This window comes from Bacillota bacterium (assembly GCA_033549065.1).
Lineage (GTDB): Bacteria > Bacillota > Dethiobacteria > DTU022 > DTU022 > JAWSUE01.
Map to the genome: position 1 here is coordinate 1 of JAWSUE010000011.1, position 57,671 is coordinate 57,671.

The following is a 57,671-nucleotide window of genomic DNA, read 5'->3' on the forward strand; positions in this document are numbered from 1 at the left end:
GTGTTCCCCTGGCTGTAGAGTACTTCAACTTCTCGTAAATGGATGATAACTTGTTCCGGTGAATACTTCTTCCTGCTCATCTCTGCCGCTCCTTTTAAGTTAGTTTATCCTTTTTCCAACTAACTTAAAATCTGGACTAGTTTTCGGGGGGCAGGACAATCTAATTCATTTCCCAAATAAAGATTTCCAATCTATTGACATATTGAGTTAGTTTATATATTATTTAGAAACAATTTTAAGGTAAGTTATGCAAATTAAATAAGTTAGTTTCCTATTCGAAAGAGGGTAGTTCGATGGATAAGTTAATCAGACTAAGGCAAGAAATAGATGAGTGTGATAAAAAATTATTAACTATATTTCAAAAGCGATTGAATCTTGTAAAAGAAATCCTTATAGTAAAACGTGAACGTGGACAAGCGATCCTCAAACCAGAAAGAGAAAGAGAAATCATTGAACGAGCTGTTAAAGCGATTAAAGATGCTGATTATAGTGAAGAAGCAGAGAAATTTATTGAACAAATATTAAAAATCAGTAGAGGTTATCAATCGAGAAAATTATTTCCATATAACATATCTTTAATTGGATTTATGGGATCGGGAAAGACAAGAGTTGGAAATGAACTAGCAAAAGTGCTTGAAATGAGTTTTGTTGATTGTGATGATATTATCGAAGAAAGTTGCGGAATGCCTGTTAGCAAAATTTTTGAAATCCATGGTGAACAGTATTTCAGAAATATTGAAAATAATACTATACGTATCTTAAGTAAAAGACAGAACACCATTATTATTACCGGTGGTGGCGCTGTTATAAACCCAGAAAATGTAGAACATTTAAAGAAAAATGGTGTTATAATATTTTTAAAGTCTAGTCCTGACATTGTTTACGATCGAATTAAAAATGATTGTTCTAGACCAGTTCTTGATGGTAAAATGACGGTAAAATACATCTCCGAGTTATATGGAAAGCGGTTTCCGGCATACCATAGCGCTGCTGATATTATAGTTAATTCTGAAGATACTTTAGAAGTAATAACAAATGCTATTATCAATCAATTATATAGTATGGATGATGATTTTTTTGAGAGGCTTTCTCTAGGTTCAAAGTATCATATCTCAAATAGTAATTAACGTATGCCATCATTGCTAAGTCTTAATTAAATATTTCTATTATTTATAAATGTCAACAAATGTTTGTTAACCTGCTTTACCGATATCTTCAGATTTCAAATCATGGATCAGGACCATAACCGCATCTTCGGGGCAATTAACCGTACTTACAACTGCCTTAGTTACCTCCTGCACCAGGGCCCTTTTTTGCTCCACTGTCCTTCCTTCTCTTAAGCTGACTGTAACAACTGGCATATACCATGCTCCTTTCTATTAATTTAGATGATTGTTATTTCTCCAGGATTGCTCTTACTCTTTCAAAGTCTTCAGGCTTATCCAGATCGATACTTACCCCCGGATCATCTGTGGCTACTATGTCGAGATCTTTCTCCGGAAGTCTGCTGCTGACCTGCTTGCCACCGTTGTCTCCCCTTAATTGCATCAAATCGGGCCAGGTTCTCCGGTCATGAATTGTTGGGTTAGCCTTACGCCCCTCGTAAACCGGGTATGTAACTAATTTAAGGTTTTTACGGTAACGATTGATCAGTTTCCGGTAAATTTCATTACTGATGAGCGGTTGGTCAGCCAGGGCAATAATTACTCCCTGCGGAGTTCCCTGTAAAGCTTTTAAACCTTCCTGTATCGAGCTTGCAATCCCCTGACTGTGGTCGTGATTTTCTACAATTCTATACGTCAGCCCCTGAATCTCCGGTAAATTGGTACTACCGGGTCTTGTAACAATAATCAGCTCATTAATATCAAGATTTGCTAGATTGCCCAAAGTATGTTCAAGAACTGTTTTACTTTTGATTATCATGTTCAGCTTATCAGCTTTCATCCTGGTTGAAGAACCGGCAGCAAGCAGGATGCAAGAAATCTGTATTACAGGCTTTCCTGAACCGATGTCGATCACGATTTTGGCCGGGTTAATATTAATTCCCTCAGCAGCAATCAATTTGACCGACCATCTACCCAGGCCTGGTGAATCTACAATCTTTTTCAGGGTAAATGCTTCATCTTTTAAAAGATCGCATTTATTTAGAATACAGCAAAAATCAGCCTGCGGAACCTGTTTAATGCCTAAATTAACCATCATGCCGAAAGTTAATCTGATAATCTCCTCGCTGATGGTCATGTTGTAATCTGTGTCTGTGCTCTCTATAAACCTTTTAACCCTATGAACATTAAGTTCATTAATTGTTAAACCCAGTGAATCTGCGCCTATTACCGCAAGAGCATGATCAGTGGAAGCGGGCAAAACAGGTTCATATTCTTCGTAGCCCTTTATTGAAAAACCTCTTGCGCCGTCAGCTTCAACCACGACAGTTAAACCAAGCGTGTCTCTCAGTTCATTAATCAAAGCCGGATCAAGAGCGTCTACCTTCCCGTTTTTGAGTAATCTTTTTCCAACAGCAGCAATACTGTTACTTTGAAAGTAATGACTGAGATCTTTTAGTAAATTATTTGTATTTTCGGAGAGGAAAAGTTTAATTCCAATTGGTTCGGACATTTTTGTAGTTGTAGTAATAACAGCTTTATGGCCGCTGGTTTTAAGCTCCCGGGCTATACGATGGGCAATTGTCGTTTTACCTCCTGCGCCGTAGATAGAAACGATTGCAGGAGGTCGAATATCAAAGGCTTTGATTAGTTGTAAAATTTCCATCCATGGTTTCCTTTTAAATTATTTCAAGCTGTCAAACCCTGAAGAAGCAGCGATCTAGACAATCATAACCATGTAGATCCCTGATAATTCCTTTCCCAGCCCTGGGGCACTTTACGGCTGACACCTTCTGGTGAGGACAAACGACCCACCCGGACTGATCAAAATCCGATCCACCACATACTTTACAGCGCAAACCCTCTGCGGTCATTTCCAGTTCATGATCTGCCCTGATCCGTTTACAGTTGTGGCAGTAACAATACTCTGTTTCTTCTCCATGTAAAATATGACTCAACTATTTCACCTTATTTCTATATTTCCTTCTTCAACTATATCATATTAGCATCATAAGTTTTATCCGATAAAAAAGTAACGATGTAAAATAACTTCCAGGACTGAACCGCCAAGAGACCGTGCTTTGTCTGATATAGTCCTGAAATCGACCCGTTCCCCTCGGGGATCTATATCTCCGACTTTCATTCCTTTTGAGACAGTCAGCTCAGGGAAAAGCATTCCACGGACAATTCCATCCATTGCGGAATGAATCGGCACTTCCTCAACAGTGGCAATTATCTCACCTGTCATTACGCTGTCACCTATTTTCTTCAGCGGTATGAATTTCCCGTCAGTTGGGGCGCGCAGCAATCTTTCCTTGGCGTATCCAGCCACTGCCCCCGGTTCACCTGTGTCAGCTGCAGCCTTACCCTTATAGATGACTCTTCCCAGATTGTGTCCGCGTTCTGTCTCTATAACAACATGACAGTCCACACCTGCAGTAAATCCGGGGCCAATGGCAATTACCAGTTCTGCATCATTTTTACTGGTCAGATCATTGGCTTTAGTCATCCGGGCATCAATCAAAATTGTTGGATTTAATTTCTGCATTGTTATTGCTTCCGGGTCAACTAAAACAGGTATATATTTTTCGCTTAGATAAGAATCGATCATTTCAACAGATGGGCATAGTTTCGCTGTTACCGATTCAACCTCAATACTTTTTTCATATACTGCCGATGCAAAAGACACTGTCCGTCGTACTGCAAGAGGCTTGGCCAGCTCCAGCATAACTGGATCAAACCCTGCATTCCAAAGTCTGTGAGCAATTCCTGTGGCTAGATCACCGGCACCTTTGAACAGAACCATACGGGGTATCATCTTTATTTCTCCTTTTAACATGAAAATCGGGGATACACTTGAATGCATCCCCGACTCATAGCTTAACTACTTATTTTTTATCTTTTATTGCCTGCCAGACTCTTTCGGGAGTCAATGGGAATGTATTAAAATCAACACCGAGAGCATCACAAACAGCATTAGCTATAGCGGGTGCCACACCAATCATTGGCTGTTCACCAATCCCTCTTGCACCATATGGACCTTTTTCTTCAGGAGTTTCAATAACAAAACTCTCAATATGTGGAACATTATCGATGGTTGCTATCTTGTAATCGGTAAAATTACGGTTAAGAATAACTCCTTTATCGAAACGGACCTCTTCATAGAGTGCAGTTGATAATCCCATGATCGTTCCACCGTGTAGCTGGACATGGCAAAGCTGTGGATTAACGGCTTTACCGGCATCGATCGAACTCGCCAACTGCAGGACTGTAACCACGCCGGTTTCAGGGTCGACTTCGACCTCGGCAGCGGTAGCCCCGAAGCAGTAAAAGAGCCCCGGATTTCCCTGGCCGGTTTCAGGATCAAGGTTGGTCATATTAGTTGGAACAAATGAGCCTCTGCCGATAATCGGGCCGGCAATCCCTTCGCCGGTGCATTTTTTACAGCTGTCGGCGATTTCCCTGATTGTTGCTTTAATATTCGGATCTTTTTTCGAGACTACTTTTTTACCATCAAAGGTCAGTTCTTCTTTCGGTACCTCCAGAAGATCGGAAGCAATAGTGTATATCTGTCCAATGGCATCTTCAGCAGCCCTTTTAATCGCCGTTCCACAGGTATATGTAACCCTGCTTCCCACGCTTTGCCATTCATATGGAGTGAAATCTGTATCAGGTACCTTGATATCTATGTTTTCAACGGGTATGTTCAGTCCCTCGGCTGCGATCTGGCTCATAACAGTCAGCATACCCTGACCCATTTCGGTCGCACCGATCATCACGTGGGCTGTTCCATCTTCATTAATGCGAATTATGGCGGATGATGCTGCGTTACTCGGTTGAGCAGGGCATTTAACAAGCCCGGCTATACCTTTACCCCTGAATTTTCCTTCCTTTTTTCCCCAGCCGATTTGATCGGCAACAACCTTTAGGCACTTGTCGTAAGCAACGTGATTTACGACCTGGCCGGCTGCAGTGGTTGAACCCTCTTTCATACCATTAATCAGGCGGACTTCCAGAGGATCCATATTCAATTCCTTTGCGATTGCTTCAATCTGTCTTTCAATTCCCCACTGCATTTCGCACATACCGAAACCACGGACCGGACCGCCTACTGAATTGTTGGTGTAAACGCAATATGAATCGGTTTTAACGTTGGGTATATCATAAGCTCCGGATGAACTGTATCCCGCGGCACGGACGATATTGACACCATATTCCGTGTAGGCCCCGCCATCCCAGATCATTTTATATTCCAGGGCAGTTATCCTGCCATCCTTCCGGACACCTGTTTTCAGATGTGAATAAAGAGCCTGCCGGGTAAAAGTGCCCTGCATATCCTCCTCCCGGTTGTAGACGATTCTGACTACATATCCGGGGAATTTTTGAGCAAGTGGTATAACCAGCCCTTCCAGAGATGCACCAGCCTTACAGCCGAATCCTCCTCCAATAAAGCTGGAAATGATCCGGATCTTATGCATCGGTATATCGAGCGATTTTGATAACAGTTGACGCACCACGTTTGGAGACTGAGCGGTGCTCCATACTGTTAGTTTGCCATCCGGACTCCAATGTGCAGCAGCTTTATGCGTTTCGATAGGGACGTGCTGCATCTGGGGAACCTGGTAATCGCGTTCTATGATCAGGTCTGCTTCCGCAAAACCTTTATCTACATCGCCCTTACGCAGTTTAAAATGGTTTGCAATATTGGTTCCAGGTTTCGGATAGAAAATCGGGACAATGTCGTAGCTTCCCAAATCTTCATGAATGATCGGAGCATCCGGCTTGATCCCTTCCCTGGGGTCGAATACACCGGGAAGCTCTTCATATTCAACTTCAATTAACTCCACTGCTTCCCTGGCTATTTTTTCCGTCACTGCGGCAACTACTGCAACCGGTTCACCCCAGTAGCGAACCTTATCAACTGCCAGGAAAGTCCTATCGACCAGGTAGAGGCCGATTCTGTTCGGAAACTCTTTTCCGGTAAGGACTGCTTTTACTCCCGGGTATTCCAGTGCTTTTGAGGCATCAATTTTCTTTATTTTTCCGTGGGCAACAGTACTCTTTTTAATCCTGGCATAAAGCAAAGGCCCCAGGTAGCGGTCTTCAATAAACTGGGCAGCCCCGGTAACTTTCTCAATTGCATCTTTTCTCTGGACAGATGTCCCTACATAATTTAAATCTGCCATTATACCATCCTCCTTTCCCGCTTATTTATTGGATGAGGCCTTGATGGCCACCCTAATTTCCTGGTAAGCGCCGCAACGGCACAAATTTCCACTTAAAGCTTCATTGATATCCTGATCGGTTGGATTTGGATTACGATCCAGCAGAGCCTTTGCTGATAAAACCATGCCGGGAGTGCAGTAGCCACACTGCAGCGCTGCATGATCGATAAATGCCTGCTGTACGCGGTCCAATTCACCATTTTTCGATAATCCTTCAATTGTGACCAGATCTTTTCCATCCAGTTCAACAGCCAGTATGAGGCATGAGTTAACCGGTTTTCCGTCGAGCAGGACAATACATGCGCCACACTCCCCGATTTCACATCCTTCTTTGGTTCCGGTAAGAAAAAGAACTTCCCGGATAAATTTCAGAAGGGTTTGATCGCTATAGACTTCACGGGTTTCTTTTTCACCGTTAACCGTAAAGTTGATTGTTATTTTTTCTGTCATTTTCACACCCCCATTGTCCTTTCGAGGCCACGTCTGATCAACACTTCCGCCAGATGAAAACGGTAATCCCGGGATCCTCTCAGATCGGTGATCGGAGATATTTCATCATAAACCAGAGCGGCAGCTTTTGCCCAGTCTTTTATGTCCTTTTCATTAACAGCTTTTTCTACCGCTACAGCCCTGATCGGAGTAGGAGCAACTGCTCCCACGGCCACTCTAACCTGATCGCCCCAGTTCTGCACAGCAACTCCGACAGTTGCCAGATCCACTGATCCTGTTCGCGATGCTTTTTGATAGGTTCCCACTCCGGCGGGGTAAGGTTTCGGGATCAGGACCGATTGGATTAACTCGCCTTTTTCTAAGGCGGTTCTACCCGGACCCGTAAAGAATTCCTCAACGGGTAAAGATCTCTTTCCGCCCGATCCGATAATATTCACGATTGCTCCCAGGCAGTAGAGTGGCGCAGCTGTATCAGCAGCAGGTGAAGCATTGCATATATTGCCGGCCAGGGTTGCACGGTTTCTAATCGAATAACTGCCCACACTGTGAGCGCCTTCTGCTAAAATTGGTACATTTTTTAGAATAGGGCCGAATGTTGCTATCTCATTTAAGGTGACAGCAGCACCGATGGTAATTCCCTGCTCATCTTCCTTCAGTATTTTTAATTCTTCCAGTTCTTTAATATCGATAAGCAGTTTGGCAGCAAATTTACCGCCCCGAATACCGACCATCAGATCGGTACCACCGGCCAGCAGATAAGCATCTTCCCGTGTTTCAAGCAGTTGAAAAGCCTGGCCCAGATCAGAGCATTTAACATACTCGCATGACAGCATTTTTCCGGTTCACCTCCAATTATTAAGGTCGTTTCAAGTCCACACTCATTTTATTTTGCGAGTTCTTTAAGGGCATCGATAAACATTTCCATCGGTGGTTTTACGATTCCGGCTCCTACCTGGCCGATGCCCGGTTCTTTGTGCGCTATACCGGTATTAATTCTCGGAACAATATTTTTTTCCACTACTTTACGGACATCAATACCTGTAGGGGTACCTTTAAAATCCATAGCCGGTATATTAAAATTATTATTTTCAGCTACGGTAATTTCATACATTTCATTGGTGGCATCAAAGGCATCAGCAGGCGAGCCACCGATAAAATTGACAATGGCCGGTGCAGCAGCCATGGCAAATCCACCGATACCGACCGTTTCAGTTATAACACTGTCACCGATATCCCGGTTTGCGTCAGATGCGTTAAATCCAGAGAAATAGAGACCGTCGGGAACGTTTGCCGGCGCTGTAAACCATTTATCGCCTGTACTGCTCACCCTTATTCCGAAATCAGTACCGTTACGGGCCAGGGTTGTTACAACGGTCGAGTGTTCAACACCATGTGCAGCCAGAGCCATACTCTTGCAGGCCGCCATAATTGCATTCAGCGAGGTAAGATCATTGCTATGCATAAAAGCAAGCACTTCTGCAGCAGCCGAAGCCTTTTTATCCTTAAAATACTCTGATACATTTGCCAGGTTCAACCGCGGGGCATCATATTCCATTTTTTTGCCCCACTGAGTTTCGGCAACAAATGGAGCGATACTGCGGATAAAGAGCGAAGTAGTTGCCCGGTTACGGTTATGACCGTCGTCACCCATGTGCAAAGCCTGGGCAATAATCGATTTTATATCAAGACCTTTGGACAGGTGGACAGCCTCTTTGATGACAGGGGCATAAACTTCGTCAAGCCAGTGCAGCCGATTTAATACTTCCTCATCGTAAGCTCCGTAACGCAGTACTTTACCATATCCTTCATTCATGTTGGAATAAGTATAACCGCCCCATTCTTTATCTTCAATGATAAAAACCATTTGTGACGGAGTTGTAACTCCTGCCATCGGGCCTACAGCATTGTAATGGTGACAGGGAGCATATTCAATCTCACCTGAAGCAGCCAGTTTTTCTGCCTCTTCTACATTTTTTGCCTTTCCCTCGTACAGGAGACCTCCGATAATCGCACCTTTCAGGGGGCCACTCATTCTGTCCCAGGTGATAGGCGGACCTGCATGAAGAAATAAATTATCTTTCATACCCGGTATAACGTCCCGGGCTCTCCCCACATCAACCCAAACCGGTCTTGACATCATCATTCTTTTTACTGCTTCCTGATTCGCCTGATCAATCTTACTCATTTAATAAACACCTCCCGGGTTATTTTAATTTATCGAGTAAGCTCAGTAGATCTTCATTGCCCATTGCCGGCGGCTGCCAGCGAACATGAATAACTTTTGCTCCCCTTTCTTTTAATGTTTCAGCAAAACCTTCCAGCCCTATGTTGATGATTTTAATTTCGCTTTTTAACAAATCATTCATATTTAAACCTCCCGACCATATTCATTTACACCTAGAAAATGACCGCTTCCAGTAATCACTTTAATTTTTTGAGAAGTTCTCGGGTAAAGAAAGCGGCATCCGCATTACTCTCAAATACATGTACTCCTTCATCTTTTAGCTTGGCAACCTGATCCCCACGTTTCTGCGGATCATCTTCCGTTCCGCACACGTAGGCTGTAAATGTAATCTTTCTTCCATCTTTTTCGGCGATCTTTCTTGCTTCAAGGATTGCTTCAAGGGCAGATCCTGCCGGATCATGATGAGCGTTGTAGCCGAGAACAATATCAAGCGAGATTACCGCTGTTTCAGGATCGCGGGCTTCGGCAAGAATCCGTTTATTTCGAAGGGCCGGATCGATCATTGGATGCAAGCGTCCCTGGGTAAATTCATCTTCTCCAAAATCAATTATTGTATTCCCGACGCTCTTGTATACGTCTTCAAGCTTCAAAGCATCTTTATAACTAAGATTTGTATGCATTTTTTGCGGTAAATCACTGAGAATTAAAAGTGCCTCGTAAGCCAGTGTTCCACCTGAAAACAGGGCACGGAGACGCTTCTGGCCGCTTTTGTAACTTTTAATTTCCTTATTTATTATTTCTTCCGGAGTTTTATACGGCTCTATTCCGGTGTCAGCATCTTTTCCCCGAACAATGTTCACTGCTTTCAGGGAGGCTTCTTTTAATGTTGCCGCTGGAATACACCCTGCTGTCTTTACCTTTTCCTGATCTCCGCCAAGAAAATTGACAACAACCGGTTTTTTACTTTTCCCAGCTTCGGTGAGGACCTTATCACTGACTTCAGGATCAGGCGGCTTTGAAACAACGACAATAACCTCTGTGCTGTCATCATTAATCAGCATTTCAAGTCCAAGAAGCATTGTTATGCCACCTACCGATTTCTTTACATCCCTGCCTCCGGTGCCGATCCCGTGACTGATCCCTTCTCCCATGTTGCTGATCAGGGATGATACTTCCTGCAAACCTGTGCCGGCAGCAGCAACTATACCGATTTTACCCTGCCTTACTTCATTCGAAAAAGCCAGGGGTACACCGTTGATAATGGCAGTACCGCAATCGGGGCCCATTACCAGCAGGCCTTTGTCACGGGCTTTTTGTTTCAGGGCGATCTCCTCTTTGAGGGTGACATTGTCACTGAAGATCATCAGGTTAAGGCCGGCATCCAGAATTTTATCCGCCTCTCTTTTTACGTAAGTGCCCGGTATAGAGATCAGAGCAATATTAGCACCCGGAAGGTTCTTTATGGCAGTTTCAAATGTTCGTGGTATAAATTCACTTTGAAGATTTTCTCTTTCGACTGATTTATTCATCTCTGTAAGTGCATCCTGGATAGCCTTCTCTGCTTTTTCTTCATCCACTGCTCTAACAGCGATTATAAGATCATTTGCTCCCGCATCACGGGCAATTTCATCTGTCATTAAACCGCCTGATTCCAAGAACTTTTTATTATGATCTGTACCAATGATTACTTCCGCTTCATCAACACCATCAAATTCTCTGATCGTACTGGATAGACGCATCAGGTAAACCGAATCGCGAAATGTATTTTTAGATATATAACTCTTAATAACCACCCGGCATCCTCCTCACCTTTACCATTAATGTTTTTCGTCATCAGTACCGTCATTTCATCTGGTTCTTATATTATATCGTTATAAGAATATTTCTTAAAGAAATAATTTGCCTGTACATTTCTAAATATTATACATCATGCATTTTATTCCTTTAGATTAAGCAACCAAATTGCTGTCACTTCTTTGTAGATATACTACAATTTTATTGAAAATATGATCAAATACTGGTATTGTTTACTTAGCAGACCTCCGGGAAGGGGTAGCAGATATGCAAAATCATTACGGAATTACCGTTGCTGAAGCCCTGTCACTCGATACTATCAACCGTTTAACAGTTGTCGGCGGACATAACGGGCTCGATCGAATCATTAAACTGGTTAATGTAATCGAAGTACCGGACATAATGGACTGGTTGATTGATGGAGAATTCCTTTTAACAACCGGTTATTCTTTTCGTGAGTATCCGGATCTAATGGAATCACTTATACCCCGGATGAATGAAACGAACAGCGCCGCCCTGGCTATAAAGCCGAAACGATACCTGACAGAAATACCGGAACAGATTATTGCCAGCGCCAACCGGTATAATATCCCTCTTTTGGAAGTCCCCTTTGATCTTTCGTTTTCAGAAATAATTGCTCCTGTCCTGGGTGTGATTTTCAACCAGCAGTATAAAATACTGCAAAAACTTGAACAAGCCCATAAGAATTTGATGGATTTAGCTTTAAATGGAAGTCCCCTCGAAGAGCTCTGCAAAGAAACCGGTAAACTAATCTCTAATCCAGTAGCGATCAAAGATACTGATGGTTCGTTGATTGTTAACGACGAGTGTCCCGATCAGTATAAATTTGATCTTTTCTTTTCTGACCGCAGTGTGGAAATCAAACGAGAAAAACTGCGTTTTGGAAATATCAAGGAAGTTAAATATTCCCTTGAATATACTTCAGATACTGATAAACCGCTGACTATCAAGGCTATTCGCATCCCCATCATCGCCGATAAATATCAATATGGCCATATAGTCGCTATCCTTAATAACCCTATTTATGAGCCGGATATATTAATTATCGAACGGGCAGCAACTATCGCTGCTCTTGAATTTACCAAGAAAAAGGCTATTTTTGAGATTGAAAGAAGTTACTATAACGATTTTCTGGAGATTCTTCTTTCAGCAGACTTTACCAACCGGGAGGAAGTAATTAACCGGGGGCGCGTTTTCAATATTGATCTTGATTTCCCAACAGCTGTAGCAATTATTAATGATGCCGGCTCTACCGATATCGGTAATATGGAAAGCTATATTAATATCAATGCTACACGCAGTAAAGAGGATTTACTTAAAGCGATAAACTTATTTAGAAAACAGCAGGCTTTTGATAACTACATTGCCGGAATCAAGGGTAATAATGTTGTACTGGTGCTAAGTTTACCCGATAAAAACTCATCGATTTTTCTACGAGAAACCATTTCATCACTGGCCGGTTTTATTAGCAGTACTCTTACTGATAACGCCCAGATTAATATTGGTGTAGGCAGGTCTTTTAATGATGTAAAACAGATTAAACGCAGCTACTCTGAAGCTCGTGAAGCATTAAAAATAGCGCAGTTATCAGATCATTCACAGGTTGTCTTCTTTGATAACCTTGGATTTTATAAAATCCTCAGTGAAAAAAGCCGTGATGAGTTAGAGAGTTTTGTTGAAGAATTACTCCAACCGGTTCTTGAATATGATCAACAAAAAAAAGGAGACCTTATCCGCACCCTGGAGGCATATTTCGAGAATAGCCGTAACCTTAAACATACTTCGGATAAGCTGTTCACGCATTATAATACAGTTCTTTACAGGATCAAGAAGATCGAAGAATTAATCGGGGTCAGTATGGATAATCCCGATTCAGCTTTAAATTTGGAGTTAGCCATTAATATCTTAAAACTTTTTCGTAGAGAAAATATATAAACTATCAACCCTGAAACGGCGACATCCCGGTTTTATAGATAATGTTGAAGCCTCTATTCTATAATGATAATATTTATGCGAGCCGGTGGCATTATGCTCTCATTTTTTAAACCATGATTTATGTCGCCGCTTCAAAAATTGATGTCCATTAAACAACTACTTTTGACTGTCAAGAAAAGACTTGTATTCTTCCTCTGCTTTTTCTTTCGCATATCCGTATTTTGTTTGTAGCACCCCGACCAGTTTTTCCTTCTGCCCTGAAATTACCATCAGGTCATCATCAGTTAGCTTCCCCCATTTTTTCTTGGCTTCGCCTTTCAGTTCACTCCACTTTCCTTTCAAGATATCTTCGTTCACGACCTTACCTCCTTAAATGTTTACTTAAGTAGTAGAATACGTTCTAATCATTGACAGGAAAAATGCCTACAGACTGTATCACATTGACCCACATTAGGTTTGCTATGTAGCGTTTCCAATACAAGTGCCAAATGCGCTTTAACCATCACCCGTTCACGATCAGACCCGATTGTTCGCTCGGCTAATTCATCAATTGCTTCCACATGTTCGCAAATTGCGTTCAGGTGGTGCTGCCTTACATCTAAGCTGGCGAGAGTTTGAAATGATTCGATCATCCGCAACATAATAGTGAAATCGCCATTGGCATGGTTTCGAATTTGATCAAATGATTCACCCAACAAACTTTTAAAACCCGGCACTTTGGCAATCAAACGCAGTTCACCTTCTTCGTAGCGGTAAAGTGATGGAATTTGCCTGGAAATCAGCTGCGCTGTGATCACAGTGAGGTAGTCCAAACAAATCACGGCTGTTGTTGTTTCAACGACACCGGGGGAGAGTGCTTTTAATGCAATATCCACAATTTGCCTGATGCCAAAAGCCGCATCCTTTTTTATTGTCCGGTAGTCATCAATAAAGAAAGTTTCCTGTATGGCGTCAATTGTTTCTTGATCCGGTGGATCATCCAGGGCAAGAGAGGCCAGTGCGGTATTCCGGACAACAAAGTTACCAACACCGTAATTCATCCGCACGATGGTATCCTTTTCTCGTGCTAAGCTTAGCAGCGCTTTAATGTTTACATCCTGGATATAACCGTTTTTCTTAGATGGAACAGCCTGCCAGATCCACTCGTCGAAAGCGTTTTGCATCAGGTCGTTATTATCTTCATCCGGCCCTTCACCAAGTTGCTATGGAAACAGATGATTTATGGCTTCCTTGGTTTCCCGGGCAGCCGAAGCGATGATTGTAGAGGCCTGGACTGAAATAGCAACATGGTGGATAAAAATGACTAGGGCGAAAACACCTCCAAGCGCCATGATAAAACCGAAGAACACTGACAGGCTTGGGACAAAATAACTTTCTTCCCCTCCATGGATGACACTCAAAACAATTAGGCAATAGGTAAATATGCCGGCGAAAATTCCGAGCACGATCTGGGTAACATTATTGCGAATGAAATTCTGCAGGATACGCGAGGTATATTGGCTCGAAGCCAGAGCCAGCACTACTAAAATCATCGAGTACATAACGCCCAAAACGGTTATCATTGAGCCGGCAATTGTAGACATCATCGCCCGTGCACCTTCAGCCCCAAATCCAAACAGGCGTGGCCACTGGGCTATCCAGCGGTCAGATTCAGCAAAGTGATCTGTTGTAATCAACGCAAGAGCCAAAGCAATGCTGCTCAAGACTATTAACAGAGGTTTAAACCAAAAACTATCATCAAGATAATACCAGAGTTGTCTGAACCGGTTCATGACATATATTCCTTCCCCGGCTGCCAACCCACAGCAAATCCACCGGTTCGTATAGACATTATCATTACAGAGATTGCGAAATACCCATGATTCCGATGATGATAAGATAGATACCGATGATATAGTTAAGGATCTTGGGGAAAATCATGACGATAATCCCAAATATAACAGTGATTATTCCGATTAGTAAACCGCCTTCTGGCAACATAGGAGCAAACCTCCTTATCTAGACAGTTATTTTCTCTGAAGTAAACTGTCTAATTCAGATGAAATCAAATTTTATCTTGTGATTTATATTATCAACAGGGATGCGCATAATTCTATAAGCAAAACCCCCATCTTATAGTTAATTCATACAATATCTGCGCTTTTCATTGGGCGAGCCAAAATCTACATCATCACGTCGCTGTGTAAAGATCAATAATAGTGTGAATTTTGCTAATAGAATTCTTAGCACTTTTTATAATAGTTTCTAACCAAGATAGGAAAGGGAGATGATCAAATGAGTACTACCACGATTATAATTATTGTGATTGTCCTGTTAGTATTGTTTGGTGGGTTTGGTTATAGCCGATATCGGAGATAATACTGGATTTTTTGACAATGGGGTCATCATTCGCAAGTAGCTAATGATGACCCCATAATTACTTCAGAAAAAGTGAAGCTTTCATACCAAGAAAACTGCACAAAATTTAAGTTATTGAAGAGTGGGAGCGTGATTTATGTGAGTGACGATGATTATAAAACAGTTGATAAAACAGAGCAACATACGCAAACTCGGAAAAACCCCAGCCTGGTAAGTGCGGTATTTATCAAATATTTCTTTATTGCTGCCATAACGATAATAATTCTTTACTTCCTCGCTTCCTATATATTGCCAATGTTTGGCCAGGGTGGAGGGACTCAATCGGAAACCAACACAGACAGCGGGAGCGTAAATGTTGAGATCGATAGTTCAGGTGATGGCGAATAGATTCAGAAAAGCATGGGCTGATTTCTGCCCTTGCGCGCAGTAATAATCATATAACTCGCAGAACTTTGCCGTAAAAGATATTTGCACAAATTTGAACCAAATAGGCGTTTGCGCACCGGGCAGCTTTATGCTCGACCCGGTATTAGCTAATGCAAGAAATCCTGTAGACAACAGGAAGATCCATGGCGACTGGGACATGGCCAATCTGATCCGGGATTTATATGTTACGTTTTTTCAATCGCTAATGAAAAAACCTGGATAGAGGTTTTTTTTCATGAAACAAAACAGGAATATACTCACAATCATTCAACTAAACGACAGCCATGCTTATTTTGATCTGCACCAGGAGATGTTCTGGCAATGTGGTCAGGTAGTATAGTTTTAAGGAGATCGGCGGGTTGCGGATTGGTATTGTGGGTATTGCCTCCAACATTATAGACAAAACCATGCCGCCTTCCTTCAGCGAAGGTCTGAAGTTCACCCTTGGGCGAAAAGAACTCCCTTCCATCCATTATCAATGATCTTCGCACCAAGGAGAAGGTAGACCTGATCGTTCTCGTCTCGCATCTTGGATTTTCTCAGGATATGAAGCTTTTATCGGAAGTGCAGGGTATAGATGTCTGCCTGAGCGGGCACACCCATAATCGGCTGTTTAATCCGGTTCTCCAAGAAAAAACAGTGGTCATACAGTCAGGCTGCCACGGTTGGGAGATATCACTTTATTAACAGCAATAATTACATAAGCTACTACAAAGACGGGGGCGGGTAAAATTACCCGCCCCCGCCCGTCAAGTCTGGTTAATTATAGTCCTGATTTATTGATTCCTTCTTCTCACCAAACATATGCAGCCCTCTTTCTTCATCAGTCCCTGGAATAATGTTATCAAGAATTAAACCTAAGATTGCAGTTACAGCCATACCCGTCGATCCGATGGATACAACGATATTGGACAGCCACTGCGGTTCGAAAGAGACGCCGGCAGTCTGGAAGTAGTATGGAAGGCTGAGTCCCATGAAGAGAATAAATCCCATGATCATCTGGTTTCGCATCGAACTAAGGTCCGACTTGGCCGAGTTGCTGATTCCAATTGAGGCGATCAGGCCAAACAATGCACAGTAAAGACCGCCAACTATTGGAAGCGGAATGGTAGCCACCAGACCGCCGAACTTGCCGATGATCCCCATGAGAATCAGTATAACAACACCGACATTTACAACATAGCGGCTGGCAACTTTTGTCAATCCAACCAGTCCAATATTTTCGGTATAGCTGGTACTGGCCAATCCGCCAAATAGAGCGCCGACAAAGCAGCCTAAGCCTTCCATTCCGATACCGCGGCTGATCTGCTTATCGGTAAGCGGAGGCCCTTCTGCAGCTGCATTTATCGCATGGTAATCACCATAGGATTCGATCATTGAGGCCAGGTAGCCGGCAAGTACGATCAGCACAAAACCGAATTCAAATTTCGGCATACCCCAGGGTAAAATCCAGCCTCCCGGACCCCAGGGAAGGCGGATCCAAGGTGCATTTCTCACTGCGTCAAAACTTACCTCGCCCATAATCAGTGCCAAAAGATAAGCAGCAATAATCGCTAAAAGAATTGGGAAGAGAGCGAAAAACGGCTTCTTCGGACCGAGGATTAGCGAAAAGACAAAAGCCGCAACTATCACTGTAATGGCCAACCACCAGTTGCCACCAGCCATTGGGGCACCGGCCTGGTAGAGAGCCAAACCGATCATAGCAATTACCGGACCGATTACTACCGGGCTGACAAATCTTTGCAATTTCCCGATCAGACCGGTAAAACCGACAACCATTTCAACGATTGCGCCAAGTAAAATAGCTCCGGCAATATATTGCAATGAAACCTCTGTTCCAGCGGCGACTGTCAGGCCTATAATTGCAAAAAACGGTCCTAAAAATGAGAACGAGACACCCTGAATAATCGGCAGACGAGTACCGTAGTTAACCTGGAAAAATGTTGCTATACCTGATGCAAGCATTACAGAAGCTACAAGGACAGCAATCTGCTCTGGTGATGCACCGAGAGCCGGCGCAATAATCAGAGGTACAGAAACTGTGGCGCCAAACATGGTCAACACGTGTTGAATACCTAAACCTATTGATTTTGTAAAGGGCTTTGGTACTTCGTCCAGTGTGTAGACCATTTTTCTACCTTCGCTCATTCATATAATCCTCCTTTAAAATAATTATGCTTATAAATCCAGCCTACCTTCTCCTCATCACCTCCTTTAAATAAACAAAATTAAAAACTCGCTATAGATAATTCTGACTAAGCAGTAGCGCTTTTTGAAATAATATATTTTTTATTTAATTAAATAAATTCAATGTCTTTTTTAAAATTCCTTTAGTGGAATTAAATAATTTTATCCCTGGATCTTTGTTCTATATCTCTAACTTTTTTACCGAACTTAAGATCCGGATAAAATATATAATGCCCAGCGCAAGGTCAAATCCGGTTGTAGAACCCACGGCAAGCAGATTATTTAAATATATTTCTGATACACTGCCATCTGCAAGCGAAATAATATATTTAATAGCAACCTCCGGCGATTTACCACTTCGGCCAAGTTCAATCATATGCCGGCCGAATTCATTTGTTTTAAGATTGATATTAGATATAAAATTCTCCGGTATATCTTTCATGCTGAAATCTTTTATAAAATAGTGAGCACAGATAAATGCACTGTGAATCAGATCGTCACCTGTAGGAGTTAAACCCCTGCCTAAACCTGAAAGATTTCGGATGTATTCAACGCTGCCAGTCCAATTTCCTTCAATAATATTTAAAATTACCAACCGAAAATTATCAGCAATTATTCTTCTGAAATAAATCTCCCCTCCGGGATAATCCAGAAGTACCGCCGCCGGACTCGGTATTTCAATCCGCTTCAGCATTTCTGCATATAAATTTGAAGAACGTAAAAGAGTTCTAAGAGGCGTATTTTTATAAACCGGCGCGAAAGAAACCGGGTTTCCTTCACGCCAGTTAAGTTGAAGTATGTTATTTCCACCGGTAATGAAAAGCTGTCGTTCCTTTAAATAAATCCTTTCACTTAATTTTATTATGCGCAGAAACCGCGCAAAATCCTGATTTTTAAGGCCTATTGCAGACGGTCCCCTGCCGGTTTCCATATCGGTAACCACTAACATAATTGGCCATTCTTCGACCTTAAAGTTAATTGCATGTTTAAAGTAAGAGTGCAGCTCCAATACGTAATTTCTGTTAACGTAACAAAGATCAATATCAAACCATTCTGAGTTTAGTTCAATAAATTCATCTAAATTTAAATTATTCATCGGATAGCGATACCTTTCTCTGTAAGAAACGCTGCCTGTCAGCCTTAAATAATTCCTCTCTCCTTTAAACCGGTTATTTCACCTTCCGAATAACCCATACCTGCGAGGATCTCTCTGGTATGCTGACCCAATGTGGGCGGAGCAAGGTATACTTCGCCCGGTGTCAGGGATAGCTTCGTCGGCACACCGGTTAGTTTTATCATTCCTGCTGTCGGATGTTCTTTTTCAATTACCATCTCACGAACTTCAACATGTGGATCGGTCAAAACCTGATCGATCGTACGAATTCTACCACAGGGAACGCCGGCTTGTTCCATTATATTTACCCATTCTTCTGTTGTTTTCTGCCGGGTAATCTCTTCCAGAATCTCTTTTAATTCAGCTGGATGCTGGTTGCGTCCTTTCATATCAGAAAATCGGGGATCACCATTCAGATCCGTACGGTTGAGAACTTTAACAAAGCTTTCCCATAATCTCTGGTTACCCACGGCAAAAATTACATATCCGTCTTTTGTTTCGAAATTCTCATAAGGTGTAATCATTGGATGGCGGTTGCCAACTCTTTGTGGAGCCTGCCCGGTAGCTAAAAAATTGCCTGCCTGATAGGTTAATATTGCAATAATCGAATCCATCAGCGATACATCAATAAACTGGCCTTTTCCTGTTTTCCGGTGGACCAGGAGGGACAGAAGTATGCCTTCGACTGCATGGAAACCTCCGAGGATGTCAGCAATAGCCACTCCAACGCGCTGCGGTGGTCCGTCAGGAAAACCGGTAATGCTCATCAAACCGGCCTCACCCTGGATCATGACATCAAAACTCGGCTTTTCCCGGTAAGGACTGTTATGTCCGTAACCGGTAATCGAACAGTATATAATATCTTCTTTTAACTTCTTCACATCTTCATATGTAAAGCCCATCTCTTCAGTTACGCCGATCCGAAAGTTTTCAACCAGGATATCAGCATCCCTGATAAGATTTAAAAGGATATCGCGGGCTTCCTTCTCCCGCAGATTCAGAGTGATACTTTTTTTATTGCGGTTGAACGAGAGGTAATAAGCTGATTCGCCATCAAGAAATGGAGGTCCCAGGGCTCTTGAATCATCACCCTTACCCGGAGTTTCAACTTTGATCACGTCAGCACCCATATCACCGAGTTTCATGGTGCAGTAAGGTCCGGCAATAAAGCGGCTTAAATCTACAACTTTAATTCCTTCCAGCGGTTTCTGCATTTCTGCTATACCTCCTTTACTGAGCAGAACCATTCGACAGATTCTTCATAAATCCCTCCTCTGGTCCAGGCAAATGCCGACAATCTCGCTCACACTGATTTTCTGCGACTTTGAAAAACCGGTATCTAAAAACAGCGTGCGTAAAGCAAAATCACAACGCCGCACCAGACCGGTATACGTTAAACATCCCTCTTCGGTCACTATGGTGATCCTGAGAGATCGTCTGCTGTGAAGTGCTTCTTCAAATATCTGCTGCTGCTCTGCCAGGGCCTGTTCGTCGACAGCAGGCTGTCGGCATCTTTCCGTCCTTTCTTCTGTTCGGCGATGCTGCAGAAGGTTATCGCGATGCTCAGGCAGCATCATTTTGCTGCAGGCAAACTGCTGGCTCATCTTTTTGCTCATGAATCGTGACCCCCGATCTTTCCGGCGCGTTGGAAAAGTTGTGCGCCGGGATTCAGTGACGCAGCCCGAAAAATACTCGTTTTGCCAAATCTTTCGCGCACCATATCGATCGCCATGGTCAGCTTTTCTTCCCGTGTATAATCGGTATAAAACGGCAGCTGCAGCTGACGGTCAGTGGTCAGGCCGGTAAGGCTTATCCCCACTGCCCGCAGCGGTTTACAATCCCAGTGCCGGCGGAACAGTTGAAGTACTGTCGGAAAAACCTCCAAAGCCCGGTCTGCCGGTTCCGGCAATTTTTTTTGACGGGAAAATCCGGTGGGATAATCAAAATCGGCCCCCTTGCAGTAGAGATGGACAGTCGAGCCGATTTTACCCTGCCGGCGTGTTCTGGAACAGACTTCCTCGGTCATTTCCAGGAGGACCAGTTCGATTTCACCTTGCCGGCGATAATCCCTGGGCAGGGTAGCCATATGTCCCACCCCTTTTTGCTCCCGGTCCAGATCGGGATCGACAGTCGAATAATCGATACCGTGTGCATTCAACCAGAGGACCTCGCCGTTGATACCCCACCGGCGTCGCATCATGTTGCGGGGCAATCCGGCCAGCTGGGCAATTGTGCGCACCCCAATCCGCTGAAAATTATTTTCCATACGGTGTCCGACGCCGAAAAGAGAACCGATCGGCAGTGGTCCGGTATGATACATGTAATTATTACTGTTCAGGGCAAAAAATGCGCCGGACTGTTTCTTGGCAAAACAGTCACAGGCCATTTTCGCCTGAAGAGGGTTTTCACCCATTCCGATCCGGCAGCGAATACCTGTCTCGCTCCAGATCCTGTCAATAATGCTGCGAGCCGCTTCTTCAGGCGAACCTAAAAGTTTTTCCGAACCGCTCAGATCAAGAAACTGTTCATCGATGGAATAGGGCAAAACCCGGTCGGTGTACTGTCCGAAAATTTTGGTTATCTGCATTGAATAATCTATATAGGACTGCATGCGGGGGTGGGCAAAAATTACCCAGGGACACATCCGTTTTGCTTCCCATGCCGGTTGCCCCGTTTTAATACCGAAAGCTTTCGCCTCGCGGCTGGCCGCCAGGATAATTCCGTGCCGCAGTGCCGGATCACCACAAACTGCAACCGGTTTACCCCGCAGCGCGGGATTACGTGCCGCTTCAACACTGGCATAAAAGGATTCCATGTCTGCCAGAAAAATAATCTTTTTCTTGAACAATTTTTTCACCGGCCCAAACAAATGTTCGCCTGATACTCATTATACCCCGTTATCTCTTAAATTGGAAGACCGGCTTTGCGTTTTCGAAAAAAAGTGAGGCATACTTGTTAATGCCCCACCAAAGGTTATGTTAAAAATCTATCCTGAAAACCCACTAAAAAAGCTTGTCAAACTCGTTAACAGTGATTGCCGGTGTTGTTGAAAAATTTATGCCCAGCATGTTGCCCATTTCAACTGATGTTTTAATCACGCTCGAAATTTTGGGGAAATTAACGACAAATAGTAAATCGTTATCGCCAAGCGTTGCGTAAGCAGCTTTGATTGCACCACCGTTTTCCTGAATTAAATCCATAGCTTTCTCTGTTCTTTCAGCACTGATCTTGTTCAGTGAATCGCCACTGTATTTGCCAAACATCAGATAAAGACTCATGGGAACAGCCTCCTTAATATTTTTAATATTTTCTTTTATTATACAACTTAGTTTTCCCCATGACAATGATGGGTAAAATCAGGAGACTGGTTGATTATCACTGGAGTCCACAAGCTGCCTGGCCTGGTAAACCAGGCCTTCCACAAGTTCATCGCGACTTGTATTATCCTTACCGTCATAGTAAATTGTTGTCACCGGTATACCGGTATCCTTTTGCAGTAAACGCTGCTGAGCCTCGACTATAGAACCGGGCATACAGGTAAAGGGCGCAACGAATATTGCCCCTGCAACCCTTTCCTTTCCGGCCAGGGCGGCAACCCTTCCCAATGTCATTGGTGGCTCGCCTCCATAGTGAGATGAAACATAACGGGACGCTTTACGCATAATCTGTAGCGCAGTGGGCTCGTTTAAATTCCCGATCAAATATCCGGCAGCACTCTCGAGAGCCGCTTCATTATTCTGAGCAATGTTAAGCAGCAGACGGTAGAGAACTGACCTGGCATAGGTGGAAATTTTATGATTCCGTTGAAAAGACTCGGCAGCTTCAAGAGAATCGATGAGAATTGTATAGGTGAAAAGCTCGGTCATGGGCGCGAGCAGAACTTCTCCCCCTGATTGCTCGATCTTTTCAATTACCTTCTGGTTGCAGCGTTGATCAAACCGGACGTAAAATTCACCGCCAAGCAGGATTTTTGGCTTATCTCTCTTTCTTCTTACCACTTTATTAAATTCTGATGCGGCGTCTGCCAATAATTTTTCAAAGTCTCTTCGATGAATCCTGTTTTTGATTGATGTGCGCGATGAATTTGATTTCACCAGGTATGCTTCCACGCGATCGGCATAACGGCTAAATATCTCTTCTGCCTGCCCGCTTTTTTTCTCGTAGGGGCGAATGCTGTAGAGTAATCTGTATAGAATATCTATCGTAACCAGGGCATTATAGAGAGTAATTACGAAACCGAAACCAAAACGCTTATATATATCGGAAAATTTAACGGCGCAAACACGGGCTTCTCCATAGCCCGATCTGTTCAGTACCAAAGCCTGTGTCGGAGCATAAAGACCATATCGACATGGACCGCAGGCCCAACCCTGGAAGAATACTTCTCCATTTTCTGGTTTATCGCCGTTTTTCTTTAAATAAGAAAAAAAGTCCTGCAGGTTTTGGATAAAAGGCAGGCACTCTTCACCATTAACCGATCGTTGAGCAAGCGATATATCACCGTAGTCGCCGGCAGGCAGAACTTCAGCATCCAGGCCGTATCTTCTGAAAAGAGCAGCAAAGACCTCTGAATGCCTTGTCGGCCCTGGAATCAAAATCTTTTTCCAGCCCTTTTCGGAAATCTTAGTGGTCCTGGATGATATGACCCGCTTCTGCTCGATCTCCTCTTTCCCCTGACTTGTGTTTTTGAAAGCTTCCAGCCTGGTAATCATACCGGCTGCAGCAGTATGTTCATCAAGAGTCAACCGCAGGTAGTTGGTCAGATCGCTGAGATAATGGCGCAGCATGGCATTTGGCCCGCATTTAAATGGATCAACAAAGATCAGGTATATTTTGGGCAAGCCGGTAATCAATCTTCTTTCATTCAGAAAATTAACCAGTAAGACGGTCGATAATATTTTTTGCAGTTGCGCAGGGTAGATATTTTCTATCTTTGATACCTCTTCTTGCATAAATTTTTTAAATTCCTCTCGCAACAGGTCAAATTGAGGTGACCATGTTTCTCCTCTTATCCATGACTGCAGAAAGTAAAAAATATGTTCATAGGGAATTGCGTTTATTCCGCTTTGGCGGGCATAGGTCAAGAATTGCTTCGAAATAAACCGGTCATATAAAGTATAGCTTCTGCTTAAAACGAGGGCATTCACATCCTTTTTACGGTTTATCAGATCATGCAGAATATTTTTACCCTCATCTGCTATTTTTTTACGAAAACTATTCAGGGCTTCAAAGCCTTCCCGTACTGCTTCCCCGTGAATATTCTCGTTGAAAGAATCGCCAAGTATTTTCTCGGTTAAATTCTTCATCTGTTCTTTGATACATTCATTACCTGAACGGAAATTTAAACGGGCATATAAAGCTTTTTCCGGCAATATGCTGAGTGAATTCATAATAGTACCCCTTAGCGTTTGCAGGAGAGGACAAACGAAGGATCTGGGCCACTCTAACGCCCACTCTGGGGGCTCCATGTCGACGACTTCCGGTATAAATATATAGTCAGGTTTTTTATCGGATAGCTCCCTGTAATGACCGACAATAACCTTCATGGGGTAGCACATTTCGGAATCAAGTGCCGATTTTCCCTGATGAAGTATTTTCTCCGACGAATGTTCTGAACTTATTATTTTACAGCCCACCCGGTTGAAAAAGGCCGCCCAGAAAGGATAGTATTCGTAATAAAGTCCGCAGCGGGCAATTCCTACAGTCGGCCCACTATTATTATCGAGAGGAGCCACAGATTCCATCATTTCCAACCGTCTCTTTTCATACTCGGGAAAATCATTCATGCTTGTTTTTTTGTTTATTCCCGAATAGCGTCCGCAGCGATCACCATAAATAAATTTCGAATCGTCACAAAAATTTATTACATTCAGGACACAGTTATGCTCATCTTTACAATCGGCCTTACATTCCATTTTCTCATTAGAAAAATGCCTTGTCTCAGATAAACCCCGAAAATTATTTACACCCTTAATACCTGCTGAGTCTAATTTTCTGGCCATCAGGGCGCTACCTAATGCACCGGTCAATTCCGGTTCAGCAGGGATGATTACTTTCTTTTCCAGTATTGCTGCCAGAGCACTGGCCAAAGCATGGTTTTTTGCTGTGGCGCCTGTAAAAATAATTTTCCCTTTCAATGGTCTTCGATCTACAGTTTTACTTAGATAATTGCGGGCTGATGAGTAAGCCAGGCTGGCCAGCTGTTCGTTAAGAGGCAGACCCCGGGCTGAAGCTGAGGCCAGGATTGATTGTGATATAAGGGTACATATATCTCCAAGATCAACGCCGTATTCCGCTTTAAAGGCATTATCGGAAAATTCGTTTTTAATGTTGATTCCTAAAAGCTCTGCCAGATTTTCCAAAAAAGTACCCGTCCCGGCTGCACATACCGGGTTCATGCTGTAATCAGAAAGTATACCATTTTCCAGCTGAATAAACTTTGAATCCTCTCCGCCGATCTCAATTATGGAAAGGGTATCTTCATCTGAGAAATGTGATTTAACTCCTTCAGCCTGACAGGTTATTTCATCAACTGCGTATTCGGCATTTAATATTTTTTGTGAAAGAAATCTTCCGGATCCGGTTGTACAGACGATGATCTGACTATCTTTAATCAGATTTCCATATTTTTCTTCAAGCAGCCTGATCAATTTCAGTACCTGCAAAGCAGGCCGCCCGGATGTGGGGAGATAGACTCCACCAATATCTCTTCCAGCATAGTCAATAAGCATACCTTTTGTTGATACAGAACCACAGTCAACACCAAGATACACTTTTGATAAATCATATTGGCGGATGTTAACCTTATGGTTTAGGTAGATAGCAAGAGCAGGATTCAAAGGGGATAGGGGGATTTCCGGATTGAAGGCATCATTACCCGGAATTCTGCTCAACAGTTTGGTAGCTGAAATCAGATTACCGTTTAATGATGCACCAATTGCATTGATATAGACATGTTCGTCGGGAAGCACTAACTTTAGCCCTGAACTTTTGGTGAATTTCTTTAAATATTTAATGACAGCCTGATTGTCGGCAACTCCACCGACAGCAACCAGGCTGCCCGGACCTTTTATCCTGTTCCGGGCAACACTGGTCAGGGCATTTTCAACCAACGCCTGTGCCATTCCGGCAGATACGGCTCCCAGGGTTGCTCCTTCATTGATCGAATGAGTCATATCTGACTTGGCAAAAACCGCACAGCGACCGGAAATAGGGACGGCTATATCTGATTGAACAGCTAATTCAGCAAGCTCCCGGTCGTTATAACCCATTCTCGTTGCCTGTTGATACCAGAAAGATCCACTACCCGCTGCACATTGGCCATTGCGGTTGAAATAAGTAAGTTTTCCCGAGCGGTCAATTTCCAGGTAGTAAATATTTTCATGGCCCAATGACAGCACATAATCAGGATCAAGATCAAGATATTCGATCCCGGCCTTAAGAGCTTCAATTTCGACAATTCGTTTCAGGCCTAAACTTCCAGCTACAAGTTTTGCATAATACCCTGTTAAACCGACCTGAATATCTGATCTCAGAGTCTCATTTACAAGTTTCCTGATGCAGTTAAAAGCAGATTCCACCGGTTTTCCGGCAGTTAACACCACAGCTTTTTCTATCTTTCCATCGTTAATAAGGACTCCCTTGACTGCGAAAACACCGACATCGAGGCCAAGGAATGTCCGGATATTCCGTTCTTTACCCTCAGCCATAACCGAAACCTCTTTTTAAAGAACCTCTGATTTACAGCTTAGATTTATTTACATTATCAGTGCCATGATTGCTTTTTGAACATGCAAACGATTCTCCGCCTGATCAAATACTATTGACTGTGGGCCTTCGATAACCTCATCTGTGATCTCTTCACCCCGGTGTGCAGGTAGACAGTGCATTACCAGAACATCTTCTCTGGCATGTTCCGTCAGTTTACTATTAACCTGGTAACGGGAAAAGCTCTTTAACCTCTGCTCATATTCTTCTTCCATGCCCATACTGGTCCATACGTCGGTATAGATAATATCGGCATCTTTAACAGCCTCTGCGGGGTCTTCATTTACAGATATTGAAGCTCCTGATTTTACAGCGTCGGCCTTTGACAGCCTGGTAACTTCCGGGTCCGGTTCAAATCCAGATGGTGAGCATATCACGACATGCATGCCCATCTTCGCACCACCATACATAAGTGAATGGGCCATATTATTTCCGTCACCGATATAAGCCAGTTTTAAACCTTCCAGATTCTGCTTTTTCTCCTTGATCGAAAATAGATCAGCTAAAACCTGGCACGGATGGAGAAGATCGGTCAGGCCGTTAATAACCGGTATCGAGCTGTATTCTGCCAGGTCGACAACATCCTGGTGACTGTAAGTCCTGATCATGATACCATCGAGATAACGGCTCAAATTTCTTGCTGTATCGGCAATTGTTTCACCACGGTTCAATTGAAGATCATTGGCGCTTAAAAAAAGTGCGTACCCGCCGAGCTGCCACATCCCAACCTCAAATGATACCCTTGTTCTTGTCGACGATTTTTGAAAGATCATACCCAACGATTTACCTTTAAGCGGATGATATATTTCGCCCAGCTTATTCTTCATTTTCAATATATGAGCCGTATCCAGTATCTGATCTACCTCTTCCCTGCTTAAATCATGAATCGAAATTACATCCTTACCTTTCATGCTAACAGCCATTTAATTTTCCTCCTTCGGTTTAAACTCTCTCAACGGTGCAGGCAATACCCTGGCCGCCACCGATGCACAAAGTAGCCAGACCCTTTTTTGAATCTCGTTTTTGCATTTCGTGAACCAGGGTTACAAATATTCTTGCTCCGCTTGCCCCAATGGGATGACCAAGCGCAATAGCACCGCCGTTGACATTTACGATATCAGGGTTAAAATCAAGTTCTTTCATCACACTCAGTGCCTGAACTGCAAAAGCCTCGTTCGCCTCTATTAGATCAAGATCACTTACATCCCAACCTGAACGTTCAAGCACTTTAAGGGTTGCTGGAATTGGTCCGGTTCCCATTACAGCCGGGTCAACTCCGGCCGAAGCGCTGCTCTTGATTACACCCATTTGTATAACACCGAGTTCATCGGCTTTCTCACGGCTCATTATCAATACTGCCGCCGCACTGTCATTTATGCCTGAAGCATTTCCGGCAGTTACAGTTCCATCCTTCTTGAATGCCGGCCGCAATTTTGAAAGCGCTTCCAGCGTAGTCGCGCGTGGATGTTCATCGACTTCAAATATTACTGGATCGCCCTTTCTCTGGGGAATCGGAACGGCAACGATTTCGTCCCTGAAGCGGCCGGAAGCGATTGCAGCCTGGGCCTTATTCTGACTATCCAGGGCGAATTTATCCTGTTCTTCACGGGTTATTCCGTATTTTTCAGCAATGTTTTCAGCTGTCATGCCCATGTGATAATCACCAAAGGCACACCAGAGTCCGTCTCGGATCATCACATCGATAAAATTTCCATCACCCATACGCATGCCCCATCTTGCATTTGGCGCAGCATAAGGCGCTGCACTCATATTTTCCGTTCCACCTGCAATTACAATCTCTACATCGCCGGCAGCAATGGCCGAAGCTGCCATCGTTATGCTTTTCAGTCCTGACCCGCATACCTTATTAATAGTGGTGCAGGGAACAGTAACCGGTAATCCGGCTTTTATAGCTGATTGGCGAGCTACATTCTGGCCCAACCCAGCCTGTAGAACACAGCCAAAGATAACCTCATCGATTAATTCCGGTTTTATTGCTGTCTTTTCCAGGAGCGCCTGCATAACTGTCTTGCCCAGATCTACGGCGCTGACAGCAGTTAGTGAGCCACCAAATGTACCGACAGCCGTTCGCACAGCGCCTACTATAACTGCTTCACGCATCCGGTAATACCTCCCGTTATTTTAATATTATTCTTATTCTCCCCGGCCGATTATATATCGCAGGGGGTCTACAACATTGCGTAAAATGTTTAACTCATCCTTACTCGGTGGTTCACTTATACCGAGATCGTCAGCCCAGAGCAACTCGAAACCGGTATTATTAATAATATCTTCCTTTGTTACTCCGGGGTGAATGCTTTCTACTTTCATCCTTTTCGATTCTTCATCAAAACCAATCACACAGAGATTGGTAATCACCTTGTAAGGCCCACTTCCGGGAGGCAACCCGGCAGTTTCACGTGCCCCCGGACCGGTTAAATAACCGGGAGTTGTAATAAAATCAATTTTTTCGGTAAACCGACGCTGATCCTGGGGGGTAATCATCATCGTCTTCCAGCAAAGCGAACCGAGATCATTCGCTCCGCCGCTTCCGGGGAAACGAACTTTAGGTTTCTGGTGATCTGTTCCGATCATTGTTGAGTTAATGTTGCCGTATTGATCAATCTGTGCCCCGCCTAAGAATGTATAATCAACCAGACCTCGCTGGCAGGTTTCCATAATTTCAGGCATACTACTCGCTGCAAGAGCCCGGTAAAACGTCCGGGAATCTCCAACAGAAATTGGCATCGAGGGAAGCAGCGGACCGATCCCGCCAGCCTCAAACATGATCATCAACCTGGGTGAGTATATTTTTTGAGCAAGCATAGCCGCCGCACATGGCGCACCTGTTCCGACAACAACTATACTGTCGTCTTCAAGGTAGCGGGATGCAAGGCAGATCATTAATTCCATATCATTATATTTCATAATTTAACCTCCCCTTAGCGATAGATTTGTTTTACTTCTCAACCAGGTTCTCCTGACAACGCAGTTCCTGGAGGCGGGCCAATCCGCCAATCGTATCGAGATAATCGTTAAAATCTTTCACACCATAAATATGCTTATCCAGGAATGCCGCCAGAGTTTCCGGATCATTTTCCGCTTTCATCCATTCCCGAAGATGATCCTCATCACTGAAATATTCATAGGCCATAGTTCCCGGGTAACCGCCAAAGGGTACTTCAATTACCGCATCGACAAGATAATATGGTATTACTGTTTTAGTCGGTTCCCGGCGGATTATTTCGTTTGGTATCAATCGTTCAGTTGTTATGATCAGTTTTTTTGCTGCCCGGGCCAGATCATAGTCAGCCACCATGATACCTTCAATCTGGCAGTTACCATATACATCTGCCCGGTGAACGTGGATTATCCCTACGTCCGGATAAAGTGCAGGAACTGCCAAATATTTAGAACCGGTAAAGGGGCATTCGATTTCCATAGCCGCACTGTATTTCTCCGTGTCGGTTCCAAGCATGCAGCGAACCGGCAGAAAGGAAATACCCATCGCAGCTGCTTTATAGCGCCAGGTAAGAGCAGCATTTGTCCATTCAGTAAGCTTTATTGTTCCACTCTCTACTGCTTTCCTGGCTACTTTTGATAAACCACGTGCCTCAAGCCCAACAATATAGGCAATATCACAGCGGTCAATGCATTTACCTGCGGTCAGGATTTGAAAGTCATGCGTGGCAGTATGACCGGCCAAGCCAATGTTTTTCTTCTTCTGGCGCAGCATTTCATGCAAAACTGCTGTCGGTGTACGGTTCGCGCCAAACCCGCCTATACCGATGTAATCACCATCATTAATCAGTTCTGATACGGCCTTTTCCACCGTGGTTGTCTTTTCCACCATTTTCCGTGGTTTTTCGTCACGAAAGAAAAACCGAGCCTTGTCAGCATCAGGATCAGTAAAAATCTCTCCAACACCGGCGGGTCTGTAAGTTACTTTTCTCTCTTTGACTAATTTATTATATTCTTCCAAGCATTCCACCTCCAGTTATATTTCAGAATGGCAAGGCTCCATAAGCTATTTTATCTTCTTTGTTCTATTCTCCAGCTAAATATTTTTCCCTTCAAATAAGGTATAAAATGTTAATCACCTTTGATTATACATAGTGTATAAAAAACAGGGTTAAGTACTTCAACCCTGCTTCATAAATGTTACAATACTCTTATTAATTTAGTCTAATTTCTCCATTTCCCTTTCTTTTAAAGCTCTTCTCAATACTTTACCAACACCTGATTTTGGAAGAGAATCGATAAATTCAACTTCTTTCGGAATTTTATATCCTGCCAGCGATTCCCGACAGTACTCTTCCAACTCCCGTGATGTCATCACTTCTCCTTCATGCAGGACTACAAATGATTTAACGGTTTCTCCCCGGTATTGATCTGGAATTCCGATAGTGCAGGCTTCCGCTATCTTCGGATGTGAAAAAAGAATATCATCAATTTCATTGGGGTAAATATTAAATCCTCCAGCGATGATAATATCTTTTTTACGATCAACAACCGATAGGTAACCTTCCTCATCCAGGAAACCGATGTCACCGGTAAACAACCAACCATCCTTCAAAACTTCAGCAGTTTCATCAGGCTTCTTATAATAACCTTTCATTACCTGAGGCCCTTTGATTATAATTTCACCTTTTTCACCTGCTGCCAGTTCCTTCATTCCGGTTTCGATGTCAACAATTTTTATGTCTGTATTCGGAACGGGAATTCCTTCCGTGCCTGGTTTAACTTTTCCACCCCAGGGGCTGACAGTTGCTGTAACTGTGCATTCTGTTAATCCATATATACTGATCAGATCAGATCCGTTGATCTGTTTCAAACTATTGAAAGTATCTATTGGAAGTGGTGCACCACCTGAAAAATAACCTTTAATAAATGATAAATCCATACTTCTGAATTCCTTATTGTTGAACAATCCATTGAATATTGTCGGCACCCCGGGCAGATAATTTGGCTTGAATTTCTTTACGGCACTCAAAACATTTTCAGGATCCGGCCTTGGAACGGTTATGGCTTCCAATCCCATCCATACAGGTAAGTTCTGCATCAAAGAAAATCCGGCAGTATGAAAGTATGGTAAATCAGCCAGCATCTTCTCCCCTGTTTCTATACCCGGAAGCCATGCTGCAAATTGCTGAACGTTAACGGAAAGATTTGCATGTGTCTGCATAACTCCTTTGCTTAATCCCGTAGTTCCTCCTGTATATAAAAGGGCAGCCACTTCATCCCATGCAGATTTATCCTCTACAGGTTTTGAAGGATATTTGTTTACAAGGTCTGTAAACTGAAATATATTATCACCTGGTACAATCTTGCGGTACATATCCTTTTTAACCAACGGGTAGATCTGTTTCAGGGGGAAAGGCAGGTAATCATTTATATGACAGGTTATAATCTTTTCCAGGTACGTCTCTTTCTGCAAATTTTGCATCCTCGGCAGTAATAAATCAAGAGCAACAGCAATTTTAGACTCTGAATCATTGAGCTGGTGTTTTAACTCTCTTTCTGTGTATAGTGGATTGTTCATCACACTCACCGCACCCAGGCGAAACACTGCGTAGTTTGCTATAACAGTCTGAGGCAGATTGGGTAAAAGCAGCGCAACTTTATCTCCTTCAGTTACACCCAGATCAGTGAGTGCCCTGGCAAATCTGTTTACCAGATGATCCAGTTCGCGATAGGATATCTTCTTACCCATCCAATTCAATGCAGTCTGTTCCGGATACTTTTCAGCAGTCCGGCTGAGTACCCGGGGCATGGTAATTCTTTCAAATTCAATTTCCTCCGGAACTCCCGGAGCATATACCTTTAACCAGGGCCGGGACATTTCAAACGCCTCCCTAAAATTATTTGTTTTCTGATTCACTTTATACTCCTCTCTCTCACCTCTTCCCAGGCTGACCAGTAATAAAAACTGCTGCAAAATGAACGGTTAAAATGCTTTGTCCGATTATGCAGCAGCAATTACTGAATAAAATTTAGGTTACTGATCTATTTACTATTTTCCTTTAAATTCAGGTTTACGCTTTTCCAGGAAAGCTATTACTCCTTCCCTATGGTCTTCTGTCTGAAAACAGAAGCTCTGAGCATATATTTCCAGTTCCATTACAGCTTCCAGGCTGAGGTTACTGCTTGCATTGAGTATCTCCTTAGCCTGGGCCAGCGCTACAGACGGACCATCAGCCAGTTTTTGAGCCAGCACTATAGTTTCATCCAGTAGTTTTTCTTCCGGATATATTCTGTTAACGATCCCGATCCGTACTGCTTCTGCAGCATCGATATTTTCTCCGGTAAAAACCAGTTCTTTTGCTTTTTGCAAGCCCACCAGCCGGGGAAGAAAATAGAGTGCTCCACAGTCGGGAATGGCCCCTACTTTAATAAACGCCATGCCAAACCTTGAAGATTCAGATGCAATGATTAAATCACACATCAAAGCCAGGGAAAAACCGGCTCCCACGGCATAGCCGTTTACAGCAGCCAGTACAGGCTTTTTGATTCTTGACAGTTCAAGAATCTGACGATAGCCGTCTTTCAACCACTGTCTGCCTTCCAACAGCTCAAACCCCTGCATCAGTTTACCAAGGTCGCCACCGGAAGAGAATACCTTTCCCGTCCCGGTGATTACAACGGCTCCGATTTGGTCATCGTCAGCCGCGATCCGGACAGCGTCCACCAGGTCTTTAGCCAGTGCTTCTTCCAATGCATTCATTATTTCCGGACGGTTAAGACGGATTAATAAAACACGACCGTTTTTTTCGCATAGGATATTCTCATAATCTTTCACGCTGTCCACCCCTTAATCCAATCCAAGTATGCAAATACTGGCTACATTCTGGGAAGGAACACCTCCCAGGTTATGAGTCAGGCCTAATTTTGGATCTTTCACAAGACGATCTTCCGGCCAGCGCCTTAAAAGCTGGTTGTAAATCTCATAAAGCATCCTCAGTCCCGAAGCGCCGATAGGATGACCGAAACATTTAAGTCCGCCATCAGGTTGAGAAGCAACCTGCCCGTCCAGATCGTAGAATCCATCAATGATATCATCAGGTGCCTGGCCGGGAGGTGAAATCTGAAGATCTTCCATCGTTACCATTTCAGTGATTGAAAAACAATCGTGAACCTCAATCATACCGATCTCTTCACGGGGATTTTTGATACCTGCTTCTTTATAAGCCAGTTTTGCAGCCTGTCTCGTTGTCAAAAGACCGCTGCCATCCCACTGATTGTAGCTTAATTCTTCACCTGAACTTACCGAGATCTGCAGTGCCTTTACTTTTACCAACGACTGGTTCGGCTTAAAATTCGCTGCTATTTCCGGTGTAGTAACTATTGCCATCGCCGATCCGTCACTCACGCCACAACAGTCGAAAAGGCCTAATGGATAAGCCACAAAAGGAGAATCGGCGATCTGCATTTCAGAAATCTCTTTGCGCAGATGAGCTTTTGGATTTTTTGCTCCATTTTGATGACTTTTCCATGAAATATGGGTAATCGCCTGCTTTATTTTCTCCATCGGAATATCATGTTTTGCCGAATAAGCGGTAGCAAGCTGGGCAAACATCCCTGGTGCAGTAGCATTAGGGCTGAGCAGCCTGGATAGCTGACCAAATATAGGCGAATCGGGCAGCCCTCCATAACCTACATCCTTCAGTTTTTCAACACCTGCAGCCAGCACAATGTCATATGCTCCGGAAGCAACTGCATAGCAGGCCCCCCGGAATGCTTCTGTCCCTGATGCACAGAAATTTTCCACCCGTGTCACCGGTATTAAGGGCAGGTGCAGTGCATTGGCCAGGTAACAGCCTCCTTTACCGATGCTTATTTCATCAATATGATTACCGATCCAGGCCGCCTGAATATCTTTTTTTTCGATTCCCGCATCATCAAGGCACTCCAGAAAAGCCTCAATCAGAAGATCACTTGAATCATCTTCCCATCTTTCACCAAAAACTGAACATCCCATTCCCAAAACCGCAACCTTATCTCTGATACCAGCTGCCATATCAAGACACCTCCTTAGCAGGTACCGCTTTCCAGAAATAAAAAGTGGTGTCCCTTTTTGGATCTACATATTTTATTCTGAATGAGAAATTCACCTTTATCCCAACTTTCAGATCTTCAAGTACGCAGTCAGTGAAATCCATCATTAACCTTCCTCCGCCCTCAAAGTCTATATTGCCATAAATAGCAGGAGGATTTAATGTTGCTGCAAGCATATCTGAAGTAAAGCTGACAATTTTGCCGGTTTTTCCGGACAAAATAATCGGTACCATTTGATCAATTGCTCCGCATTCGGGATTAACACAAACTCTCTGTGGCGGGTACTGCTGGGTTCCACAGGCTAAACATTTTGTGCCCTGCATGCTGGAAATTGCTTTTCGGTTTCGCCACACCAGGGACCAGCGGGTCAGTCTCTCCTCTTCGCCCCTCATGCCAATCTCAACAGGTAACATTTCCCTCCATGCCAGATATTTTTGGAAATTATCAAGATCCTGCCTGTTCCTGATGGAATCTGTAACCCTTAACCTGTTTTTATAGTTTTCTATTTCACCTGTAACCTCGAAGTAGAGCGCATCACAGCCATTGCCGTAACTGATAACTGCTATTTTATCCCCAGGAGAAGCATCCTCAAGAGAAGCTGCCAACATCAGAAGCGGATGAGCCGAACCGGTATCTCCGGCATCCATCATCAGGTCATCCTGAACCTGTTCAGAATCAATTTTCAGTCGACGGTTTATATTCTTCCGGGCTCCCCCGTAATAACAGGGATAAATCACTTTTTTAAAATCAGCTATTTGAAGGCTGTATTTATCGCAGAGTCCCTGAATAGCCTGAGGAATGAAGCGGTCATAGCCCATATCCCTGATCCATCGTTCTTCCCACTGACGATCATATTTAGAATTTTCACCACGCAAGTGATCAACAAAATCGCAAGCCATTGAAAAAGCGCCTTTAAATTCCGCCAGAACATTTTCACAACTGATCAGAAGTGCGGCTCCCCCATCACCAAATACCATTTCCTGAACTGACCCCACTTTGCCTATCCTGCAGTCAGACGCACAGGCCATGGCGTTTCTGCCACTGCCGGAGGCTACAAATTCAATCGCAGATAACAGCGCTGCCGTTCCTGATTTTACCGAACCCGAAAAATCTGCTGTTCTGATAGTTTCTCCGGCAGCTAAAGCCCCGGAAATAATATTGGCATTTTGACGTTCACGGTAAGGGGCTGTGGTTGAAGCAAAGTAGAGCGCTTCAATATCAGCCGGATTGAACCCCTGCATGCATTTCATTCCTGCCGCGACAGCCATTGTAATTGAGTCCTCATCATAATTGGCTACTGCTTTATCTCCGGCTGCGTTCATGATAATAGCAGGATTCAACCATCCCATGGCGCTAAATATTTGCATTCGATTTATACGATAACGGGGGATATACCCCGCAAATGAACTGATACCAACCAACATCTACCCACTCCTTTCATTTTATATGTTCAACCATACAGCAGCATTGGTCAGGCAATATTCGCCGCGTTCGGCTGTTTTCGAACGGATGATTATCTGGTCATCCTTTACCTTCCACATTTCTGTTACGATTGTTTCACCGGGGAATACATGCCTTGAGAAACGAACCTTAATCGCTTTGAAACGGGATGGATCATTCCCACAATATTCTCTGATCACGGCCCGCCCCGCAAATCCGAAAGTACAAAGACCGTGAAGTATCGGTTTTTCAAAACCACCCATCGCAGCAAAGCCTGGATCTGCATGCAGCGGGTTGAAATCACCAGAAAGTCTGTATAATAAGGCCTGCTGCGGCAATGTTTTCATTTCTACAACCCGATCCGGCTTTCTTTCCGGAGGTTCATTGCCTGGTTCAGGTCCGCGATCCCCGCCGAAACCTCCTTCACCCCTGATAAAAGTACTGAACCGATTCATGAAAAGCTCTTCACCCTTTGAATCCCTGGTGGTCACATCAATTTCTACCAGGGCCCCTTTACCCTTGTCAAATATTCCTGATATTTTGGGATATGAAGTCATTTTGCCTTCTACAGGTATCGTTTTGTAGATCTCAAGATACTGTTCTCCGTGCAGAAGCATGGCCAGGTTAAAATCCATCCCTTCCATGCCAACTATACCCATCAGCGCTCCAAATGGCGGAATAACCCCATAGGTTGGGATAACCTCAAGTTCATTCTCATAAACAAATTTAAGTTCATCCGGTTCTGCTCCCGCGCCTATTCCCAGGGCATAAAGGATTATGTCCTTGGTAGAGTAACTGATTTCCAGTGAAGGCAGTTCTTTACCAACCAATTTCGGATCTATCGGCATAACCATTCTCCTTTCTCACGTAACCTTTTATCTTCCAGGATTAACCCATACTCATTTTTGATAGAACTGTGCCGGCCTGTTCCATGGCTGAGGCAAATTCACTTCCACCTTCAAGATTTTTGATCTCATCGAATTTATCCACAATCATCTCGATTGTTATCGCTTTTTCAGGATTAAAGACCACACCGGGCCCTTCGACTATTGCAGCCCTGCTAAAATATCCACCACCGGCACTGAACATTTTTCCGCTTTCCTCACATTTTTCAGAGCAGAGCCAGGCAACAATGGGAGCTACATAGTCAGGCTTAACCTTACCGATAACTTCTTCGGGCATAACGGTAAAAGTTAACCTGGTTCCGGCAGTTGGAACGATTGTATTTGCTTTGATGTTGTATCTGGCGCCTTCCTGCGCAACACAGTTCATCATTCCGGCAATTCCCATTTTAGCCGCACCATAATTAACCTGTCCAAAATTTCCGTACAAACCTGCTGCCGATGCTGTTGAGACAATCCTGCCGTATGTCTGGTCTTTCATGCCGGCAAAAGCCGCTTTTGTACAATAAAATGTTCCATCCAGATGCACCGACATAATCTTGCGATAATCTTCCATTTCCATCTTTAACAGGCTTTTATCCCTTAAAATACCGGCATTATTGATCAGTATATCGAGGCGGCCGTATTTATCAATTGCCGTTTCTATTATATTTTGAGCGCTTTCCCACTCTGCTACACTATCGTAATTTGCCACTGCTTCACCACCCGCAGACTTGATCTCATTGACAACCATCTGGGCAGGAGTAGTGTCAGAACCGCTGCCGTCAAAAGTTCCACCAAGATCATTGACAACGACTTTTGCACCACGTGATGCAAGTAAAAGGGCGTAAGCTTTTCCAAGACCTCCTCCAGCTCCGGTGATCACTGCTACTTTCCCGTCAAACCTGATTTCTTCCATTTACTAAACCTCCCGCAATAAAGTTAATTTAATTTTATGAGATTGAATGCATTTAATCAATATTTTTAATCAACTATATATTTTGATAATAAATCCTTAGTTTATAAAGATTTCTACTGATCATTTAGAGGAATCGTATAAATAACGTATAATTAATATCTAAACACTGCTCATCATTTTTCATAAATTGCGAGGATAGTTTAATGGAAATCGCCACAGCAGAAAAAGTCATGCGCATCGGTGAACTTTCCCGGCGTTCAAAAATCAGCAAACAGCTGATTCATTACTACCTGCGAAGAGGCTATCTCCATCCACCTGTATTTAAAAAGAGCAATCAGGCTTATTATGATCAAACCCATCTTGAACGTCTTCTTTTTCTTCGCAAATGCAATGAAGAAGCTATTCCCCTTTCGCATGCTGCAGCAACATGGGAGAAAGTAACTGCCAAAAAGAAAAAATCCGGAACGAAAAGGAAACTAAAAGATAATGTTGAGTCAAAAACCCGCGATAGTATCATCAGGGAAGCATCACAGATATTTTTACGTAAAGGATACAGCAGCCCCAGTATTGCCGAAATAATGGAGAAAGTAGGTGTTACAAAACCTTCCTTTTATTACTACTTTAGAAATAAAAAAGACCTTTACCTGACCTGTCTGGACTGTATATTTGACTCCTTTTCCAAAAGTTCACTGGACAGTATTCGTCAGGAAACAAAACCACTAAAACGTCTCGAGCAGCGTTGGAAAGCCGGACATACATATTCAAAGCGCCTTTCTACTTCTATAAATCTGCTCAAAGATTCTCTCCGTCAGGAGGATCCCGAGGAACGAGCCAGAGCAGAGTCTATTTTACGAAAATCCTGGGTTGATCCCCTGACGAAAGATCTGGAACGCGGAATTAAAAGCGGAGATATACGTCCGGTACGCAGTGAAATTATCAGTTTTGCACTTATTTCGCTTCTGGACACCTTCATTTACAGGGAGATCCTTGAAAATAAATACGGATCAGACGCGGTGCTGGAATCAGTTTACGATCTGATCCTACACGGCCTTCTCCCAAAAAACTAAACATTGTCAAGGGGACGGGGTTGTTGACAACATTATTGTTAGGAACTAAATTGATAACTGTCCTGTCACGCAAAATAAAAGCCACCTGCTGAAAAATATTTAAGATCAACAGATGGCTAATTATTTGGTGCGAGCGAGAGGACTTGAACCTCCACGGGCGTTAAGCCCACTAGGTCCTGAACCTAGCGCGTCTGCCGTTCCGCCACGCTCGCCCGAAAAATACCTGCCCTGTTATTATAACTACTCCTGGAGCGATAATCAATAACCAAAGAAATAATTTAAGATTATTAATTTTAAATCGAAGGTGGCGTCAACAGTTTTAGAGCTTTCGGATGCACTTTTATTCTAACAGGCAGATTCCCTATAACTTCTCCGTCTACATGTACAAGAACAGGATGATCAGCTCCGACGGTTATCTCTTTACCGACCATGGAGAGTACACCATCATGTGTTAAATGTTTTTTCATCAGAGCTTTTACGGCTATAACTGTAGTTTCCGGATTAGTTTTCCCTTTGACCAACAGTAAATCCAGATTGCCGTCAGTAATTGAAGCATTCGGAGCGATCGATAATGCTCCACCATAAAATCTGCCATTGGCAATTACAACCAGAAGTGTATTATCTTCTTTCAAGATTTGACCATCACAGGATAACTCTGCCGCAAAATGTTCAAAATGCAATAATTCATTAAAAAAAGCGGCCAGGTAAGCCATATAGCCTTTTATAAATCTGTACTTGTGCGAGGCCATCTCGGCAACTGCTGCATCAAACCCTATTCCGACTACATTTAGAAAGAACGTTTCGTTTATCGAGCCAATATCTACATTCTGAGGCTCCCAACTGTTCAAACCGTAAAGCGCTTCTTGCCATCTGCCCGGAATACCCGTGGATCTCCTGAAACCATTTCCGGTTCCCAGGGGTAGTATACCCAGTATAATCTTACCGAGATCAATTCCATTGACAACTTCCCGGAGAGATCCATCGCCTCCAACCGCAACTACCAGTTCAGCGCCTTTTTTGACTGACTTTGCCGCAAGGATAGTACCATCGCCCGGCCTATCAGTAAAATATACAGTGTAGCGTTGTCCAGCTTCATTTAACAGTTGTTCTATCTGCTGCCATACCCGGCCTGCCTTACCACCCCCGGCTTCGGCATTGACAATAAATGCTGTGTTATAGCGCAGTTTCAGTGTTCTATCGTAATGGTTCATAGTACTGACTCCGGGTTGTTCTGCTTAGTTTATTCTTCTTTTTCTTTAGCCGCTTCGCCTTTATTGGACAGCGGAAGCAGATGTCTTAGTTCGATCGGTAACGGGAAAGCGATGATCGAACCCTGTTGACCGGCGATTTCCGGAAGTGTTCGTAACAAGCGGACATAGAAACCGCCCTCCTGGGAGTTTAAAATTTTTGCTGCCTCTGCGATCTTACCGGCTGCCGCTTTTTCACCCTCTGCCTGTACGATGACTGCCCTGCGCTCTCTTTCAGCAGTCGCCTGGCGCGAAATCGCTTTCTGAAGAGCTTCGGGTATTACAACATCCTTAATTTCAACGGCAGTGACTTTAATTCCCCATGGATCTGTCGCTTCATCGAGGATCGACTGGATCTTCTGGTTAAGTTTATCTCTTTCCGACAGCAATTCATCCAATTCAGCCTGTCCGGCAACACTTCTCAAAGTTGTCTGAGCCAACTGGGCAGTCGCCATTTTATATTCTTCAACATTGTTGACAGCCCGGTTGGGATCAACAACCCGGTAATATACAACGGCATTAACACTTGTGGTTACGTTATCGCGGGTAATGACCTCCTGGGTGGGTACATCAAGGGTGATGATCCTGAGAGAGATCCTGATTGTCCGATCGACCAGCGGTATCACAAAGACCAAACCAGGCCCTTTTTGTCCGATCAGGCGTCCAAGTCTGAATACTACCAGCCGCTCATATTCACGGACAATTTTAATTGCTGAGGTTATAAACAAAAATAAAACGATTATAATCGGTATAAACAAACCGCCTCCGCTTATAATTTCAATCATTCTCAATCCACCTCCGCTTTATTAATAATCAATAGATACCCTGCTTACATTTTCAATTTCACCTATTCAACGCTGTTGTCTTTCTTATCCTTTTCCGCTCTTCTGACCCAAAGCATAAGAGTTTCTGCCTTTACAACTTCAACTTCGGTTCCGGCCGGTATGTTCTTACCGTCTTGGCTCCTCGCTTTCCAAAGTTCTCCACGCGCTTTGATCATCCCTTCAGGATTTAATTTCGATACAGTAATTCCTTTTTCAGGGGGCAGAAAATAAGTGCTGCCCTCATGCCACTGTCGTCGGCTTTGAATCACTCTCTGGGCAACAAAAATGATGATAATAAGTAAACCGATAACCGTTCCTACAACTGTTATCAGGAAAGTTGCATACCACTCCCTGGCCATTAAAGGTTCCATTGGTAACAAAATTGCACCTGCAACCATAGCAGCTGCGCCTCCTATTCCAAAAATTCCAAACCCGGCTGTAAAAATTTCGGCAACGATCAACCCGGCTCCTAAAAGAAGCAAAATCAAACCTGTTGTATTGGTATCAAATAAACCTATTCCGTAAATGCCCAGGATCACCAGGATTACACCGGTTACTTCAGGGACAAAAGTACCTGGTGCGTTAATACCGAAATAAATCCCGAGCAATCCGAGCATAAGGATTAAAAACGATATCTGGGGATCACTGAGCCAATTTTGCAGACGCTCCCTGATATTCATCTCTTCCATGTAAATTGGAGCATCTGCCGTATTGAGATTATAGGACACTCCCTGTTTTACGACCACTGTTTCGTCAACTGCTTCCAGAAGCTCATTAATTCCCGGTACTATATAATCGATCAGGCCGGAATCCAACGCTTCCCGAGAAGTTAGGGTCAAATTTTCTGTAACAAATCTCTCGGCTATATCGGGGGGTCTTCCTTTTTCTTCGGCCATGCTTCGCAGGTGATTGGCATAAAATATAACTGTTTTTTCATCTGCTGTGTCTGTGCCTTCCGGAGAAAAGGTGATCGGCTGAGCTGCTCCCACAGTAGTTCCCGGAGCCATTGCCGCTATATCAGAAGAAATAAGGATGAATGCCCCGGCAGAACCTGCTATTGCCCCTGATGGCGCTACCAGCACTGCAACAGGTAGATTCGCATTCATAAAGAGCTGGTTTATCTTCAGCGTGGCGTCAACCAGACCACCCGGCGTATCCATAATCACAACTACTAACTGCGAATCACGTTCCAGGGCTATTTCAAATTGTCTTTCAAGGTAGTTGCCCTGCCCGGCGGTAATTGCTCCTTCCAGCTCAATGACATGTATGGGTCGCTCCGCAGCGCTGCCCTGCGCCGGCATGTTCAATAATAAAATCATGATTATAAAAGCAGAAGCAATTATTTTATAATTTAAGTAGTTTCTTTTTATCATCGCAATCACTACCAGTCCAATTTAATTACCTACATTAATATTACTTTAATTATATAACAATTCTGACCTTTTTCAAAGTGCTGGCTGTTGCAGTATATTTGCATTTTAATTAACTTTGTTGACGTTGACCTAAATTTCATTTCGCTTTATAATATAACCAATTAAGTTATATATAAAAAGGAGCAAATCATGATAACCAAAAAGGCAGAATATGCAATTATCATTTTAACGGAACTCGCTTCTCGTCCGGCCGGAACTACCATAACCAGTAAAGAAATTGCTGCTAATCGTTCAATACCGGTTAATTTGGTGGTTCAGCTTCTGGCTCTACTGAAAGAAGCGGGATGGACTGTAGGAACCAGGGGCCCTTCCGGCGGGATTCGCCTGAATAGCGATCCTCGTTATATAACCTTGAAAGAGGTTATTGAAAAAATTGATGGACCGATCGGAATAACCCGCTGCCTTTTCAGTGAAACTCCCTGCCGTGATCAAACACACTGTTCCCTGAGGGGAATCTGGTCAAAAGCTCAGCAGGCTATGTTATCTGTTCTGGAAGATGTGACAATTCAGGATCTAACAGAAATGGCGGCAGTAGAATGCTAAACTAACTGACGCCATCAATTTATTCTTCCAGTCGCTTATTTGGTTTTTATCTCTCCGTCGACCCCGATAATCACTTCATTTAAAGGAATTTCAACTCCTGCAGTTTTCATCGCTGATTTAACCAACTGAGACATACCGAAACAACATCCAACTTCCATATGAGCTAGAGTTACGCTCTTCAATTTATTGTTTTTAAATATTGAAGCCAGTTTCTGATGGTAGGCATTAACATCATCAAGTTTCGGACAGCCGACAAGCAGGGATCGACCAGCCAGAAATTTTCGGTGAAAATCGGCATAGGCAAAGGGAACACAATCTGCAGCGATCAGGAGATCAACATCTTTCATGAAATGCGAATCAGGATTAACCAGGTGGATCTGGACCGGCCAGTGACTTAACTCTGCTTCAGGTATATAGCCATTTTCTTCAGTTTTTTTGTCAATAGATATTCTTTCATGACTTATGTCCCGGGCTACGCTGCTTCCACAACAGACGGAACACTCTTCTTCTTCTAACAGTTCCCCCTTTAAATTCTTCAGGTGTTCTTCAACAGCTTCCTCATCAAACGGTTCTGCCTCTCTTTCAATGATGTCGATAGCACCCTGGGGGCACTCACCAAGGCAGTTTCCGAGACCATCGCAGTAAATATCTTTTACAAGCCTGGCCTTCCCGTCAACTATCTGCAGTGCACCTTCTTCACAGGATGGAATACATAAACCGCATCCATCGCATTTACTTTCATCGATTGAAATAATTTTACGAACTACAGTGTTCATCTGCTCAGCACCTTCCTTTCTAAATTAATTATTATTAATTAGTGCAGGACTTCTTCCGCCAGTGCTTCCACAATAATTTTTTCCTGAATGCCGGATGATTTTCCCTGCAGGATATTTTCCGTAAGTTCAAACACCTCTTTCACGGCCTGTTGGGGAAGTGTATTTTCCTTGCCTACCTGATCAATAAATTCTTTGCTATCTTTAACCCGCTCAAGTCTTATTAAGGTCAACAAGACGATAGAAGCTATTACCGGAAGCATATCAACCAGTTCTTCTTTACACCTTTTTTCAGCTCTTTCAATAGCATCTTTTGTTTTCTGTAATTCATCGGGTAAATCACTAATTATTTTTTCCAGTTCATCTTCAAAAACCGTTCTCAGCGATTTTCCTTTTAGCCCCCTTGCTGCCGGACCAAGGCACTGTTCGGCATAAGCGCACCATTCTGCACATCCCATGTCAAAACGGGGATTTGCAACCCTTGTCTTACAATTAGGACAACGCAATCGGATATCGGTCTTGAAAAACTCAATTAATTCACCGCATTGAGGACATTTTATCTCATGCACATCATCCGCCGTCCAATACCGCATATCCTGTCCCGGACATTTTGTTGCAAACATATCTACCCACCACCCTTTTAATACTAACCATCTTGGTTATAATTATAACGCAGATTATTTTCTTTTGCAACAAAAAAAACGGCATAAAGCCGTTTTTTTCTTATTAATTACTGTAATGAATTACTGATTCAAAAATCAAACCTAATCGTATAACCAATCCTCCTGGTTATATTCATAACTACAGAGTTCGTCATTATTAAAAAATAACCCGATTTCCCTTGCAGCGCTTTCTGCCGAATCAGATCCATGTACAATATTTTTTCCGGTAAAAACAGCAAGATCACCACGGATAGTTCCCGGTGTTGCCTTAACCGGATCTGTGGCACCGATCAGCGTTCTGACCAGTTCAACTGCGTTGTCGCCTTCCCAGACCATGGCTACAACCGGCGAAGAAGTGATGAAGCCGATCAGTCCTTCATAAAATCCTTTTCCTTCATGCTCTCCGTAATGACGTGCCGCCAGTTCAGGCGAAATCAACATCATTTTCATTGCAACCGGTTTCAGTCCCTTATTTTCCAGACGGTTGATCACATTTCCGATCAACCCTCTCTGAACTCCATCAGGTTTAACCATTAAAAATGTACGTTCCCGGTTACCCATCTTTACCTCCTTGGTTTACTTTTAGTAAGTTGTAAGCAGGTTACTGTCGTCAATTACAGTAGTTTCTTGATCAAGTCGATCTCTAATATTTTTTGACAGTGAGAACATACTTTTTGCACACTCTCCATCAAAATATTTCAATTCAAGCTCACGATCCTTAATTATATGATCTATCACATCAGGTTCCGGCAGCTTGCTCTTCCCGGGAGCAGCAAGTATAAAACCCCATTCAGTATTGAAAGATGGGATAAATGCCCGGTAAGACTTAACAAAGGGCATAACCTGTCGAACAGTATTGAATATTGCGCCGTGAGCTTCGAAGAAAGGAAGTCCATAGTCTCCAGCCTGCAGTGAAAGCACGCCTCCGTCATTCAGACGGGTTTTAACAAGATTAAAATACTGGGAAGTAAAAAGTTTCAGTGCCGGACCCTGTTCGACTGGTTCCGGGACATCACTGATGATCACATCAAATTTTTCATCATTATTTTCAAGGCATTCCCTTGCATCCATGTAATAAAGTTCAAGCCTCGGGTCTTCAAAACTGCCCTGGTGCCATTTGGCCAGGTATTCACGGCAGAGATCAACTACTTCCTTATCCAGATCAACCATTACCAGCTTTTCAACCATGGGATGTCGGAACACTTCACGTAATGTTGCCCCTTCTCCCCCGCCAATGACCAGTACACGTCGAGGCGCCGGACAGGCCAGCATAGCCGGATGGACCAGCACCTCATGATAAATATATTCATCAAATTCAGATGACTGAATTTTACCGTCGAGGATTAAAATTCGACCGTAAGTAGTCGTGTCGGCTATTTCCACCTGCTGATAGCGGGTATGAAAACTCCTGAGAAAATTTGTAACCCCAAACATGTGGGCTGTATCAGGAGAAGTATGTTCAATAAACCATTTATGATCCTGAAATGACATTCAAAAACCCCCATCAGCAATCAATAGTTGGCTGCCGGTTTATGTTCAAGCTGGACATCAAAGATTCCGCGCTTGATTTCCCTTGCCGACATATTCTGGGCTGAAAAGACCTGTTTCAAGTAGTTGCAGGATACCCATGGATTAACGGTTTGACCACAGGTAAAGACATCAACTGCGGCATATCCGAATTCCGGCCAGGTATGAATAGCCAGATGCGATTCAGATATTACGACCACTCCGCTGACGCCCTGGGGACAGAACTGGTGAAATACAGTTTCTCTCACTTCAGCCCCAGCTTCAACAGCAGCTGCCACCATGTGCGATTTTATCTCTTCTAAGTCGCTCAAAATCTCAGGTGGACAACCGTAGAACTCAGCCAAAACATGACGGCCTAAAGCGCTCATCTTTAATGCCTCCTTGTATCCAGATTTTTTCAGATGAAAAGCGTCAAGATACATTTTAACAAAATTAGATTAAAAGTCAATGCAGTTGTAAACTTTTATCGCAATCTTTATTGTATTGCTAAATGTGAAACATTTCACTTTTGATTGCAACCGGAATGATTTTTATATAAAATAGTGTATACTGAAAGCAGCGAACTTAAATTATCTTTATTTCTCGCAGCTTATTAAATAGATAAGGGATTGTTGAAATGAGCGAATTAAATTTTTTATTCAACCCGGCACAAATTGCCGTTGTTGGTGCCTCCCGTTCGCCGCAGAAGATTGGCAATGCCATATTGAACAATATCATTAACAGCGGCTATAAGGGAACGATTTACCCGGTAAACCCCAAGGAAGATGAGATTTTGGGCCTGAAAAGTTACTGTTCAGTAAAGGATATCGGTAAGCCTCTTGAACTGGCCGTAATTTCCGTTCCTTCTGCTCATGTACTAAAAGTTGCCGAAGAATGCGGTGAATCCGGTGTAAAAGGTTTGGTCGTTATTACGGCTGGTTTTAAGGAAATCGGACGGGAAGGATTACTCCAGGAACGTAAACTAACCGAGATATGCCGAAAATATAACATGCGGATGGTCGGGCCTAACTGCGTTGGCGTAATGGATACTCACACACCTGTTAATGCCTCTTTTGCCAAAGGTTTTCCCAATGAGGGAAACATCTCTTTTATTTCGCAGAGCGGCGCCATGCTGGTTTCAATACTCGACTGGAGTTTCCAAATGGGTATGGGTTTCTCACGCTTTGTAAGCCTTGGTAATAAAGCTGATTTGAATGAAATTGATTTTATTGAGAGCTGTGCCGACGACCCCCAGACCAATGTTATCCTCTGTTATGTCGAAGATATAACAGACGGCGCCAGGTTTATCGAAGTCTGCTCAAAAGCCAGCAAAAAAAAGCCAATTATTATTCTAAAATCCGGAACCAGTACTGCCGGCGCCCAGGCTGCAAGCTCTCACACCGGAGCTCTGGCCGGGAGCAACCGTGCTTATGATGCAGCTTTCAGACAAAGCGGCGTACTTCGTGTTGAGTCAATGAATGATCTTTTTGACCTGGGCCGTGCTTTTTCCACTCAGCCATTGCCAAGGGATTCAAGGGTCGCGATTGTAACCAACGCCGGAGGAGCTGCTATCGTCACCACGGATGCTGTAGAGAAATATGATCTGAAGATGTCTAGGTTTACCAAGTCAACGATTGACAAGCTTCGTGAAAACCTCCCAAAAGAGGCAAATCTTTATAACCCCGTAGATATTATCGGCGATGCCATGAATGACCGGTACCATTTTGCGCTGGAAACTGTTCTGGCAGATGAAAATGTGGACAGCGCACTTGTTCTTCTCTGCCCTGCCGCACTTACAGAACCTGAAAAAACCGCTGAAACAATAATAGAGTTAAGCGCCAAACACAAAGATAAACCTGTTATGGCCTGCTATATGGGTGGTAAAACTCTCGCCGAAGGTAAACGAATTCTAACCGCTAACGGTATTCCTGATTTCACCTTTCCGGAACCTTCGGTTAAGGCCCTGAAAGGCATGGTCAGTTATGCCGAATATATCATGGAAAAACCTTCGGTAAAAGCAGTCGAACTTACCGGAATTAACCGGGTTGAAGTACGAAAAGTTATTGATAGTGTTATAGCTGATAACAGGGTGGTTTTACTCGGACATGAAGCTGCAGACGTCATGTCTGCCTATGGAATAGCAGCCAGCCGAACTATTTTAACTACATCTGACGATGAAGCAGCAGCTGTGGCGGCAAAAATTGGTTTCCCGGTTGCTTTGAAGATTTCGTCGCCGCGTATAGCTCATAAAACCGATGTCGGCGGTGTTGAAATCGGGGTTTATAATGAAACCGAAGTTAAGAATGCTTACCGCCGGATTATGGAGAAAGTAACCTATTATCTGCCGGATGCTCCTATTCATGGGATTGAAGTTCAAAATATGATTGATGACGGTGTCGAAGTAATCGTCGGAATGTCGAGAGATATTCAATTCGGTCCTCTAGTTGTATTCGGTTTAGGTGGTATCTATGTTAACCTGATGGAAGATGTCACCTTCCGTCTTGCTTCTGCGCTTGACAATATTGAGGAAGTTAAGCAAATGATCACTGAAACAAAGGCTTATACCCTTTTGAAAGGATATCGAGGTAATAAACCGGCTGATATCAATGCTCTGACCGATACCATTCTCCGAACTGCCCAATTAGTTACAGATTTTAACGAGATCACTGAAATGGATATCAACCCGGTCAGGGTTCACCATAAAGGAGCAACAGCTCTTGATGTTAAGATTACTATTGAAAAGAAAGAAGATATTTAAGAATAAGATCCTTAAGAGGTGAATATGATGAAAGCTATTTATTTTTCAGGAAAGGCCGGCGGAGGCCAAACTGCAACAGCTTTGGGCATTGGTTTAAAACTTCGCAAGGAGGGTTTGAAGGTTTCTTATTTCAAACCACTCGGTTTCCGTAAAGGATCGGTAAGAAAAGATGATGAAGATGTAATCCTGATGCGTGAAGTCTTTGGGCTTCCCTTTGCAAGTGACATAATTTCACCGGTTACAATCAATCGCAACTATCTGACAGCACACTTCCCTGGAGATAAAGATAATGTTTTAAACAAACTGAAAAGCGCCTACAAAACCTTATCCGATGGATATGATGTAGTTTTGATCGATGGAATCATTGAGCCCTATGTCGGCCATAACCAGGGTCTCGATGATTTTAACCTGGCTAAAGTATTTGATTCTGTTGTCCTGCCGATTATCAAGGCTGATGATGATTTTCAACTCGATTTGAATATGTTATACCTCGATTTATGGAACATCAACAAACTGAAGATCCTGGGTACTGTTTTTAGTAACGTTTCGCAAGTTCAGATGAATAAGTGCACCAGTGTTTACAAGCCGATGCTTGAAGGCAAGGGCATATCTGTTCTGGGCATCACACCATATCAACCTATATTATCCGCGCCAACAGTTACAGAATTCTATGATGTCTTGAATGGTGAAATTCTTGCTTCTCCCGATCACATGAACAGAATAGTAGAAGAAGTTGTCGTTGGAACAATGACTATTGAAAGCGCTCTCGGTTACCTTCGCCGCGCCCCCAATAAAGCACTCGTAACCGGTGGTGACCGCAGCGATCTTGCTTTAACCGCCCTTGAAACCAGTACATCGGTTATTATCTTCACCGGCGGCCTTTATCCCGATGTTCGAGTGCTATCAAGAGCTGAAGAAAAAGGTGTTCCGGTAATCCTTGTTCATGAAGATACATTTTCAACCCTGGAAAACCTGCACCGGGTATACTGGAGCATTAATCCCGATAACAAGGAAGCAATCAAACTTGTTGAGGATACTATCGATAAATATGTAGACTGGAAAAGCATTCTTAAATATCTGAAGAAGTAGTAAGCTGTTCACACTGCAATTAATAAGTAACAAGGGAAAAGGGACCGCGAAAGGTCCCTTTTCCCTTGTTACAAAATCAAATATTAATTTTCGTAGCGCAAAACTTTATTTTCCCAGGTTCGAATCATTATATAGTCTTTGCCACTGCTGACCAGGTATTCAGGCAGCATCGGTGTTTTACCGTTTCCAAGGGGAGCATTTACCACAAATGTCGGTATGGCCAACCCCGATGTATATCCGCGTAATTTTTCCATAATTTCGATGCCCTCTTCAACCTTTGTGCGGAAATGAGAGGTCCCTTTTACCGCCTTGGCGTGAAAAATATAATAAGGGCGAACCATAATTTTCAAAAGTTCCTGGTTCAGTTTGCGGATAACAAATGGATTGTTATTGACACCTTTTAAAAGAACTGTCTGGTTACCTAAACTTACTCCGGCTCTGGCCAGTTTAAAACAGGCATCACGCGATTCAGGAGTTACTTCAAGGGGATGGTTAAAGTGCGTATTAACATAGACCGGCAGGTGTCGTGATAAAAGCTCACAAAGCTCATCATTAATTCGTTGTGGCATTGTTACCGGGGTGCGAGTCCCAAACCTCTTAATTTCCAGGTGGGGTATTGTTTCGAGTTCGCTTAAAATCCACTCCAGGGTTTTAGTATCAAGCATAAACCCGTCACCGCCGGTTAGCAAAACATCTCTGATCTCCTCGTTTCGGCGCACATAATCAATTGCTTCTGCAATATATTTTTTCGGAGTTGTAAGATCCCGCTCACCGATTGATCTTCTTCGCTGGCAGTGACGGCAATACATGGCACATTGATTGGTAACTTTAATAATCAGGCGATCCGCATAACGACGGGTTACAGCATGAACGGGCGATGTATATTCTTCACCCATGGGATCCTCATATCCACCGTGGTCCAGATATTCATTTATTGAAGGTATACATTGCATCTTAACCGGATCATTTTTTACTTCCGGGTCAATCAAACTTAGATAATATGGTGAAACAGCCCAACGATTCCTGGTGCCTGTAGTCGCTATATCCTTAATTTCCTGCTCGTCCAGCTTTAAAAGCTTTTTCAACAAACCCGTTCCGGTTATCCGGTTCTTTAACTGCCACCGCCAGTTCTTCCAGTCTTCATCGGATGCCTTGAAATAAGCTTTTATTCTCTCCTGATTTTCCCTGATCCTTTCCCACTGGTTAAAACCGGTTTGAATTGTTTTTAATGCTTCCCGGTAGTCGGCTATTGCATTTTTTAATTCCTTCGCTCTTTTTTCAGCAATTTTATGTTTTTTTTCTGCAATTCCTTCTTCATTCATTATTCTTTCATCCCTCCAGTTCTTTTTCTCAATTTATATTAATAATAGTATACTTTTTATAAAAAGTGCTGTCAAAAAGGACTCGCAATATTCTTATTACGAGTCCTTTATTATGCCCAGTAAAAGCTCAAAATTAATTAGCGGTTTATATCCCACCAGCCGGTTTTTGTGCCACCCTTATCTACGGTAGTGCTCTGCCAGACTTCAGCATATCCATCAACACGCATTCTCTCATTCAGGTAGCCATCAATAGCGATTTCATTTTTGGTTACTCCGCCAGTGTTGCCGTAATGATTGTCAATCTTTACATATTCACCGCCATCATCCTGGCTGTAGGCAATTGTTTGCTTGATGTATCCTTCCTCGCCCGGATCCATTTCCACTCCGGTGTTAACTGTATGATCGCTGCCCATCGTGTTGGAAGTAAGGATCCGCATATTCCGGTTTAAGCCGGCGTTGGGAGCAGTTGCACCGTAAAATTGTGCGCTCAGGTTAGCGGTAAAGAGACCATCGGTATCTTTAGTTCTGATTTCATGACTGCCCTGGGCTGTTCCCACTCCGGCAACCTGGTAAGAACTTTTAAAAGGAGATACTTCTACAGTCTTTTCATGAAATACATCTCCCCTGTAAAAGAATCCCGTCCTGGTCAGTGTATATTCTGAGTTCGCTGCCAGTGATGTTAATGCCATTGCAGCAATTAGGATTAAAACAAGTAATGATGTTATAATAATGCTTTTCTTCATAAGCAGACACTTCCTTTCGATCATGATAACCGCGCAAACATTTTTCCTGATTCAGCACCTCCGATCCGGTTAAAATAATGGTCGGAGCGACTGGATTTGAACCAGCGACCTCTTGACCCCCAGTCAAGCGCGCTACCAAGCTGCGCCACGCCCCGATGTCATAGAAACCAATTTCGTTAGTGCATATGCAATTCTTAAATCATTTTAAAGCAACCCCCGTGAAAAGTCAACATGAGCAGTCGCCGGCTTCACAGGCTCAACCTGTCCATTTAAAGGGACAATAACAGGCTGTGCAGAACTTATAATTAGCTGGTTTCGCATGTTTCAGCCTGTCTCAAATTTCATGGAGGGTAACTTATTATGCCCTATTTAATATTGCTTTTCTCTGCCTATACAATCGGTTCAATTCCTTCTGCCTATATATTCGGTCGAATATTCGGAAAAATTGATATTCGCAGCGCCGGCTCGGGTAATGTTGGCGGAATGAATGCGTATCGTGTCGCCGGATTAACCCCCGGGATTTTGACTGTAATTACAGATATTGCAAAGGGCATTCTTGTTGTAGCCATTGCTCAATCATTTACTTCCGATCTGCTGGTTGTTTTAGCCTGTGCTTTTTTTGCAGTGGCAGGTCATAATTACAGTATTTTTATCGGTTTCAAAGGCGGTAAAGGTCTTGCTACGGCTTTGGGAGTCTTTCTTATTCTTTCACCATTTACGATCATCTACCTGCTGCTATTTACATTCACTTTATTAGTCCTGATGCGTGATACTAATACTGCCTTCGGAAGCTCTGTTGTTCTGCTTCCAATTATACTGGCCATTCAATATAGTGAAATTACCTGGATTTTATTCGGGCTGGCGCTTGCTGTAATCATAACAGCCAAGCATCTTAATGATTTTCGCGCTTACAGGCAAGGTCGACGCAAAATAAAATGATTAAGAACGACTGCTAAACTTTGAAATAGCTGAAAAACTGTCCAAAATTTATTCCGGCTATTGTTTTATTGATATAGCGGCCGTACAACAGCCTGTTGCCTTCTTCCAGGTGATAAGATTTAATGCCGTGAGAAATCGAAAGAAATGTTTCAATGTAGGCGGCCAATTGATCACAGGCTTTGATTATTTCACCATCAAGAGGAGAAAATTGATCTTCGTTATACTTCTGATTTATCTGATCCGAACTGACTGTTCGGCATAAATCATTTTCAATAATTTTACTTTCAAACTCATTTTCGGTAAAATACTTAAGTTCACTGTGCCAGGCTGTCGGCAGCAGGGGGAATATCCTCTCTTCAAGCTGCCTGTGCTCGATTTCTTTGATAATCTCATCAATGCCGGTAACCGATTTTTTAACCGGTGATACAATATCCTTGGTAAGCACTTCCGGCAAATCATGAAAAAGGGCTGCAAAGTAGTTATTATAGATCCGCTTCGGGCAGGCGTCCAACTCAATTGAACAGAGATAACTCATCATGGCCACGATCAACATATGTCCCATTACAGAAGTTTTTGGCACTCTCGGAGATTGAGCCCATCGTTGCTGAAACCTGAGCTGACCAACCAGATCCAGAAAATTGCTTGTTTTTTTACCCAGGGTGAGTTTTTGCACACCGGCTAAATCGAAATGCTCTTCAATTTGGTTGGCAATGGCAGCCCTGGTTTCATCCAACCCGTATAACCCTTCATTTAAACGATAAATTATCTTAAATTCCCAGTTTGTCGCAAGGTAATGAGCCGCCTTTAAGATCCTTTTCTCCAGGGTTGATTCATCTGTCTGGAGGTAATACTGTTTCATTTGTGCCAGAAGATCGACCCTCAAATCGGTAACTTTATCAACCAAAACATCTTCGATAACCCAACGGTTAAGCTGTTCTCCCTTCTCGGCCATTAACGTGTAGTAGATAGGAGGCTTAATATCGGTCAGGACAATGCGGTGTAGAAACTCATATAATCCTCCTTCTATCAGCAGACGCCAGTTGATCTCAGCTCCGTGATCCGCTTCCTCGATTTTAGCCAGCACATAGGCATAAACCATCTTATGCGCCTGTTTGTCGAGTTCCGTGAAATGCTCCGGCCTGATATGGTCGTTCCACCGTTGAATACTGGCCGCTTCAAACAGCAATTCCAGCAGTTCTTTTCTGATCAAAGGTCTCACCTCTTGTGTGCAGAATCGAGGTAAATAAAATATTTAACGGTTGATTCATTTCTTTCTGCTTATTTTTGACTCATGGCCTTTCAGCAGCCTACCGATATTCTCATGATGTCGACCGACTATCAACGCTGCCATTATCACTCCGAATAATATATAAAGCGGATCGAATCCCAGTAGCCAAAAAAGCAGTGGAGTTGAAAGAGCACCGATGATCGAGCCCAGCGAAACATAACGGGTTAAAGCAACTATAATTACAAAAAGGGCCAGAAGTATAATGGCTACCCATCCTGATAGCGCAACAACCGCTCCGACACCGGTTGCCACTGCTTTCCCACCTTTAAAGCGTAGAAAGACTGGAAAGCTATGGCCGATCATTGCCAGCAACCCAGCTGATAGATAGACAGCAGGCTGGTCGCTAACGGCTCTGGCCAATAGTACGGCAAAAAACCCTTTTGCAAAGTCGAGAAGAAATACCGGTAGCGCTGCCTTCCAGCCCATCACTCTCAGGACATTTGTTGCCCCTATATTTCCGCTCCCGTGGGCCCGGATATCGGTTTTACCGATAATTTGTGCCAGTAAATAACCAAAGGGTATTGAACCGAGTAAATAAGCAGCAATTAATATAAAAAAGATCACTTTATTCTCCCCTTCTCTGCCGTTTTCTGAATTTAATAATGATGGGGGTTCCCGTAAAATCAAAAGATTCTCGAAGTCTGTTTTCAAGATAGCGCTTGTAAGAAAAATGTATCAGATCCGGTTCATTGGCAAAGAATACAAATGTCGGCGGTTTTACTGAAGGTTGGGTGACGTAATAAAATTTCACGTTTTTCCCCTTCACTGACGGAGGTGGGTTGACGGCAACTGCATCCTGTAATAACTCATTTAGGTAAGAGGTGGAAATACGTTTATACTGTTCCTGCCATACTTTTATAATTACCGGAAACAATCTGTCCAATCTCCAGCCGGTAAGGGCTGATACAAATACAACCGGCGCATACGGCACAAAGTTAAGATAATCTTTTATCTTATCCAGATATTCGGACCTGCTGTTTTCTTCGCCACGAACCAGATCCCATTTGTTCACAACAATGATCAGACCCCTGCCTGCCTGGTCAACATAGCCGGCCAATCTTTGATCCTGTTCTGCTATCCCACTTTCGCCATCAAGCAGCAGCAGCGCCAGATCTGCTCTCTGAACTGCTTTTAATGAACGCAAAACACTGTAGTACTCCACAGCATTTTTAACTTTGCTCTTACGGCGCATCCCTGCCGTATCAATAAGTATACATGGAGTATCGTTGTAGATAAAATGAGTATCGACCGCTTCCCGGGTTGTGCCCGGAATCTGACTGACAATTACCCTATCTTCGCCTAAAATAGTGTTGATCAAGGATGATTTACCCACGTTTGGTCGACCTATTACAGCTACTTTAACTGCTTCATTTTCAGCAGCATCTTCAACACCTGGGCCTTCCGGCAGAAGGCTGCATATCCTGTCAAGAAGATCGCCCGTTCCCCGGCCATGTGCAGCGGCAATCAACTGCGGATCTCCGAAACCCAGACTGTAAAAATTATACTTCTCGGATTCAAGCTCCATGTAATCAATTTTATTGATAACAGGGATAACTGTTTTGCCGCTTCTTCGCAACAATTCAGCGACCTCTTCATCAAGTGCGGTAATCCCTTCTCTTCCATCAAGGAGGAAAATGATCAAATGAGCTTCATCAATAGCGAGGTCAACCTGACGTTTTACCTGCACGGAGATCTGATCTGTCTCACCAAAGGTAATACCGCCGGTATCTATAATAACTATCGAGCGGCCGCACCATTCAGAAATTCCGTAAAGGCGGTCTCTGGTAACCCCCGGTACTTTTTCTTCAATAGCGGTTCGGGCTGAGGTCAAACGGTTAAAAAGGGTTGATTTACCCACATTTGGTCGGCCGACTATGGCAACTACATTACCGGTCAATTAATTTTTCCTCCACTCTTCTCTCTATAAAAGTCCAGCTTACTGATATGGGATAACAGTTCCTTCGGCCCTCGTGCAGTCAGGACAGGCACTCCCAGATCAGCTTCCAATTTTTTTAATAAAACTCCATCCAGAAATTTTGACGTTTTTTCGTTAACCAGATGATTAGATATAAATACAACATCCCCCGGGTTATTTCCTTCCATGGCCTTCAGCAGATCACTTGCTGTCAAAAGACCGGCGACTGTCACTTCTTCTCCAAAATATTTATTTGTGGCGATTATCAGGCTAACCCTGATTCCCTTAAACTCAGTCAGCCAGTCGGCCATTTTTTTTAAAAGAGGACCTGCACTTTGACCGGTAATGATTGTTACTGACATTTCCCCCGTTCTTAAATCCAAATCATTTTCTGAAAGCCGGTTCAGTTCATCAAGAAATATCCTGGCCATTCCTATTCCATTTTCAAGTTGTGGAAAACCTTCATATTCCTCTTCGTCCGGAATTTCAGAACCGGCAAGCATATAGAGTTCATCAGCAGCAAAAACAAATCTGCTGTCTCTCTTTTCCAGATATTCTTTCTGGATTTTCTCTACTTGTTCAAGTAGAGTCCGGGCACTAATTCCATTAAATTTTTTTAATTTTACCAGGCCACTCCTGTGGACTGTCAGACCAACAGGAACTAAAGCAACCGACAAAATTGCCGGGCCCATTGAGTCGAGATCACTGATCGTCCTCAGCATTTCATCCCCTGTATTGAAACCGGGGCATAATACAATCTGGGAGTGAATCTGGATACCACCATCGATTAATTTTTGCAGTACATCGAGACCACGCTCCGCAAGTTTATTGCCAAACATTAACTGGCGCAGCTTGCGGTTAGTCGTATGAACTGAAACGTAAAGAGGACTCATCCTCAACCTGATTATCCGATCTACTTCCGCATCGGTGAGTCTGTTTAAAGTTATAAAATTTCCATAAAGGAATGAAAGCCTGTAATCATCATCCTTAATAAAGACCGTCGATCGTATCTCTTTCGGGTTTTGATCAACAAAACAGAAGATACATTTATTACCGCATCGTTTCATCTCCGACAGTGTAGGGGGATCAAACTGCATCCCCAAAGAGGTATCAGCTGCCTTCTGAATCTTGATCCGTTTTAGCCTTCCATCGTCTGTCAACATTAAAAGTATAAGACTTTCATCCGCTTCAAGTATTTTATAATCGATTATATCGGCTGGAACACTGCCGTCAATTCTCAGCAGACGCCACCCGACCCTGATGCCTGCTTTTTCGGCAGGTGAATTTTTCTTTACATGATCTACCAGGTAACCTTTATTTTCTTTCATTAGTGATCTCCATACTTTATGTTCATTCCACCTGTGAGCCGACTACCACGGGCAGGACGCAATAGCCTGTTACCTGGGCAAGTCCGTAATTAATGCGGTAAGCAGCTTCTGGTTTCCAGTAATAGCATTAAAAAACAGGGGCGAACCTGTTGTTCGCCCCGGGTTCGCTCAATCGACCAGATATGTGCATTTAAACCTATTCACCTTCCGGTATTTTTTCCTCTCCGGGTTCAGTTTCATTATCTTTGTCATTCTTTTTGAAATCACCCTCGTCGAAGAGATCACCGAAGACATCTCCCAGTGTAACATTCCCTTCATCCATGCCATTCCCAGATATACCTTCCATTGAAACACTAATCCCACCAGCTTCTTTA

General features: G+C 43.4%; 55 protein-coding genes, 2 tRNA genes and 1 pseudogene (1 of these 58 running past the window's edge). 10 read left to right on the top strand and 48 right to left on the bottom strand.

Annotated elements, in window-relative coordinates:
- Positions 1-293 precede the first annotated feature (293 nt).
- Positions 294-1,127, top strand: a complete 834-nt coding sequence (locus tag SCJ97_08590; protein MDW7740096.1) for a chorismate mutase — start codon at positions 294-296, stop codon at positions 1,125-1,127.
- Between the two features lie 66 nt (positions 1,128-1,193).
- On the opposite strand, the gene SCJ97_08595 is transcribed toward SCJ97_08590, so the two are convergent.
- The 10 genes from SCJ97_08595 to fdrA form a co-directional block, all read right to left on the bottom strand.
- Positions 1,194-1,361, bottom strand: a complete 168-nt coding sequence (locus SCJ97_08595; GenBank protein ID MDW7740097.1) for a tautomerase family protein — start codon at positions 1,359-1,361, stop codon at positions 1,194-1,196.
- Between the two features lie 34 nt (positions 1,362-1,395).
- Entirely contained in the window at positions 1,396-2,769 is a 1,374-nt protein-coding gene (yqeC, locus tag SCJ97_08600; protein MDW7740098.1) for a selenium cofactor biosynthesis protein YqeC, read from the bottom strand.
- Between the two features lie 31 nt (positions 2,770-2,800).
- Complete coding sequence (locus SCJ97_08605; GenBank protein ID MDW7740099.1) at positions 2,801-3,061, bottom strand: hypothetical protein; 261 nt, start codon at positions 3,059-3,061, stop codon at positions 2,801-2,803.
- A 59-nt stretch (positions 3,062-3,120) separates the two neighbouring features.
- Positions 3,121-3,921: a selenium-dependent molybdenum cofactor biosynthesis protein YqeB gene (gene yqeB / locus SCJ97_08610; GenBank protein MDW7740100.1), complete on the bottom strand. Its 801-nt coding sequence runs from the start codon at positions 3,919-3,921 to the stop codon at positions 3,121-3,123.
- Positions 3,922-3,991: 70 nt separating this feature from the next.
- On the bottom strand, positions 3,992-6,289 hold the full coding sequence (locus SCJ97_08615; protein ID MDW7740101.1) for a xanthine dehydrogenase family protein molybdopterin-binding subunit: 2,298 nt from the start codon (positions 6,287-6,289) through the stop codon (positions 3,992-3,994).
- 21 nt (positions 6,290-6,310) lie between these two features.
- Positions 6,311-6,778 carry a (2Fe-2S)-binding protein gene (locus SCJ97_08620; GenBank protein ID MDW7740102.1) on the bottom strand — a complete coding sequence of 156 codons (468 nt, stop codon included), beginning with the start codon at positions 6,776-6,778 and terminating at the stop codon, positions 6,311-6,313.
- Positions 6,779-6,780: 2 nt separating this feature from the next.
- Complete coding sequence (locus tag SCJ97_08625; GenBank protein ID MDW7740103.1) at positions 6,781-7,611, bottom strand: xanthine dehydrogenase family protein subunit M; 831 nt, start codon at positions 7,609-7,611, stop codon at positions 6,781-6,783.
- A 50-nt stretch (positions 7,612-7,661) separates the two neighbouring features.
- Positions 7,662-8,963, bottom strand: a complete 1,302-nt coding sequence (locus SCJ97_08630; protein ID MDW7740104.1) for a DUF1116 domain-containing protein — start codon at positions 8,961-8,963, stop codon at positions 7,662-7,664.
- A 19-nt stretch (positions 8,964-8,982) separates the two neighbouring features.
- Positions 8,983-9,144: a fdrA domain protein gene (locus SCJ97_08635; GenBank protein ID MDW7740105.1), complete on the bottom strand. Its 162-nt coding sequence runs from the start codon at positions 9,142-9,144 to the stop codon at positions 8,983-8,985.
- A 55-nt stretch (positions 9,145-9,199) separates the two neighbouring features.
- Positions 9,200-10,756 carry an acyl-CoA synthetase FdrA gene (gene fdrA, locus SCJ97_08640; GenBank protein MDW7740106.1) on the bottom strand — a complete coding sequence of 519 codons (1,557 nt, stop codon included), beginning with the start codon at positions 10,754-10,756 and terminating at the stop codon, positions 9,200-9,202.
- Positions 10,757-11,024: 268 nt separating this feature from the next.
- Between fdrA and SCJ97_08645 the strand changes: the two genes are divergently transcribed.
- A complete protein-coding gene (locus tag SCJ97_08645) occupies positions 11,025-12,713 on the top strand; it encodes a PucR family transcriptional regulator ligand-binding domain-containing protein (GenBank protein MDW7740107.1) in 1,689 nt (562 codons plus the stop codon).
- Between the two features lie 156 nt (positions 12,714-12,869).
- Here SCJ97_08645 and SCJ97_08650 read toward each other — a convergent pair whose 3' ends face one another.
- From SCJ97_08650 to SCJ97_08660, 3 genes and pseudogenes are all read right to left on the bottom strand, one after another.
- Positions 12,870-13,070 carry a CsbD family protein gene (locus SCJ97_08650; protein ID MDW7740108.1) on the bottom strand — a complete coding sequence of 67 codons (201 nt, stop codon included), beginning with the start codon at positions 13,068-13,070 and terminating at the stop codon, positions 12,870-12,872.
- A 47-nt stretch (positions 13,071-13,117) separates the two neighbouring features.
- Positions 13,118-14,485, bottom strand: a pseudogene (locus SCJ97_08655) (DUF2254 family protein).
- Positions 14,486-14,549: 64 nt separating this feature from the next.
- Complete coding sequence (locus tag SCJ97_08660) at positions 14,550-14,693, bottom strand: DUF3096 domain-containing protein (GenBank protein MDW7740109.1); 144 nt, start codon at positions 14,691-14,693, stop codon at positions 14,550-14,552.
- A gap of 516 nt (positions 14,694-15,209) precedes the next feature.
- Between SCJ97_08660 and SCJ97_08665 the strand changes: the two genes are divergently transcribed.
- On the top strand, positions 15,210-15,458 hold the full coding sequence (locus tag SCJ97_08665; GenBank protein MDW7740110.1) for a hypothetical protein: 249 nt from the start codon (positions 15,210-15,212) through the stop codon (positions 15,456-15,458).
- 91 nt (positions 15,459-15,549) lie between these two features.
- A complete protein-coding gene (locus SCJ97_08670; protein ID MDW7740111.1) occupies positions 15,550-15,720 on the top strand; it encodes a hypothetical protein in 171 nt (56 codons plus the stop codon).
- A gap of 48 nt (positions 15,721-15,768) precedes the next feature.
- Here the strand turns inward: SCJ97_08670 and SCJ97_08675 are convergent, their stop codons facing one another.
- Positions 15,769-15,900 (bottom strand): hypothetical protein, encoded by a 132-nt coding sequence (locus SCJ97_08675; protein MDW7740112.1) that lies wholly within the window; start codon positions 15,898-15,900, stop codon positions 15,769-15,771.
- Between the two features lie 41 nt (positions 15,901-15,941).
- On the opposite strand from SCJ97_08675, the gene SCJ97_08680 reads away from it, so the two are divergent.
- Positions 15,942-16,184: a hypothetical protein gene (locus SCJ97_08680; protein MDW7740113.1), complete on the top strand. Its 243-nt coding sequence runs from the start codon at positions 15,942-15,944 to the stop codon at positions 16,182-16,184.
- A gap of 72 nt (positions 16,185-16,256) precedes the next feature.
- On the opposite strand, the gene SCJ97_08685 is transcribed toward SCJ97_08680, so the two are convergent.
- The 17 genes from SCJ97_08685 to SCJ97_08765 all read right to left on the bottom strand — a co-directional run bounded on the left by SCJ97_08685 (position 16,257) and on the right by SCJ97_08765 (position 37,860).
- The gene (locus tag SCJ97_08685; GenBank protein MDW7740114.1) at positions 16,257-17,645 is read right to left on the bottom strand and encodes a solute carrier family 23 protein; all 1,389 of its coding nucleotides are present in this window, start codon (positions 17,643-17,645) and stop codon (positions 16,257-16,259) included.
- A gap of 220 nt (positions 17,646-17,865) precedes the next feature.
- The gene (locus SCJ97_08690) at positions 17,866-18,780 is read right to left on the bottom strand and encodes a DUF2877 domain-containing protein (protein ID MDW7740115.1); all 915 of its coding nucleotides are present in this window, start codon (positions 18,778-18,780) and stop codon (positions 17,866-17,868) included.
- Positions 18,781-18,824: 44 nt separating this feature from the next.
- On the bottom strand, positions 18,825-20,012 hold the full coding sequence (locus SCJ97_08695) for a CoA transferase (GenBank protein MDW7740116.1): 1,188 nt from the start codon (positions 20,010-20,012) through the stop codon (positions 18,825-18,827).
- A gap of 45 nt (positions 20,013-20,057) precedes the next feature.
- Positions 20,058-20,414 carry a YolD-like family protein gene (locus SCJ97_08700; GenBank protein ID MDW7740117.1) on the bottom strand — a complete coding sequence of 119 codons (357 nt, stop codon included), beginning with the start codon at positions 20,412-20,414 and terminating at the stop codon, positions 20,058-20,060.
- Positions 20,411-21,646: a DNA polymerase IV gene (locus SCJ97_08705; protein ID MDW7740118.1), complete on the bottom strand. Its 1,236-nt coding sequence runs from the start codon at positions 21,644-21,646 to the stop codon at positions 20,411-20,413. The genes SCJ97_08700 and SCJ97_08705 overlap by 4 nt, the downstream gene beginning before the upstream one ends.
- Positions 21,647-21,800: 154 nt before the next feature.
- The gene (locus tag SCJ97_08710; protein ID MDW7740119.1) at positions 21,801-22,076 is read right to left on the bottom strand and encodes a GYD domain-containing protein; all 276 of its coding nucleotides are present in this window, start codon (positions 22,074-22,076) and stop codon (positions 21,801-21,803) included.
- Positions 22,077-22,154: 78 nt separating this feature from the next.
- Positions 22,155-26,507 (bottom strand): acyl-CoA dehydratase activase, encoded by a 4,353-nt coding sequence (locus tag SCJ97_08715; GenBank protein MDW7740120.1) that lies wholly within the window; start codon positions 26,505-26,507, stop codon positions 22,155-22,157.
- Positions 26,508-26,555: 48 nt separating this feature from the next.
- Positions 26,556-27,488, bottom strand: a complete 933-nt coding sequence (gene argF / locus SCJ97_08720; GenBank protein MDW7740121.1) for an ornithine carbamoyltransferase — start codon at positions 27,486-27,488, stop codon at positions 26,556-26,558.
- Positions 27,489-27,507: 19 nt separating this feature from the next.
- On the bottom strand, positions 27,508-28,686 hold the full coding sequence (locus tag SCJ97_08725; protein MDW7740122.1) for an acetyl-CoA C-acetyltransferase: 1,179 nt from the start codon (positions 28,684-28,686) through the stop codon (positions 27,508-27,510).
- Positions 28,687-28,719: 33 nt separating this feature from the next.
- Positions 28,720-29,493: a CoA-transferase gene (locus SCJ97_08730; GenBank protein MDW7740123.1), complete on the bottom strand. Its 774-nt coding sequence runs from the start codon at positions 29,491-29,493 to the stop codon at positions 28,720-28,722.
- A 31-nt stretch (positions 29,494-29,524) separates the two neighbouring features.
- Positions 29,525-30,547, bottom strand: coding sequence for a CoA-transferase (locus tag SCJ97_08735; protein MDW7740124.1), 1,023 nt, complete (start codon positions 30,545-30,547; stop codon positions 29,525-29,527).
- A 198-nt stretch (positions 30,548-30,745) separates the two neighbouring features.
- The gene (locus SCJ97_08740) at positions 30,746-32,407 is read right to left on the bottom strand and encodes a long-chain fatty acid--CoA ligase (GenBank protein ID MDW7740125.1); all 1,662 of its coding nucleotides are present in this window, start codon (positions 32,405-32,407) and stop codon (positions 30,746-30,748) included.
- A gap of 171 nt (positions 32,408-32,578) precedes the next feature.
- Positions 32,579-33,364 (bottom strand): enoyl-CoA hydratase, encoded by a 786-nt coding sequence (locus tag SCJ97_08745; protein ID MDW7740126.1) that lies wholly within the window; start codon positions 33,362-33,364, stop codon positions 32,579-32,581.
- Between the two features lie 12 nt (positions 33,365-33,376).
- Positions 33,377-34,582, bottom strand: coding sequence for an acetyl-CoA acetyltransferase (locus SCJ97_08750; protein ID MDW7740127.1), 1,206 nt, complete (start codon positions 34,580-34,582; stop codon positions 33,377-33,379).
- 1 nt (position 34,583) lies between these two features.
- A complete protein-coding gene (locus SCJ97_08755) occupies positions 34,584-36,044 on the bottom strand; it encodes an OB-fold domain-containing protein (protein MDW7740128.1) in 1,461 nt (486 codons plus the stop codon).
- 18 nt (positions 36,045-36,062) lie between these two features.
- Positions 36,063-36,908 carry a MaoC/PaaZ C-terminal domain-containing protein gene (locus tag SCJ97_08760; GenBank protein MDW7740129.1) on the bottom strand — a complete coding sequence of 282 codons (846 nt, stop codon included), beginning with the start codon at positions 36,906-36,908 and terminating at the stop codon, positions 36,063-36,065.
- Positions 36,909-36,948: 40 nt separating this feature from the next.
- A complete protein-coding gene (locus tag SCJ97_08765; GenBank protein MDW7740130.1) occupies positions 36,949-37,860 on the bottom strand; it encodes an SDR family oxidoreductase in 912 nt (303 codons plus the stop codon).
- A gap of 203 nt (positions 37,861-38,063) precedes the next feature.
- Between SCJ97_08765 and SCJ97_08770 the strand changes: the two genes are divergently transcribed.
- Positions 38,064-38,927, top strand: coding sequence for a TetR family transcriptional regulator (locus tag SCJ97_08770; protein MDW7740131.1), 864 nt, complete (start codon positions 38,064-38,066; stop codon positions 38,925-38,927).
- Positions 38,928-39,052: 125 nt separating this feature from the next.
- Here the strand turns inward: SCJ97_08770 and SCJ97_08775 are convergent.
- The 4 genes from SCJ97_08775 to SCJ97_08790 all read right to left on the bottom strand — a co-directional run bounded on the left by SCJ97_08775 (position 39,053) and on the right by SCJ97_08790 (position 42,317).
- Positions 39,053-39,139, bottom strand: a tRNA-Leu gene (locus SCJ97_08775).
- Positions 39,140-39,220: 81 nt separating this feature from the next.
- The gene (locus SCJ97_08780) at positions 39,221-40,138 is read right to left on the bottom strand and encodes a diacylglycerol kinase family lipid kinase (protein ID MDW7740132.1); all 918 of its coding nucleotides are present in this window, start codon (positions 40,136-40,138) and stop codon (positions 39,221-39,223) included.
- Positions 40,139-40,167: 29 nt separating this feature from the next.
- Positions 40,168-40,959 (bottom strand): slipin family protein, encoded by a 792-nt coding sequence (locus tag SCJ97_08785; GenBank protein ID MDW7740133.1) that lies wholly within the window; start codon positions 40,957-40,959, stop codon positions 40,168-40,170.
- Positions 40,960-41,021: 62 nt separating this feature from the next.
- On the bottom strand, positions 41,022-42,317 hold the full coding sequence (locus SCJ97_08790) for a nodulation protein NfeD (protein MDW7740134.1): 1,296 nt from the start codon (positions 42,315-42,317) through the stop codon (positions 41,022-41,024).
- A gap of 243 nt (positions 42,318-42,560) precedes the next feature.
- Between SCJ97_08790 and SCJ97_08795 the strand changes: the two genes are divergently transcribed.
- A complete protein-coding gene (locus SCJ97_08795; protein ID MDW7740135.1) occupies positions 42,561-42,974 on the top strand; it encodes an Rrf2 family transcriptional regulator in 414 nt (137 codons plus the stop codon).
- Between the two features lie 35 nt (positions 42,975-43,009).
- Here the strand turns inward: SCJ97_08795 and SCJ97_08800 are convergent, their stop codons facing one another.
- The 5 genes from SCJ97_08800 to speD form a co-directional block, all read right to left on the bottom strand.
- Positions 43,010-43,750: a 4Fe-4S binding protein gene (locus SCJ97_08800; GenBank protein MDW7740136.1), complete on the bottom strand. Its 741-nt coding sequence runs from the start codon at positions 43,748-43,750 to the stop codon at positions 43,010-43,012.
- 38 nt (positions 43,751-43,788) lie between these two features.
- Positions 43,789-44,370 (bottom strand): hypothetical protein, encoded by a 582-nt coding sequence (locus SCJ97_08805; GenBank protein MDW7740137.1) that lies wholly within the window; start codon positions 44,368-44,370, stop codon positions 43,789-43,791.
- Positions 44,371-44,511: 141 nt separating this feature from the next.
- Positions 44,512-44,970: a nucleoside-diphosphate kinase gene (gene ndk / locus SCJ97_08810; GenBank protein MDW7740138.1), complete on the bottom strand. Its 459-nt coding sequence runs from the start codon at positions 44,968-44,970 to the stop codon at positions 44,512-44,514.
- A 21-nt stretch (positions 44,971-44,991) separates the two neighbouring features.
- Complete coding sequence (locus tag SCJ97_08815) at positions 44,992-45,900, bottom strand: fused MFS/spermidine synthase (GenBank protein MDW7740139.1); 909 nt, start codon at positions 45,898-45,900, stop codon at positions 44,992-44,994.
- 20 nt (positions 45,901-45,920) lie between these two features.
- Positions 45,921-46,304, bottom strand: coding sequence for an adenosylmethionine decarboxylase (gene speD, locus SCJ97_08820; protein ID MDW7740140.1), 384 nt, complete (start codon positions 46,302-46,304; stop codon positions 45,921-45,923).
- Positions 46,305-46,552: 248 nt separating this feature from the next.
- Between speD and SCJ97_08825 the strand changes: the two genes are divergently transcribed.
- Both SCJ97_08825 and SCJ97_08830 read left to right on the top strand, forming a co-directional pair.
- Complete coding sequence (locus SCJ97_08825) at positions 46,553-48,673, top strand: acetate--CoA ligase (GenBank protein MDW7740141.1); 2,121 nt, start codon at positions 46,553-46,555, stop codon at positions 48,671-48,673.
- Positions 48,674-48,700: 27 nt separating this feature from the next.
- Positions 48,701-49,762 carry a phosphotransacetylase family protein gene (locus SCJ97_08830; GenBank protein ID MDW7740142.1) on the top strand — a complete coding sequence of 354 codons (1,062 nt, stop codon included), beginning with the start codon at positions 48,701-48,703 and terminating at the stop codon, positions 49,760-49,762.
- Positions 49,763-49,845: 83 nt separating this feature from the next.
- Here SCJ97_08830 and eam read toward each other — a convergent pair whose 3' ends face one another.
- The 3 genes from eam to SCJ97_08845 all read right to left on the bottom strand — a co-directional run bounded on the left by eam (position 49,846) and on the right by SCJ97_08845 (position 51,982).
- Positions 49,846-51,084 (bottom strand): glutamate 2,3-aminomutase, encoded by a 1,239-nt coding sequence (gene eam, locus SCJ97_08835; GenBank protein ID MDW7740143.1) that lies wholly within the window; start codon positions 51,082-51,084, stop codon positions 49,846-49,848.
- A 137-nt stretch (positions 51,085-51,221) separates the two neighbouring features.
- Complete coding sequence (locus SCJ97_08840; protein ID MDW7740144.1) at positions 51,222-51,827, bottom strand: hypothetical protein; 606 nt, start codon at positions 51,825-51,827, stop codon at positions 51,222-51,224.
- Between the two features lie 78 nt (positions 51,828-51,905).
- Positions 51,906-51,982: transfer RNA gene (locus SCJ97_08845), tRNA-Pro, on the bottom strand.
- 205 nt (positions 51,983-52,187) lie between these two features.
- Here SCJ97_08845 and SCJ97_08850 point away from each other — a divergent pair.
- Positions 52,188-52,766, top strand: a complete 579-nt coding sequence (locus SCJ97_08850) for a glycerol-3-phosphate acyltransferase (protein MDW7740145.1) — start codon at positions 52,188-52,190, stop codon at positions 52,764-52,766.
- 13 nt (positions 52,767-52,779) lie between these two features.
- Here SCJ97_08850 and SCJ97_08855 read toward each other — a convergent pair whose 3' ends face one another.
- The 5 genes from SCJ97_08855 to SCJ97_08875 form a co-directional block, all read right to left on the bottom strand.
- Complete coding sequence (locus SCJ97_08855; protein ID MDW7740146.1) at positions 52,780-53,976, bottom strand: HD domain-containing protein; 1,197 nt, start codon at positions 53,974-53,976, stop codon at positions 52,780-52,782.
- A 54-nt stretch (positions 53,977-54,030) separates the two neighbouring features.
- Positions 54,031-54,618 carry a glycerol-3-phosphate 1-O-acyltransferase PlsY gene (gene plsY / locus SCJ97_08860; protein MDW7740147.1) on the bottom strand — a complete coding sequence of 196 codons (588 nt, stop codon included), beginning with the start codon at positions 54,616-54,618 and terminating at the stop codon, positions 54,031-54,033.
- Between the two features lies 1 nt (position 54,619).
- Positions 54,620-55,951 carry a ribosome biogenesis GTPase Der gene (der, locus tag SCJ97_08865; GenBank protein MDW7740148.1) on the bottom strand — a complete coding sequence of 444 codons (1,332 nt, stop codon included), beginning with the start codon at positions 55,949-55,951 and terminating at the stop codon, positions 54,620-54,622.
- Positions 55,948-57,297 (bottom strand): DUF512 domain-containing protein, encoded by a 1,350-nt coding sequence (locus SCJ97_08870; protein ID MDW7740149.1) that lies wholly within the window; start codon positions 57,295-57,297, stop codon positions 55,948-55,950. Before SCJ97_08870 ends, der begins: the two co-directional genes overlap by 4 nt.
- Positions 57,298-57,493: 196 nt before the next feature.
- Positions 57,494-57,671, bottom strand: the 3' end of a protein-coding gene (locus SCJ97_08875) for a bifunctional 4-hydroxy-3-methylbut-2-enyl diphosphate reductase/30S ribosomal protein S1 (protein MDW7740150.1). The gene runs 1,877 nt beyond the window's last position; 178 of the gene's 2,055 nt are visible here — the last part of the coding sequence; its start codon lies beyond the right edge, outside the window; the stop codon is at positions 57,494-57,496.

Coding starts and splice junctions, on each gene's coding strand:
- SCJ97_08590 (MDW7740096.1), top strand. CDS start 294: ATGGATAAGTTAATCAGACTAAGGCAAGAAATAGATGAGTGTGATAAA.
- SCJ97_08595 (MDW7740097.1), bottom strand. CDS start 1,361: ATGCCAGTTGTTACAGTCAGCTTAAGAGAAGGAAGGACAGTGGAGCAA.
- yqeC (MDW7740098.1), bottom strand. CDS start 2,769: ATGGAAATTTTACAACTAATCAAAGCCTTTGATATTCGACCTCCTGCA.
- yqeB (MDW7740100.1), bottom strand. CDS start 3,921: ATGATACCCCGTATGGTTCTGTTCAAAGGTGCCGGTGATCTAGCCACA.
- SCJ97_08615 (MDW7740101.1), bottom strand. CDS start 6,289: ATGGCAGATTTAAATTATGTAGGGACATCTGTCCAGAGAAAAGATGCA.
- SCJ97_08620 (MDW7740102.1), bottom strand. CDS start 6,778: ATGACAGAAAAAATAACAATCAACTTTACGGTTAACGGTGAAAAAGAA.
- SCJ97_08625 (MDW7740103.1), bottom strand. CDS start 7,611: ATGCTGTCATGCGAGTATGTTAAATGCTCTGATCTGGGCCAGGCTTTT.
- SCJ97_08630 (MDW7740104.1), bottom strand. CDS start 8,963: ATGAGTAAGATTGATCAGGCGAATCAGGAAGCAGTAAAAAGAATGATG.
- SCJ97_08635 (MDW7740105.1), bottom strand. CDS start 9,144: ATGAATGATTTGTTAAAAAGCGAAATTAAAATCATCAACATAGGGCTG.
- SCJ97_08645 (MDW7740107.1), top strand. CDS start 11,025: ATGCAAAATCATTACGGAATTACCGTTGCTGAAGCCCTGTCACTCGAT.
- SCJ97_08660 (MDW7740109.1), bottom strand. CDS start 14,693: ATGTTGCCAGAAGGCGGTTTACTAATCGGAATAATCACTGTTATATTT.
- SCJ97_08685 (MDW7740114.1), bottom strand. CDS start 17,645: ATGAGCGAAGGTAGAAAAATGGTCTACACACTGGACGAAGTACCAAAG.
- SCJ97_08690 (MDW7740115.1), bottom strand. CDS start 18,780: ATGAATAATTTAAATTTAGATGAATTTATTGAACTAAACTCAGAATGG.
- SCJ97_08695 (MDW7740116.1), bottom strand. CDS start 20,012: ATGCAGAAACCGCTGGAAGGAATTAAAGTTGTAGATTTAAGCCGCTTT.
- SCJ97_08700 (MDW7740117.1), bottom strand. CDS start 20,414: ATGAGCAAAAAGATGAGCCAGCAGTTTGCCTGCAGCAAAATGATGCTG.
- SCJ97_08710 (MDW7740119.1), bottom strand. CDS start 22,076: ATGAGTCTTTATCTGATGTTTGGCAAATACAGTGGCGATTCACTGAAC.
- SCJ97_08715 (MDW7740120.1), bottom strand. CDS start 26,507: ATGGCTGAGGGTAAAGAACGGAATATCCGGACATTCCTTGGCCTCGAT.
- argF (MDW7740121.1), bottom strand. CDS start 27,488: ATGGCTGTTAGCATGAAAGGTAAGGATGTAATTTCGATTCATGATTTA.
- SCJ97_08725 (MDW7740122.1), bottom strand. CDS start 28,686: ATGCGTGAAGCAGTTATAGTAGGCGCTGTGCGAACGGCTGTCGGTACA.
- SCJ97_08730 (MDW7740123.1), bottom strand. CDS start 29,493: ATGAAATATAATGATATGGAATTAATGATCTGCCTTGCATCCCGCTAC.
- SCJ97_08740 (MDW7740125.1), bottom strand. CDS start 32,407: ATGTCCCGGCCCTGGTTAAAGGTATATGCTCCGGGAGTTCCGGAGGAA.
- SCJ97_08750 (MDW7740127.1), bottom strand. CDS start 34,582: ATGGCAGCTGGTATCAGAGATAAGGTTGCGGTTTTGGGAATGGGATGT.
- SCJ97_08755 (MDW7740128.1), bottom strand. CDS start 36,044: ATGTTGGTTGGTATCAGTTCATTTGCGGGGTATATCCCCCGTTATCGT.
- SCJ97_08760 (MDW7740129.1), bottom strand. CDS start 36,908: ATGCCGATAGATCCGAAATTGGTTGGTAAAGAACTGCCTTCACTGGAA.
- SCJ97_08765 (MDW7740130.1), bottom strand. CDS start 37,860: ATGGAAGAAATCAGGTTTGACGGGAAAGTAGCAGTGATCACCGGAGCT.
- SCJ97_08770 (MDW7740131.1), top strand. CDS start 38,064: ATGGAAATCGCCACAGCAGAAAAAGTCATGCGCATCGGTGAACTTTCC.
- SCJ97_08780 (MDW7740132.1), bottom strand. CDS start 40,138: ATGAACCATTACGATAGAACACTGAAACTGCGCTATAACACAGCATTT.
- SCJ97_08785 (MDW7740133.1), bottom strand. CDS start 40,959: ATGATTGAAATTATAAGCGGAGGCGGTTTGTTTATACCGATTATAATC.
- SCJ97_08790 (MDW7740134.1), bottom strand. CDS start 42,317: ATGATTTTATTATTGAACATGCCGGCGCAGGGCAGCGCTGCGGAGCGA.
- SCJ97_08795 (MDW7740135.1), top strand. CDS start 42,561: ATGATAACCAAAAAGGCAGAATATGCAATTATCATTTTAACGGAACTC.
- SCJ97_08800 (MDW7740136.1), bottom strand. CDS start 43,750: ATGAACACTGTAGTTCGTAAAATTATTTCAATCGATGAAAGTAAATGC.
- SCJ97_08805 (MDW7740137.1), bottom strand. CDS start 44,370: ATGTTTGCAACAAAATGTCCGGGACAGGATATGCGGTATTGGACGGCG.
- ndk (MDW7740138.1), bottom strand. CDS start 44,970: ATGGGTAACCGGGAACGTACATTTTTAATGGTTAAACCTGATGGAGTT.
- SCJ97_08815 (MDW7740139.1), bottom strand. CDS start 45,900: ATGTCATTTCAGGATCATAAATGGTTTATTGAACATACTTCTCCTGAT.
- speD (MDW7740140.1), bottom strand. CDS start 46,304: ATGAGCGCTTTAGGCCGTCATGTTTTGGCTGAGTTCTACGGTTGTCCA.
- SCJ97_08825 (MDW7740141.1), top strand. CDS start 46,553: ATGAGCGAATTAAATTTTTTATTCAACCCGGCACAAATTGCCGTTGTT.
- SCJ97_08830 (MDW7740142.1), top strand. CDS start 48,701: ATGAAAGCTATTTATTTTTCAGGAAAGGCCGGCGGAGGCCAAACTGCA.
- eam (MDW7740143.1), bottom strand. CDS start 51,084: ATGAATGAAGAAGGAATTGCAGAAAAAAAACATAAAATTGCTGAAAAA.
- SCJ97_08840 (MDW7740144.1), bottom strand. CDS start 51,827: ATGAAGAAAAGCATTATTATAACATCATTACTTGTTTTAATCCTAATT.
- SCJ97_08850 (MDW7740145.1), top strand. CDS start 52,188: ATGCCCTATTTAATATTGCTTTTCTCTGCCTATACAATCGGTTCAATT.
- SCJ97_08870 (MDW7740149.1), bottom strand. CDS start 57,297: ATGAAAGAAAATAAAGGTTACCTGGTAGATCATGTAAAGAAAAATTCA.